The 56,602-nt window shown below is 74.2% G+C and carries 48 protein-coding genes and 1 pseudogene (1 of these 49 cut by a window edge); 30 read left to right on the top strand and 19 right to left on the bottom strand.

The window, feature by feature from the left end:
* The 4 genes and pseudogenes from GA0070213_RS32290 to GA0070213_RS22830 all read left to right on the top strand — a co-directional run.
* Window positions 1-237, top strand: a pseudogene (locus GA0070213_RS32290) (dipeptide/oligopeptide/nickel ABC transporter ATP-binding protein); the annotation flags it as partial.
* Window positions 234-1,241, top strand: coding sequence for an ABC transporter permease (locus GA0070213_RS22820; protein ID WP_091068502.1), 1,008 nt, complete (start codon window positions 234-236; stop codon window positions 1,239-1,241). The pseudogene GA0070213_RS32290 and the gene GA0070213_RS22820, both read left to right, overlap by 4 nt.
* Window positions 1,242-1,252: 11 nt before the next feature.
* On the top strand, window positions 1,253-2,239 hold the full coding sequence (locus GA0070213_RS22825; RefSeq protein WP_091068506.1) for an ABC transporter permease: 987 nt from the start codon (window positions 1,253-1,255) through the stop codon (window positions 2,237-2,239).
* A gap of 201 nt (window positions 2,240-2,440) precedes the next feature.
* Window positions 2,441-4,090: an ABC transporter substrate-binding protein gene (locus GA0070213_RS22830; RefSeq protein ID WP_245716519.1), complete on the top strand. Its 1,650-nt coding sequence runs from the start codon at window positions 2,441-2,443 to the stop codon at window positions 4,088-4,090.
* Between the two features lie 93 nt (window positions 4,091-4,183).
* On the opposite strand, the gene GA0070213_RS22835 is transcribed toward GA0070213_RS22830, so the two are convergent.
* The gene (locus tag GA0070213_RS22835) at window positions 4,184-6,328 is read right to left on the bottom strand and encodes a S9 family peptidase (RefSeq protein WP_091068513.1); all 2,145 of its coding nucleotides are present in this window, start codon (window positions 6,326-6,328) and stop codon (window positions 4,184-4,186) included.
* An 87-nt stretch (window positions 6,329-6,415) separates the two neighbouring features.
* Here GA0070213_RS22835 and mshB point away from each other — a divergent pair, with 87 nt between their 5' ends.
* From mshB to GA0070213_RS22850, 3 genes are all read left to right on the top strand, one after another.
* Window positions 6,416-7,339: an N-acetyl-1-D-myo-inositol-2-amino-2-deoxy-alpha-D-glucopyranoside deacetylase gene (mshB, locus tag GA0070213_RS22840; RefSeq protein ID WP_175441449.1), complete on the top strand. Its 924-nt coding sequence runs from the start codon at window positions 6,416-6,418 to the stop codon at window positions 7,337-7,339.
* A 17-nt stretch (window positions 7,340-7,356) separates the two neighbouring features.
* Window positions 7,357-7,833 (top strand): hypothetical protein, encoded by a 477-nt coding sequence (locus GA0070213_RS22845; protein ID WP_425412858.1) that lies wholly within the window; start codon window positions 7,357-7,359, stop codon window positions 7,831-7,833.
* A gap of 86 nt (window positions 7,834-7,919) precedes the next feature.
* Window positions 7,920-8,384, top strand: coding sequence for a hypothetical protein (locus GA0070213_RS22850; protein WP_091068525.1), 465 nt, complete (start codon window positions 7,920-7,922; stop codon window positions 8,382-8,384).
* Between the two features lies 1 nt (window position 8,385).
* On the opposite strand, the gene GA0070213_RS22855 is transcribed toward GA0070213_RS22850, so the two are convergent.
* On the bottom strand, window positions 8,386-9,387 hold the full coding sequence (locus GA0070213_RS22855) for a GNAT family N-acetyltransferase (RefSeq protein WP_091068527.1): 1,002 nt from the start codon (window positions 9,385-9,387) through the stop codon (window positions 8,386-8,388).
* A gap of 79 nt (window positions 9,388-9,466) precedes the next feature.
* Here GA0070213_RS22855 and fdxA point away from each other — a divergent pair, with 79 nt between their 5' ends.
* Together fdxA and dapC are read left to right on the top strand one after the other, a co-directional pair.
* A complete protein-coding gene (gene fdxA, locus GA0070213_RS22860) occupies window positions 9,467-9,793 on the top strand; it encodes a ferredoxin (protein WP_007464872.1) in 327 nt (108 codons plus the stop codon).
* Window positions 9,790-10,899, top strand: a complete 1,110-nt coding sequence (dapC, locus tag GA0070213_RS22865; RefSeq protein WP_091069058.1) for a succinyldiaminopimelate transaminase — start codon at window positions 9,790-9,792, stop codon at window positions 10,897-10,899. The genes fdxA and dapC overlap by 4 nt, the downstream gene beginning before the upstream one ends.
* 45 nt (window positions 10,900-10,944) lie before the next feature.
* Here dapC and GA0070213_RS22870 read toward each other — a convergent pair whose 3' ends face one another.
* A complete protein-coding gene (locus tag GA0070213_RS22870) occupies window positions 10,945-12,786 on the bottom strand; it encodes a M48 family metallopeptidase (RefSeq protein WP_091068531.1) in 1,842 nt (613 codons plus the stop codon).
* Between the two features lie 304 nt (window positions 12,787-13,090).
* On the opposite strand from GA0070213_RS22870, the gene GA0070213_RS22875 reads away from it, so the two are divergent.
* Genes GA0070213_RS22875 through GA0070213_RS22885 form a run of 3 tightly spaced genes read left to right on the top strand, consistent with a single transcriptional unit; the run spans window position 13,091 to window position 15,410 of the window.
* Window positions 13,091-14,116 carry a prephenate dehydrogenase gene (locus GA0070213_RS22875; protein WP_091068535.1) on the top strand — a complete coding sequence of 342 codons (1,026 nt, stop codon included), beginning with the start codon at window positions 13,091-13,093 and terminating at the stop codon, window positions 14,114-14,116.
* Between the two features lie 5 nt (window positions 14,117-14,121).
* Window positions 14,122-14,763 carry an SIMPL domain-containing protein gene (locus GA0070213_RS22880; protein WP_091068539.1) on the top strand — a complete coding sequence of 214 codons (642 nt, stop codon included), beginning with the start codon at window positions 14,122-14,124 and terminating at the stop codon, window positions 14,761-14,763.
* Window positions 14,763-15,410: a nucleoside/nucleotide kinase family protein gene (locus GA0070213_RS22885; RefSeq protein ID WP_091068542.1), complete on the top strand. Its 648-nt coding sequence runs from the start codon at window positions 14,763-14,765 to the stop codon at window positions 15,408-15,410. Before GA0070213_RS22880 ends, GA0070213_RS22885 begins: the two co-directional genes overlap by 1 nt.
* 210 nt (window positions 15,411-15,620) lie before the next feature.
* On the opposite strand, the gene GA0070213_RS22890 is transcribed toward GA0070213_RS22885, so the two are convergent.
* A complete protein-coding gene (locus GA0070213_RS22890; protein ID WP_091068544.1) occupies window positions 15,621-18,194 on the bottom strand; it encodes a hypothetical protein in 2,574 nt (857 codons plus the stop codon).
* A 96-nt stretch (window positions 18,195-18,290) separates the two neighbouring features.
* Window positions 18,291-18,848, bottom strand: a complete 558-nt coding sequence (locus GA0070213_RS22895; RefSeq protein WP_091068547.1) for a sugar O-acetyltransferase — start codon at window positions 18,846-18,848, stop codon at window positions 18,291-18,293.
* 144 nt (window positions 18,849-18,992) lie between these two features.
* Here GA0070213_RS22895 and GA0070213_RS22900 point away from each other — a divergent pair, with 144 nt between their 5' ends.
* Window positions 18,993-22,328 (top strand): S8 family serine peptidase, encoded by a 3,336-nt coding sequence (locus tag GA0070213_RS22900; protein WP_091068550.1) that lies wholly within the window; start codon window positions 18,993-18,995, stop codon window positions 22,326-22,328.
* Window positions 22,329-22,383: 55 nt separating this feature from the next.
* Here the strand turns inward: GA0070213_RS22900 and dapD are convergent, their stop codons facing one another.
* On the bottom strand, window positions 22,384-23,343 hold the full coding sequence (gene dapD, locus GA0070213_RS22905) for a 2,3,4,5-tetrahydropyridine-2,6-dicarboxylate N-succinyltransferase (RefSeq protein ID WP_091068552.1): 960 nt from the start codon (window positions 23,341-23,343) through the stop codon (window positions 22,384-22,386).
* 103 nt (window positions 23,344-23,446) lie between these two features.
* Here dapD and dapE point away from each other — a divergent pair, with 103 nt between their 5' ends.
* Window positions 23,447-24,520: a succinyl-diaminopimelate desuccinylase gene (gene dapE, locus GA0070213_RS22910; RefSeq protein ID WP_091068556.1), complete on the top strand. Its 1,074-nt coding sequence runs from the start codon at window positions 23,447-23,449 to the stop codon at window positions 24,518-24,520.
* Between the two features lie 46 nt (window positions 24,521-24,566).
* Here dapE and GA0070213_RS31655 read toward each other — a convergent pair whose 3' ends face one another.
* Window positions 24,567-24,710, bottom strand: coding sequence for a hypothetical protein (locus tag GA0070213_RS31655; protein ID WP_175441448.1), 144 nt, complete (start codon window positions 24,708-24,710; stop codon window positions 24,567-24,569).
* A gap of 176 nt (window positions 24,711-24,886) precedes the next feature.
* Between GA0070213_RS31655 and GA0070213_RS22915 the strand changes: the two genes are divergently transcribed.
* From GA0070213_RS22915 to GA0070213_RS31660, 7 genes are all read left to right on the top strand, one after another.
* Window positions 24,887-25,753, top strand: coding sequence for an LOG family protein (locus GA0070213_RS22915; protein ID WP_091068560.1), 867 nt, complete (start codon window positions 24,887-24,889; stop codon window positions 25,751-25,753).
* A 1-nt stretch (window position 25,754) separates the two neighbouring features.
* A complete protein-coding gene (locus GA0070213_RS22920; RefSeq protein WP_091068563.1) occupies window positions 25,755-26,300 on the top strand; it encodes an LOG family protein in 546 nt (181 codons plus the stop codon).
* 486 nt (window positions 26,301-26,786) lie between these two features.
* A complete protein-coding gene (locus tag GA0070213_RS22925; protein ID WP_091069061.1) occupies window positions 26,787-30,461 on the top strand; it encodes an ATP-dependent helicase in 3,675 nt (1,224 codons plus the stop codon).
* Between the two features lie 28 nt (window positions 30,462-30,489).
* Complete coding sequence (locus tag GA0070213_RS22930; protein WP_091068568.1) at window positions 30,490-33,936, top strand: ATP-dependent helicase; 3,447 nt, start codon at window positions 30,490-30,492, stop codon at window positions 33,934-33,936.
* 228 nt (window positions 33,937-34,164) lie between these two features.
* Window positions 34,165-34,368, top strand: a complete 204-nt coding sequence (gene cspE, locus GA0070213_RS22935) for a transcription antiterminator/RNA stability regulator CspE (protein WP_013288421.1) — start codon at window positions 34,165-34,167, stop codon at window positions 34,366-34,368.
* Between the two features lie 214 nt (window positions 34,369-34,582).
* On the top strand, window positions 34,583-35,836 hold the full coding sequence (locus GA0070213_RS22940; protein WP_091068571.1) for a DEAD/DEAH box helicase: 1,254 nt from the start codon (window positions 34,583-34,585) through the stop codon (window positions 35,834-35,836).
* Window positions 35,837-36,195: 359 nt separating this feature from the next.
* Window positions 36,196-36,360 carry a hypothetical protein gene (locus tag GA0070213_RS31660; RefSeq protein WP_172967924.1) on the top strand — a complete coding sequence of 55 codons (165 nt, stop codon included), beginning with the start codon at window positions 36,196-36,198 and terminating at the stop codon, window positions 36,358-36,360.
* A 362-nt stretch (window positions 36,361-36,722) separates the two neighbouring features.
* Here the strand turns inward: GA0070213_RS31660 and GA0070213_RS22945 are convergent, their stop codons facing one another.
* Genes GA0070213_RS22945 through GA0070213_RS22960 form a run of 4 tightly spaced genes read right to left on the bottom strand, consistent with a single transcriptional unit; the run spans window position 36,723 to window position 39,888 of the window.
* Complete coding sequence (locus tag GA0070213_RS22945; protein WP_091068573.1) at window positions 36,723-37,169, bottom strand: RrF2 family transcriptional regulator; 447 nt, start codon at window positions 37,167-37,169, stop codon at window positions 36,723-36,725.
* 4 nt (window positions 37,170-37,173) lie between these two features.
* Complete coding sequence (locus GA0070213_RS22950; RefSeq protein WP_091068575.1) at window positions 37,174-38,058, bottom strand: ABC transporter permease; 885 nt, start codon at window positions 38,056-38,058, stop codon at window positions 37,174-37,176.
* Window positions 38,048-38,827: an ABC transporter ATP-binding protein gene (locus GA0070213_RS22955; protein WP_091068577.1), complete on the bottom strand. Its 780-nt coding sequence runs from the start codon at window positions 38,825-38,827 to the stop codon at window positions 38,048-38,050. Before GA0070213_RS22955 ends, GA0070213_RS22950 begins: the two co-directional genes overlap by 11 nt.
* Window positions 38,824-39,888 carry an ABC transporter substrate-binding protein gene (locus GA0070213_RS22960; protein ID WP_091068581.1) on the bottom strand — a complete coding sequence of 355 codons (1,065 nt, stop codon included), beginning with the start codon at window positions 39,886-39,888 and terminating at the stop codon, window positions 38,824-38,826. Before GA0070213_RS22960 ends, GA0070213_RS22955 begins: the two co-directional genes overlap by 4 nt.
* Before the next feature lie 148 nt (window positions 39,889-40,036).
* On the opposite strand from GA0070213_RS22960, the gene GA0070213_RS22965 reads away from it, so the two are divergent.
* The 3 genes from GA0070213_RS22965 to nudC are packed head-to-tail and all read left to right on the top strand — an operon-like array spanning window position 40,037 to window position 43,670.
* On the top strand, window positions 40,037-41,347 hold the full coding sequence (locus GA0070213_RS22965; RefSeq protein ID WP_091068585.1) for a M16 family metallopeptidase: 1,311 nt from the start codon (window positions 40,037-40,039) through the stop codon (window positions 41,345-41,347).
* Window positions 41,344-42,678 (top strand): M16 family metallopeptidase, encoded by a 1,335-nt coding sequence (locus GA0070213_RS22970; RefSeq protein ID WP_091068588.1) that lies wholly within the window; start codon window positions 41,344-41,346, stop codon window positions 42,676-42,678. The genes GA0070213_RS22965 and GA0070213_RS22970 overlap by 4 nt, the downstream gene beginning before the upstream one ends.
* Window positions 42,675-43,670 carry an NAD(+) diphosphatase gene (nudC, locus tag GA0070213_RS22975; RefSeq protein ID WP_091068591.1) on the top strand — a complete coding sequence of 332 codons (996 nt, stop codon included), beginning with the start codon at window positions 42,675-42,677 and terminating at the stop codon, window positions 43,668-43,670. Before GA0070213_RS22970 ends, nudC begins: the two co-directional genes overlap by 4 nt.
* Before the next feature lie 141 nt (window positions 43,671-43,811).
* Here nudC and GA0070213_RS22980 read toward each other — a convergent pair whose 3' ends face one another.
* The 3 genes from GA0070213_RS22980 to GA0070213_RS22990 form a co-directional block, all read right to left on the bottom strand.
* A complete protein-coding gene (locus GA0070213_RS22980) occupies window positions 43,812-44,084 on the bottom strand; it encodes a hypothetical protein (RefSeq protein ID WP_091068595.1) in 273 nt (90 codons plus the stop codon).
* A 198-nt stretch (window positions 44,085-44,282) separates the two neighbouring features.
* A complete protein-coding gene (locus tag GA0070213_RS22985; RefSeq protein WP_091068599.1) occupies window positions 44,283-44,522 on the bottom strand; it encodes a DUF397 domain-containing protein in 240 nt (79 codons plus the stop codon).
* 71 nt (window positions 44,523-44,593) lie between these two features.
* Entirely contained in the window at window positions 44,594-45,565 is a 972-nt protein-coding gene (locus tag GA0070213_RS22990; protein ID WP_091068602.1) for a helix-turn-helix domain-containing protein, read from the bottom strand.
* Between the two features lie 202 nt (window positions 45,566-45,767).
* Here GA0070213_RS22990 and GA0070213_RS22995 point away from each other — a divergent pair, with 202 nt between their 5' ends.
* A complete protein-coding gene (locus GA0070213_RS22995) occupies window positions 45,768-47,033 on the top strand; it encodes an MFS transporter (RefSeq protein ID WP_091068605.1) in 1,266 nt (421 codons plus the stop codon).
* Between the two features lie 56 nt (window positions 47,034-47,089).
* Here GA0070213_RS22995 and GA0070213_RS23000 read toward each other — a convergent pair whose 3' ends face one another.
* Window positions 47,090-47,332, bottom strand: a complete 243-nt coding sequence (locus tag GA0070213_RS23000) for a mycoredoxin (protein ID WP_091068606.1) — start codon at window positions 47,330-47,332, stop codon at window positions 47,090-47,092.
* Window positions 47,333-47,422: 90 nt separating this feature from the next.
* On the opposite strand from GA0070213_RS23000, the gene GA0070213_RS23005 reads away from it, so the two are divergent.
* From GA0070213_RS23005 to GA0070213_RS23015, 3 genes are all read left to right on the top strand, one after another.
* Window positions 47,423-49,618 (top strand): ATP-dependent DNA helicase UvrD2, encoded by a 2,196-nt coding sequence (locus GA0070213_RS23005; RefSeq protein ID WP_091068609.1) that lies wholly within the window; start codon window positions 47,423-47,425, stop codon window positions 49,616-49,618.
* 92 nt (window positions 49,619-49,710) lie between these two features.
* Window positions 49,711-49,965 carry a hypothetical protein gene (locus GA0070213_RS23010; protein WP_091068612.1) on the top strand — a complete coding sequence of 85 codons (255 nt, stop codon included), beginning with the start codon at window positions 49,711-49,713 and terminating at the stop codon, window positions 49,963-49,965.
* 131 nt (window positions 49,966-50,096) lie between these two features.
* Window positions 50,097-50,462: a WhiB family transcriptional regulator gene (locus tag GA0070213_RS23015; protein WP_091068617.1), complete on the top strand. Its 366-nt coding sequence runs from the start codon at window positions 50,097-50,099 to the stop codon at window positions 50,460-50,462.
* Between the two features lie 309 nt (window positions 50,463-50,771).
* On the opposite strand, the gene GA0070213_RS23020 is transcribed toward GA0070213_RS23015, so the two are convergent.
* From GA0070213_RS23020 to GA0070213_RS31665, 3 genes are all read right to left on the bottom strand, one after another.
* Window positions 50,772-52,118 (bottom strand): ABC1 kinase family protein, encoded by a 1,347-nt coding sequence (locus GA0070213_RS23020; RefSeq protein ID WP_091068621.1) that lies wholly within the window; start codon window positions 52,116-52,118, stop codon window positions 50,772-50,774.
* A gap of 10 nt (window positions 52,119-52,128) precedes the next feature.
* A complete protein-coding gene (locus GA0070213_RS23025) occupies window positions 52,129-53,241 on the bottom strand; it encodes a TOMM precursor leader peptide-binding protein (RefSeq protein WP_245716520.1) in 1,113 nt (370 codons plus the stop codon).
* A 180-nt stretch (window positions 53,242-53,421) separates the two neighbouring features.
* A complete protein-coding gene (locus tag GA0070213_RS31665) occupies window positions 53,422-53,589 on the bottom strand; it encodes a DUF5679 domain-containing protein (protein WP_007464795.1) in 168 nt (55 codons plus the stop codon).
* Between the two features lie 475 nt (window positions 53,590-54,064).
* Between GA0070213_RS31665 and GA0070213_RS23030 the strand changes: the two genes are divergently transcribed.
* Both GA0070213_RS23030 and GA0070213_RS23035 read left to right on the top strand, forming a co-directional pair.
* Window positions 54,065-54,583: a M48 metallopeptidase family protein gene (locus GA0070213_RS23030; protein WP_091068628.1), complete on the top strand. Its 519-nt coding sequence runs from the start codon at window positions 54,065-54,067 to the stop codon at window positions 54,581-54,583.
* A gap of 33 nt (window positions 54,584-54,616) precedes the next feature.
* The gene (locus GA0070213_RS23035) at window positions 54,617-55,219 is read left to right on the top strand and encodes a hypothetical protein (protein ID WP_091068630.1); all 603 of its coding nucleotides are present in this window, start codon (window positions 54,617-54,619) and stop codon (window positions 55,217-55,219) included.
* A 342-nt stretch (window positions 55,220-55,561) separates the two neighbouring features.
* Here the strand turns inward: GA0070213_RS23035 and GA0070213_RS23040 are convergent, their stop codons facing one another.
* A protein-coding gene (locus tag GA0070213_RS23040; RefSeq protein WP_091069063.1) for a zinc-dependent metalloprotease crosses the window boundary here: on the bottom strand, window positions 55,562-56,602 show its 3' portion. It continues 234 nt past the right edge of the window; the window shows 1,041 of its 1,275 coding nt (coding positions 235-1,275); its start codon lies off the right edge, out of view; the stop codon is at window positions 55,562-55,564.

Below are 56,602 nucleotides of genomic sequence, written 5' to 3' on the forward strand. Positions count from 1 at the left end.
CTGGACCCACCGTCAGGCTGCCGCTTCCGCACCCGCTGCTGGAAAGCCACCGACCGCTGCGCCACCGAGACACCCGCGCTCACCACCCGCGACGGCGGCACCCAACTCACCGCCTGCCACCACCCGGAGAACGGCCCGGTCGGGGTCGGTGCGCCCGCGCCGGTCGGCGGCGACGGCGTCGAGCCGGCGACTGTCGGCGCCGGCGACACCCCGCAACTGAAGGAGGTGGCGGAATGAGTCTGTCCCCGGTCGAGGGCGTGGCCCTCGCGGAGATCGAGTCCCCCGGTGAGGGCGACGAACGCCGGGACAAGGAGTTCGTCGGTCGCTCACCCGGTCAACTCGCGCTGGCGCGGCTCCGGCGGGACCGCACCGCCATGATCAGCGGCGCGCTGCTCGTCTTCTTCGTGCTGGTCGCGCTGGCCGTGCCGCTGATCCAGGCGCTGTACGGGGTGGGCCCGAAGGAGCAGTTCCAGAGCCGCCTTGACGGCTACGGCATGCCGTTGGGCTACGCCGGCGGCGTGACCGGCGAGCACTGGTTCGGGCTGGAGCCCGGCCTGGGCCGGGACATCTTCATCCGGATGGTGCACGGGCTGCGGACGTCGCTGTTCATCGCGTTCGCCGCCGCCGTGCTGACCGCGGTGATCGGCGTGACGCTGGGTACGCTCGCCGGCTACCTCGGCGGCTGGCTGGACTCGGTGATCAACTGGATCACCGACCTGACCCTGGCCATGCCGTTCCTGATCATCGCGCTGGCGCTGATGCCGACCGTCGCGCTGCGCTTCTACGGCCAGCGGGAGGCCGTCCCGGCGTACTTCCAGATCGGTGTGCTCATCGCGATCTTCGCGCTGTTCGGCTGGACCAGCACGGCCCGGCTGGTGCGGGGTCAGATCATCGCGCTGCGCGAGCGCGAGTTCGTGGAGGCGGCCCGGGCCAGCGGCGCCGGGCTGGGGCACATGCTGTTCCGCCAGTTGCTGCCGAACGTCTGGGCGCCGATCCTGGTCGCCTTCTCTCTGGCCGTGCCGCAATACATCACCAGCGAGGCGGCGCTGTCGTTCATCGGCGTCGGCCTGACCGACGAGACGCCGAGCTTCGGGCGGATGATCTACCGCAGCCTCGACTACCTGCAGACCGATCCGTCGTACGTCTTCTTCCCCGGCATCACGATCTTCGCGCTCGTGCTCGCCTTCAACCTCTTCGGCGACGCGCTGCGCGACGCGCTCGACCCGAAGTCGTCCCGGTAGGAGGCCGACCCATGACGCGTTTCCTCGTCCGCCGGCTGCTCTCGGCCGCGCTCACCCTGTTCGCGGTCAGCGTGCTCAGCTTCCTGATGTTCTTCGCCCTGCCGCGTGACCCGGTCACCGGGATGTGCCCGAAGAACTGCAACCCGGAGCGGTTGGAGCGGGTGCGGCAGGAGCTGGGCCTGCGCGACCCGCTGATCAGCCAGTACGCCGGTTACATGAAGGGCATCGTCACCGGCCGGGACCTGGGCAGCGCCCAAGGTGGCCGCTGCGACGCGCCCTGCCTCGGCTGGTCGTACGTCTCCAACGAGGCGGTGTCGGACACCATCGCCCGGGTGCTGCCGGTGACGCTGAGCATCGTCATCCCGGCGGCGGTCCTGTGGCTGCTGCTCGGGGTCGGGCTCGGCATGCTCTCGGCGCTGCGCCGGGGCAGTTGGTTGGACCGGGCGGCGATCGGCTTCTCGCTGACCGGCGCCTCGTTGCAGCTCTACTTCGTCGGCGCGGTGCTGCTCATCGTCTTCGTCTACAACCTGCGGTTGCTGCCGGTGCCGAGCTACACCTCGTTGTTCGACAATCCGTTGAAGTGGAGCAGCGGGCTGGTGCTGGCCTGGGTGGCGCTGGCCTTCCTCTTCTCCGCCATCTACGCCCGGCTGTCCCGGGCACAGATGTTGGAGACGCTGTCGGAGGACTTCGTCCGCACCGCGCGGGCCAAGGGCCTGGCCAAACGCTCGGTCTACGGCCGGCACGCGCTGCGGGCCGCGATCACCCCGGTGGTCACCATCGCCGGCCTGGACGTGGGCGGGGCGCTGGGCGGGACGGTGATCACCGAGACGACGTTCGGTCTGAACGGGATGGGGCGTACCGCTGTCGACGCGGTCCGCTCCGGCGACCTGCCGACGATCATGGCGACCGTGCTGATCGCGGCGGTCTTCGTGGTGCTGGCGAACGTGGTGGTGGACCTGCTCTACGCGGTGATCGACCCGCGGGTGCGGCTCGGCTGAACCGCGACGAAATTTATCGACAACTGTTACCCAACTTGTAGTTTTTCTTCTTTACGATCCTCGGGACGTCGGCGGATGCGCTCGGCGAACGGGTGGAGGAGGTAGGACATGCGACCACGCGCAGCGGCCGCCGCGGGCGGTGCCATCGCACTGGTTGTGGCACTTGGTGCCTGCTCGGAGAACACGGGCGAAGGCACCAAGGTGGACGGCAACCGGCAGCAGACCGGGGTCATCGCGACCGACCCCAAGGACTCGCAGGGGCCGGCCGCCGAGATCGACGGCGCGGCCAAGGGCGGGACGTTCACCATCATCCGGGAGACCCCCATCTCCCACCTGGACCCGCAGCGGACGTACTCGTTCGCCGGCCTGATGGCCAACCCGCTCTTCGCCCGCTACCTGACCACCTGGAAGGACGACGGCAAGGGCGGCCTGGTCCTGGTGGGCGACCTGGCCGAGACCCCGGGCACGAACGTCAACAACGACTGCAAGGTCTGGGAGTTCAAGGTCAAGGACGGGGTGAAGTTCGAGGACGGCAGCCCGATCACCGCGAAGGAGATCGCGTACGGCATCGCCCGCTCCTTCGACCCCGACCTCACCAGCGGCCCTACCTACATCCAGGAGTGGCTGGCCGACACCCCGCAGTTCGACACCAAGTGGGACTTCAAGAAGAACAAGACGTCGCTGCCGCCGGGCCTGACCACGCCGGACGACAAGACGCTGCGCTTCGAGTTCGCCAAGCCCCGCTGCGACCTGCCGTTCGCGGTCTCGCTGCCCACCACGGCACCGCTGAAGCCGGAGAAGGACACCGGGGTCAACCTGGACCAGCGGCCGTTCTCGTCCGGCCCTTACAAGATCGCCAAGAACCAGGTGGGCGTCCAGCTCACGCTGGACCGCAACCCGAACTGGGACGCGAAGACCGACCCGGTGCGGCACCAGTACCCGGACCAGTTCGTCTGGACCTTCGGCCCGACCCAGGACGCCGCCAACAACCGGGTGATCGCCGACAACGGCGCGGACCAGAGCGCGCTGGCCTTCAACTCGGTGCCACCCGCGCTGGTCGCCAAGGTGGCCGGTGACCCCGCGCTGAAGTCCCGCACCCTGCTGTCGCCGACCCCGAGCGCCAACCAGCTCGTGATCAACACGCAGCGCGTCAAGGACCTGAAGGTCCGCCAGGCACTCAACTACGCGATCGACCGCGAGGGCCTGGTCAAGGCGCTCGGCGGCCAGACCGTCGCCCAGCCGATGACCACGCTGATGCCGCCGTCGACCATCGGCTACAAGGCGTACGACGCCTATCCGGCCGGTGCCAACGGCAACCCGGAGAAGGCGAAGGAACTGCTCGGCGGCCAGACGCCGGAGTTGGTCCTCGGCGCCGCGGACAACACCGACGAGCAGCAGATCGCGGTCCAGCTCAAGGGCAACCTGGAGCGCGCCGGCTTCAAGATCACCGTCCGGAACATCCCGGACGACGCGAAGCTGGACGAGGTCAAGAAGAAGAACAACCCGTGGGACCTCTACATCGGCAACTGGGCCGCCGACTGGCCGAGCGGCGCGTCGATCCTGCCGGTGCTCTACGACGGCCGCACCATCAAGGCCGAGGGCAACAGCAACTCCTCCTACTTCAACGACGACGCCATCAACGCCGAGATGGACCGGATCCTGGCCATGCCCCCGGCCGACCAGGGCCCGGAGTGGGGCAAGCTCGACGAGCGGATCATGAAGGAGCACGCGCCGGTGGTGCCGCTCTACGTCGACGTGGCGTACAACGTGCACGGCTCCAAGGCCGGCGGTGTCTTCATCTCGTCGGTCTTCGGCTACCCGAACTTCGTCAACGCCTTCGTCAAGCAGTAGCGCCGGCCCGCCGGTAAGGAGGGGCCCCCGCTTAACACCCAGTGTTAAGCGGGGGCCCCGCCTATGCAGAATGCGTTAAGCGGGGGCCCCTCCTTACATATGCCGGCGGAGGAAGTCCAGCTCGAGGCGGAGCAGGCGCTCCGCGACGCCGCCGGCCGCGAGGTGACTCGCGCCCGGCAGCGGCAGCACCGCGTGCGGGCGGCCGGTGGACAGCAGCGCGGCGGAGAGCCGCAGCGTGTGCGCGGCCAGCACGTTGTCGTCGACCAGCCCGTGCACCAGCAGCATCGGCCGCGCCTCGGCCGGGTCGCCGACCGGTTCGGCGGCCAACTCGACGAGCGAGTGGTGGGCGTAGACGTCCATGCCGTCCTCCGGCATGCCCAGGTAACGCTCGCTGTAGGCGGTGTCGTACAACGCCCAGTCGGTGACCGGCGCGCCCACGATCGCGCACCGGAACAGCTCCGGGTGGCGCAGCACCGCCAGCCCCGCCAGCCAGCCGCCGAACGACCAGCCGCGCACCGCGACCCGGCCCAGGTCCAGGTCGGGGTGCTTGCCGGCGAGCGCGGTCAGCGCGTCCACCTGGTCGGTCAGGATCACGTCGGCCACCCGGCGGTGGATCGCCTTCTCGAACGAGGGCGCGATGCCCGGCGTACCCCGGTTGTCGACGGTCACCACCGCGAAGCCCTGGTCGGCCCACCACTGCCGCTCCAGCCAGGCGTCGCGTGCCGCCACCACCTCCTGGTGGCCGGGCCCGCCGTAGATGTCCACCAGCACCGGCAGCCGGGTGCCCTTGACGTGCTCGCCGGGGTAGAGCACCGCGCTGGGCAGCCGCCGGTCGGTCACCCGCACCAGCGTCGGCCGCGGGGCGTACGAGCTGGTGGCGGCCAGCGAGCGCAGCTCGCCCACCTCGCGGTCGCCGTGCCACACCCGCCAACGGACCCCGGCGTGCTCCAGCGACGCGACGCCCACCGCCAGCGTGGACCCGCCGATCGCGGCGGTGTGCCAGCCCGGGTCGCTGCCCATCCGGCGGGCGTCCATCCCGCCGCCGATCGCGGTCCGCACCCGGTAGAGGTGGCGCTGGCTCGGTTCGCCCTCACTGGCCTCGACCAGCAGGTCGGCCGCGGTGCCCGGACCGGCCGGCAGTCGCCCGACCACCCGCCGCACGTAGAGCGAGGGCGGGGTGAGCAGCGTGCCGTCGGCGAACAGGCATCTGGCGTCGTACCCGTCGTGGGCCAGCTCGCCGCCGACCAGCACCCGCCCGTCGGGCAGGTGCGCCGGGGTGCCCGGGATCGGCTCCACCCAGCGCGGGTCGGCCAGCTCGGCGTGCACCTGCGTCTCCCCGGTGCGCGGGTCCACCGCGAGCACCAGGCCGTGCTGCTGGGAGCGGCGCAGCACGGTGATCAGCGGTCCGCCGTCGGCCCACTCGACCGAGCTGAGGTAGGGGTAGGTCTCCCGGTCCCAGTGCACGTCGACCCAGCCGCCGTCGAGGTCGAGCAGGTGCAGGCTCACCTCCGCGTTCGGGCCGCCCGCCACCGGGTACGCCAGCGGCGTCGGCGGGCTCGCCGGCTCGGCCGGGTCGTGCAGGTACCAGCGGGGCAGGCGGGACTCGTCCACCCGGGCGGCCAGCACCGAACGCCCGTCCGGCGCCCACCAGTAGCCCCGGTGGCGGTGGAACTCCTCGGCCGCGATGTGCTCGGCCAACCCCCAGGTCACGCCGCTGTCCTCGCCGGCGAGCAGGTTGTCCGTGCCGTCCGGCTCGACCACCCGGAGCTGGCCCCGGCGCACGCCCTCGGCGGTGTCGGTGACGTAGGCCAGCCGCTCGCCGGTCGGGTCGGGCCGCGGATCGATCACCGGCCCGACGGCGGCGACCTCGATCACGTCGCCGTGCACCAGGTCGGCCCGGAACAACCGCCCGGCCAGCGCGAACGCGGCCACCCGCCCGGCTGCGTCCAGCGCGTACGAGCCGATGCCGCCGGAACTGAGCCGCTGCCGTTCGCGCAGCGCCCGCTCGCCCGGCGCCAGGCGGACCGGCTCGGCGTCGGTGCCCAGCAACACCGCCGGGTCGGCGACCAGACGCTCCGCGCCGGTGTCGACGTCGAGCAGCCAGAGCGCGTCGGCCGGGTCCTCCGGTCCCGCCGAACGCAGGAAGAGCACCCGGGAGCCGTCCCCCGCGACGGTCACGGCGCGCGGCGCCCCGTGGCTGAACCGACGGGTACGGGCGGCCAGCTCGGGAAAGTCCACGCCTGCAGATCGTAGGCGGGCTCCCGGCGTGATGTGGCCGACCTGGGCGGACGCATGACCGCCGGAGGGGCAGGACCGCCGGTTAGAGTGACGGGCGTGACGACGCTGCCCGACCGACGCCTCCTGCTGGTCCACGCGCATCCCGACGACGAGTCGATCGGCACCGGCGCGACGATGGCGCACTACGCCGCCGCCGGCGCCCACGTCACGCTGGTGACCTGCACGCTGGGCGAGGAGGGCGAGATCCACGTACCGGAGCTGGCCGGTCTCGCCGCGGCCGAGGCCGACCAGCTCGGCGGCTACCGCATCGCGGAGCTGGCCTCGGCCTGCGCCGCGCTCGGCGTCACCGACCACCGGTTCCTCGGCGGCGCGGGCCGCTACCGCGACTCCGGGATGATGGGGATGGCCACCAACGACCACCCGCGGGCGTTCTGGCGGGCCGGCCTCGACGCCGCCGCCGGGCACCTGCTGCAGGTCATCCGTGAGGTCCGCCCCCAGGTCGTGATCACGTACGACCCGAACGGCTTCTACGGCCACCCCGACCACATCCAGGCGCACCGGGTCGCCATGCGCGGCGTCGAGCTGGCCGCGGCCGAGGGGATCGCCCCGGCGAAGGTCTACTGGACGGCCATGCCGCGCAGCGTGCTCGACGCCGGCCTGGAGGCGTTCAGCGAGTCGTCGGACAATCCCTTCGCCGGCATCTCCGACGTGGCGGAGCTGCCGTTCGGCACACCGGACGCGCAGATCGCGGCGCGGATCGACGCCACCGACCAGCACGCGGCCAAGGAGGCGGCGATGCGCGCCCACGCCACCCAGATCCCGGCCAACTCCTGGCTCTACTCGATCGCCGGCAACTTCGGCGCCGAGTTCATGGGCGTCGAATACTTCACGCTCGCGGTCGGCGAGAAGGGACCCGGCAACGGCCCGTACGGCTGGGAGGACGACCTCTTCGCCGGGGTGTCCCCGGACGCGGCGGACCGTGCCCCGGTCGCGGCGGCCGGTCTCCGGTGACGTCGCCCGCCGCGCCCGTGTCGGTCCTGCCCGAGCCGTCGCCGCCCGCCCCGCCCGGCCGGGCGGAGCGGGCGCTCGACCGCGCGCTGCGGGTGGCCGGCGGCGTGGTGGCGGTCTGGGCCGGCGTGCTGGCCGCGTTGCTCGACCTGATCTTCGCCACCTGGGCCTGGGAGACCGTGCAGGGCCGCTCCGGCGGCGCGCAGGCGCTGGTCGGCATCGGGCTGGCGGTGGCCGGGATCGCCGCGGTGGCGGCCTCGACGGTGCTGCTGGGCTGGTTCGCGCACGCCTCGACCGGCAGCCGGTGGGCGGTGGCGCTGGTCGCGCTGCCGTGGTTCCTGGTGATCGTGGTGGGCGGGTTCCGCACCACCGAGGGCGACCTGGCGCTGGCCGGCGACAACGCGCTCGGCCTCGCGCTGATCGTGACCGGCGCGGTCACCTTCGCGGTGATCGGCTTCCGGCACATCGTGACACCGCCGGTGCCCGCTCAGCGGTGAGGTGCTGACGCCGCACAGTCGGCGGTGGTAGACATTCCTGCCAGAGGCCCGCCGCGGTGGCGGGCGGGTGCGGCGGGAGGCGTGCGATGGGTCAGCGGTGGCGTGCGATCGGTGTGCTGACGGCCGCGTTGTTCGCGGTCAACGTGGTGGCCCGGCTGGTCATCCGGTTCGCCTTTCCGGACGACGACACCGCCGCCGGCCGGGTCTCGCTGGTGATGTTCCTGGCCATCGGCCTGATCCTGGCCGGCGCGGCGTTCCGCTGGGGCGCCGCCCGGCCGCTCGGACACTGGGCCGGCGACCTGGCCCTGACGGTGGTGGTGGCGCTCGCGCTGACCGTCTTCGTCGGTCCGCTGCTGGTCGGGGAGAACCCGTTCGGCGGTGGCGCCGGCCTCTTCTTCGCCCAGATCTGGCTCTATCTCGCGGCCACCGCGGCGGGTGTGCTGGTCGGCTACCTGACCCTCACCGCGCTCGGCCGCGACTTCCGCTCCCGCCAGCTCAAGCGGTACGCCGAGATGAAGCAGTCCCGGCCTCGCCGGATCGTCCGGCGCTGAGTCAGGGCGCCACCCGGGTGAGGTAGGTGTGGTGGGTGGTGAAGCCGAGCCGCCGGTAGAGCGCCACCGCGCCCCCGTTCGTCTGCTCGACCTGGAGGAACGCGTGGGTGGCGCCCTCCGCCCCGGCCCAGCCGGCCAGGGCCCGCACGATCGCCCCGGCGAAGCCGCGCCGACGGGCTTCCGGCAGCACCTCGAGCAGGCTCACGCCGAGCCAGCGGCCCTCGCCGGTGACGGTGCCCCGGCCCACCGCGAGCGGCCGGCCGTCGACCCGCAGCTCGGCGAAGCGGATCCGGTCCACGGCGGTGAGCACGTGCCGTGCCGCCTCCGGCAACCCACCCTTGCGGTCGGCGGCGACCGCCAGCCAGTCGTCGGCGGGCGCACGCGCCAGGGTCACCGGGGGAGCGTCACCGCCGGTCGACGCGTGCGTGGGCGGCACCGCCTCGTGCGGCGTCCCGACGGCGCGACCCGGCGTGGTCAGGGTGGCGAGCGGAACGGTCTGCACCAGCACCGGCGGGCGCGACGTCCAGCCGCGCGTGTCCAGTTCCGCACCGACCGGCGCCGCCAGCGGCAGCGGCGTGTTGACCAGGGCGGGCTGGCCGTGGTCGGCGTACCAGCGTTGCACCGCGTCCAACGCCTCGGGCAGCGGTCGGTCCGGGTCGCCGATCGGCAGCGCGCTGTTCGCCCGGCCGGTCCAACCGGCGGCGGATCGCAGGCGCCAGTCGCCGAGCCGTCCGCGTACCGGTGCCGGCCAGGCCTCGTCCGCGGCGGTCTCCAGGGCGATCACGGCGGCGGCGGTCGGCCGGCGGGCCGGCGGGACCCGCTTGGCGCGGTGCACCTCGCCGACCGGGACGCGCAGCGACCCGCCGTCGGTGGCCAGGGTGATGTGGGTCTCGCTCAGCTCGACCAGCTCCCCGAGCGCGTCGGAGAACAGCGGCCGGCCCTCGCGAATCCCCACAATCCGGCGAACCACGATCCGGTGTCCCACGTCCTGCTGTCGGAGCACGATCGACCCCCTCCCCGGCGAGATACTAGGCTCTTACCGTTGCGGATGATCGCGACGAGTCTTGCGGAGGAGAAGACCGGTGACCTACATCATCGCCGAGCCGTGCGTGGACGTGCTCGACAAGGCATGCATCGAGGAGTGCCCGGTCGACTGCATCTACGAGGGCAACCGGATGCTCTACATCCACCCCGACGAGTGCGTCGACTGTGGTGCCTGCGAGCCGGTCTGCCCGGTCGAAGCGATCTTCTACGAGGACGACGTGCCGGAGCAGTGGAAGGACTACACCGGCGCGAACTACGAGTTCTTCGAGGACCTGGGCTCGCCCGGGGGCGCCTCGAAGATCGGCAAGGTGGAGAAGGACGCCACCTTCGTCGCCGCGCAGCCGCCGCGCGGCGAGGGCCACTGAGCCGGCCCACGCCGGTCTCGGCACGGCTGCCCGAGTTCACCTGGGACACGCTGGACGCCGCGGCCGCCACGGCCGCGGCGCACCCGGGTGGTCTCATCAACCTCTCGATGGGCACGCCGGTCGACCCGGTGCCGCCGCTGATCCGGCAGGCGCTCGCCGACGCGTCGGACGCGCCGGGCTATCCGCTGACCGCAGGGACTCCCGCCCTGCGGGACGCCATCGCGGCCTGGGTGGCCCGGGCCTGTGGCGCGGGCGTCGACGGGCTGGGGGTGCTGCCCACGATCGGCTCCAAGGAGCTGGTGGCGTGGCTGCCCACGCTGCTCGGGCTCGGCCCCGGTGACGTGGTCGTCGTGCCGTCGGTCGCCTATCCGACGTACGAGGACGGCGCGCGGCTGGCCGGCGCCACCGTCGTACGCAGCGACTCGCTGACCGCGCTCGGCCCCGATCCCCGGGTCCGCCTGGTCTGGGTCAACTCGCCGGGCAACCCGACCGGTCGGGTGCTGCCCGCCGCCCACCTGCGCAAGGTGGTCGAATGGGCGCGGGAGCGCGGCGCGGTGGTCGCCAGCGACGAGTGCTACCTGCCGCTGGGCTGGGACGCCGAACCCGTCTCGGTGCTCTCGCCGCAGGTGTCCGGCGGGTCCTACGCGGGCGTGCTGGCGGTGCACTCGCTCTCCAAGCGCTCCAACCTGGCCGGCTACCGGGCCGGGTTCGTGGCCGGCGACCCGGCGTTGACCGCCGAGCTGCTCAAGGTGCGCAAGCACGCGGGCATGATCGTGCCGGCCCCGGTGCAGGCCGCCATGGTGGCCGCGCTCGCCGACCAGGCGCACGCCGACGCCCAGCGGGAGCGCTACCGGGCCCGGCGGGAGACGCTGCGGGCCGCGTTCACCCGGGCCGGCTTCACGGTCGAGCACTCCGAGGCCGGGCTCTACCTCTGGCTGACCCGCGACGAGGACTGCTGGGACACCGTCGACTGGCTGGCCCGGCGCGGCATCCTGGTCGCCGCCGGCGTCTTCTACGGCCCGGCCGGCGCCCGGCACGTTCGGGTGGCGCTGACCGAGTCCGACGCGCACGTCGACGCCGTGGCCGGTCGGCTCGCCGAGTCCTGAGCGCCGGCCGCCGGCCCCCGTCGGAGGGTCGGCGGCCGGCACGGCTCAGCCGTTGATCCGGCGGAACACCTTCAGCAGCGTGTCCCGGCTGTGCTTCTCCAGGAACTCGCTGGCCATCAGCTCCTGCATCTGCACGGTGCGGCCGTCGAACAGCGTCAGGGTGGCCTTCAGCGGCACCTCCCGCCGCACCTCCACCGAGGTGATCTCCTCGTACGGCAGGTAGGGGTGGCGACCGGCCAGCTCGGCGACCGGCACCGAACCGACAAGCGTGGTCAGCCGCTTCTCGCCCTCGCCGGCCTTGCCCGGGTCGGCGATCAGCACCAGGCCGTTGTCGAGCACCAGCACGTCGTGCTCCCGGCCGTCGATCTTGATGTTGGCCAGCCCACCGATCAGGTCGGCGTTTCGGGCCGAGGCGCGGGCCTGCACCACGGTGGCGCCGGTCACGTCGACGCCCAGCTCGGCCAGCCGGGCCAGCGCCTCGTCCAGGCTCGCCGGGACGACCGCCAGCTTGGCCACCTCGGCCAGGTCCCACGGCTCCCCGCCCGGGCCGACCAGCCGGGCCGGGCCGGACCAGGACAGCTCCCAGCGGGCCCGGCCGGAGCGGACCGCCGCGTTGTCCAGCAGCGTCTCCATCGGGCCGGCGAACGCGGCCGCCGCCTCCTTGCGGGTGGCGCCGTCGAAGAAGCCCTCGGCGAACTCGCCCAGCCGGCCGGACCGGACCAGGTCCAGCACCGTCGACAGGCCCGGCGTGGGGGTGCCGGTGAACCGGCCGGCCGCCCGGTAGATGCCGTCCGCCTGCCGCTGCACGTCGGCGGCGACCGACTCGGCGACGAACTCCGGCCACGGCAGCACCCGCCGGGAGCCGTGCGCGACAACCAGCGCCTGGAGCTGGCGGCCGGCGCCGCCCACGTCGGCGAGCAGCGTCCGCGCCGGCCGGTCGTCCGCCCCCGCCGTGGTCGGTGCGGCGGCCGTCATCGCGGCGACGCGGACCCCGATCGGCGGGTGGGTGTCCCAGCGGGACGGCTCGCGCTCCGGCGCGTTCTCCCGCAGCGCGTCGATCTCGTCGCGGCGGGCGTCGAGCAGCTCCACGAAACCGCCGAAGAGGTCGTCCGGGGCCAGCCCGGCCGACCAGCCCGACTCGACGTAGCGGCGCATGTAGAACGCCCAGGCGGCGTCCAGCGCCGGCAGCGTACGCAACGCCGAGGTGGCCGCCTCGGTACCGGCGAGCGCCACCGACGCCCGGTCCGCCTCCAGTTCCTGGCGGCGCGAGGCGGCGTTGTCCACCATCAGGTAGAGCAGCGCGTAGCCCTTGAACACCCAGCCGACCGGGTTGCGCGGGCTGATCCGCTCGATCGTCTCCCCGATGGCGAGCCGGCCCCGGTAGGCCACCCCGCCGAGGCGGGTGTGCCGGCCGGAGTAGTGGCCCAGCTCGTGCGCGAGCACCGAGCGGAGCTGGTCGGACCGCATGGCCTGGAGCAGCGGCAGCCCGACGTAGAGCGTCCGCCGGCCGCCGACCAGGCCGAGCAGCCGGCTCTGCTCGCCGACCGCGGCGTTCACCTCGGGCACCAGCCGGATCTCGTCCGGCGCCCGGGTGCCGACCGAGGCGGCCAGCTCCCGCACGGTGGCCCAGAGCCCGGGCGCCGCCCGCTCGTCCAGGACCAGGCCGGGCGCCGGCTCGCTCTTCGTACGGATCGCCTTCCACATTCCGACGCCCACCGCGCCGAGCGCGACCACCAGCGGCAGCAGCAGTTTGCCGGTGATCAACCCGGTGGTGTGGCCGAACAGCCAGACCCCGAGCGCGATCACGGCGGCGAGCTGGAGCAGCGCGACGACGTAGAAACCGATCAACATGACCACCGAGGCGAGCGCCCGGTACGTCGCGGACATTGGTCTTCCCCCGTTCCGAAAGGCCCTCACCGGGTGATTCCGGTCGAGCCGCCGGGGGACCGTACGACGCGCGTCCCGCAGGGACATCCACCGTCCGGCCGAATCGATCTCCACCGACGATCCGGTAAGGCGGGGGCCCCTGTTAACGCTTCCGGTAGAGGCGGGGGCCCTTCTTAACAGCTGGTGTTAAGAAGGGGCCCCGCCTTACACCCGGTCCTCGGCGGGGCGGCGGGCGATATCCTCGGCGGGACTTCCCGCGGGGCCGCCCGGGCTCCGCCGACGACGCGGACGCCGAGGTGGGCCGATGGTGGGCGAGGCCGGCGGGCTGGCACGCGCGGCGGTGGTCGGGACCGGGCTGATCGGTGGCTCGGTGCTGTTCCGGCTCCGCGACGCCGGGCTGGACGTGGCGGCCTGGGACCCGGATCCGGCGGCCCGGAGGCAGGTGCGCGAGCGGGGCGTCGCGGCTCCGGACGAGGTCGAGGAGGCGGTCGCCGGCCGGCACGTGGTGTTCGTCTGCGGCCCGCTGCCCACGCTGCCCGCCACGCTGGCCCGGGTGGCGGCCGCCACCGACGACCGGTGCGTGCTGACGGACGTGGGCAGCGTGAAGGCGGAGGTGGCCACCGCCGCCACCGCGCAGGGGCTCGGGCACCGGTTCGTGCCGGGTCACCCGATGGCCGGCGCCGACCGGGCCGGTCTCGGTGCCGCCGCACCGGAACTGCTCGACGGCGCCGCCTGGGTGCTCTGCCCGGGCCCGACCGGGGTGGACGCGTTCCGGCGGCTCGCCGCGCTGCTGGTCGACGTCTTCCACGCCCGGGTGGTGCCGATGTCGGCCCCGGAGCACGACGCGGCCGCGGCGCTCGCCTCCCACCTGCCGCACCTGCTGGCCGGCGCGCTCGCCGGCGCGGTGCAGCGCTCGGCGTTGCGGGACGCGGTGCTGGCCCTGGCCGCCGGCAGTTTCTCCGACGGCACGCGGGTCGCCGGGGGCCCGCCCGAGCGGACCGCCAACATGCTGCTCGGCAACCGGGATCGGGTGCTGGCCGAGCTGATCGAGGTGGGCGCCTTCCTGGACGAGCTGGCCGGTGCGCTGCGCGCCGGGGACGCCGCGGCGCTGACCGGCCGGCTGGCCGAGGCCCGCACCGCGCGGGCCGCGCTGCGGGGCCGCGCGTTCACCTCCCACCGGCGGGAGTTCCCGGCCGGCGCGGACCCCGCGGTCGAGCTGGCCTACCTGCGCGAGCTGGGCGCGGCGGGGGGCCACCTGACCGGGTGCCGGGTGGCGGCCGGCGCGGTGGGGTACACGGCGCACCTGCCGGCCACCCCGCCGTTAGGCTGAGCGGCATGGCGGACGCACCGGTCGTGGCGGTACGCGGCGAGGCCTACCGGGAGGTCGCTCCCGAGCTGGCCCGCTTCACGGTGACCGCGGTCGCCCGGGACCGGGATCGGGAGACCACGCTGACCCGGCTGGCGGAGCGGGCCGCCGCGGTGCGGGCGCTGCTGGACGCGGCCGAGCCGGCCGTGGACCGGCGGGAGACCGGCCAGGTCAACGTCTGGCCGGTGACGAAGCGCGCCGGTGACCGCGTGGTGGCCTGGCAGGGCAGCGTCGGCACCACGGTCACGGTCACCGACTTCACGTCGCTCGGCGAGCTGATGCTCCGCCTGGCCGACCAGGAACAGGTCGAGGTGGCCGGTCCGGTGTGGTCGCTGCGGCCGGACAATCCGGCCTACCGGGAGGCGCGGCAGGCCGCGATCACCGACGCCCTGGCCCGAGCCCGGGAATACGCCGAGGCGCTCGGCGCCCGTGTCACCGCACTGCGCGAGCTGGCCGACACCGGTCTGACCGCGGCCCCGCCGATGCTGGCCAAGGCGGCCTACGCCCGGTCCGGCGAGTCCGCACCGGAACTGGAGCTGGACCCGGTGCCGCAGCCGGTGCAGGCGGCGGTCGAGGCGCGGTTCACCATCAGCGAGCCGGTGCTCGGCTGATGCCGCCGGCCCGGGTGCTCGCGCTCGACGAGCTGGTCGCCCGCGCGCGGGCGCTGGCCGAGGACGGTCCCCGGCAACTGCTCGGCATCGCCGGCGCGCCCGGGGTGGGCAAGTCCACCCTGGCGGAGCGGGTCGTCGCCGAGGTCGGCCCGAGCGCCCGGCTGGTGCCGATGGACGGCTTCCACCTGGCCGGCTCGGCGCTGGCCCGGTTGGGGCGGGCGGCGCGCAAGGGCGCGCCGGACACGTTCGACGTCAACGGGTTCGTGGCCACGTTGCGCCGGTTGCGACGGCTGGAGCCGACCTCGGTGTGGGCGCCGGAGTTTCGCCGCGACCTGGAGGAGCCGGTCGCCGGCGCGATCGAGGTGCCGCCCGAGGTGCGACTGGTGGTCACCGAGGGCAACTACCTGCTGCTGCGGGACGATCCGTGGGAGGAGGTGCGCTCGCTGCTGCACCAGGCCTGGTTCCTCGACCTGGACGCCGAGGTGCGGTTGCGCCGCCTCACCGCCCGGCACGAGGCCTACGGCAAGTCACCGGAGCAGGCCCGCGCCTGGGCGCTCGGCAGCGACGAGGAGAACGCCCGGCTGGTCGCCGGCACGGCCGCGCACGCCGACCTGGTGGTCCGGCTGACCGGCCCGCCGCCGGGCTGACGGCGTGACGGGGACCGACCGCCGCCGGGCTGACGGCGTGACGGGGACCGACCGCCGCCGGGCTGACGGCGTGACGGGGACCGACCGCCGCCGGGCTGACGGTGCGACGGGGACCGACCGCCGCCGGGCTGACGGTGCGACGGGGACCGACCGCCGCCGGGCTGACGGCCCGGCGCGACGGCTGCCGTCGGGTCGCGCGTCAGGCCGCGCTCAGCCGGCCCCCGGTCGGGGTGCGGGCACGCTCCGGCGCAGCAGGCGGGCCACCACGGCCCGCTCGCGGGCGAACTCCACCGCGGCGGGGTAGCCGCTGTGGCTGCGGATGGGCGGGTCGGCGACCTCCCCGCCGGACGGGTGCAGCGCCTCCGGGTCGGCCACCGGCACGTCCCGCTGCCCGGCGCTGACCTGCCAGCCGAGCGGGTCGGTGTCCCGCCAGAAGTTGGTCCAGGCCACGTGCCCGCCGGGCCAGGTGACGGCCCGGGCCAGGGTGCGCAGTCGTTCCGGCCCGAAGTAGGACGGGAAGACCCGGCCGTAGAGACGGGTGAGCTGGCATCCGTAGGAGAAGAACCAGGTGCGCCGCCGCCACCGGCTGGGCAGTTGCAGCAGTACCGCGGCGCAGATGACGGTGCCCTGGCTGTGGCCGGAGAGGATCACACCGTCCATCCGGTCCGGGTGCTGCGGCGGCAGCGCCAGCAGCCCGGCCACCCGGGTCTGGAGTTCCGGCACGGCCCGCTCGGCGTAGCTGGGCGGGGCGAGCGGGTGCGCGGCCCGCGGCCAGAACGTGCACACGTCCCAGATCACCCCGACCGAGCGGCGTACCGAGTCGGTGCGGTAGATGAGCAGTCCGAGCGCGCTGGTCACCACCGGCAGCCAGCCGAGCACGGCGTCACCGAGCTCGGCGGACCCGTGGATCACGGTCTGCCATCCGGCCGGGGAGAGCGGGTCGGGCCGGTGGCCGGAGAGCGCGGCGGCGCAGCAGAGGGTGATCAGGCCCGCGGACACGGCCGCGTAGCAGCCGATCAACCGGACCGCGTGCTCGCCCACCAGCCGGTGCAACGCCCGGTAGGTGCTGACGTCGCGGCACCGGCGCAGGTCGTGTGCGGAGAGGCCGCCGGCGGCGGTCAGCCCGGCGTACTCGGCGCGGCGCAGGCCGTGCAGCAGGACCGCGACGCGGATCAGCAGCCCGAGCAGGGTGACCAGCCCGATCACGCAGGCCAGCCCGGCCCAGAAGACGGCGAGCGGTGGGACCACGCCGCTCGGGTCGCCGGGCTCGCGCGGGCCGGCCAGCCGCTCGCTGACCCAGTAGAGCAGCCCGGCGCAGTACGCGACGGCCATCATCCAGCCGAAGCCGGCGACGACCGCCGGCGCGCAGCCGTGCCAGGCCAGCCCGGTGTACGCGCCGAGCGGCTGGGTCGGCACCGCGGACCGGAGCCGGGGCAGCAGCAGCCCGGCGACGGCCACCGCGATGGCCGGGCCGACGAGCATCCAGGTGTGCAGCCCGGCCGGCGCGGCGGGTAGGCCGGGCAGGCCGCGTTCGATCCAGACCACCGCGAGCGGCAGCAGCGCGGCGGCGGCCACCGGCCCGACCAGTGCCCGCCGGCCGGAGCGGTTCGCCGCGCCGATGGCCACCAGCAGCAGCACCTGGTAGGTGACGAGCCAGGCGAGCGCGGTCTCGTAGCCGGGCAGCGGACGCGCGGCGGCACAGCCGGCGAGGGCCGGGGTGCTCGCGCATCCGACCGGTGGCCGGTAACCGGTCAACGGGGTCCCGGCCGGGCCGTCCGGGAGCAGCAGGAGGACGAACGTGCCGATCAGTCCGAGTCCGGTGAGCGCCGCCACCGCGATGCTCCACCTGCCCAGCGGGGTGGCCCCCTGGCGGCGGCTGAGCCAGGGGCGGCCCACCGCGATCACGGCGATGGTCACCACGGTGGCGAACAGCAGCACGGTCGGCCAGGCGACCGCGGCCCGCAGGCCGCGCGGCGGGTCCATGATCAGCACCGCGGTGACCGGCACGGCGGCGGCGACCACCGCCCCGGTGCACAGGTGCAGCACCGCGGCCCGGCGCAGCTGGCCCTCCCCGTTCCAGAACGTCGGGTCCTGCAGCGGGTTCTCCAGCGGCTCGGGCGGCTCGGCCGGCCCGTCGTCGTGGCCGGCCGGCCGGTGGCGCGGCTCGGCCGGCATCTCCGCCTCGTACTGGTAGGTGCGCCAGGCGAGCACCCCGATGGCGCCGAGCACGAGCAGCGGCAGCAGCAGCCCGACGGCGAGCGTGCGGGTGCCCTGACGCCACCAGGGGTCGCCGAGGAACTCCCACGGGCCGGGGATCTGGCCGAGGCACTCCCGGCTCACGCACTGCCAGCCGACGAGGTCCACCCCGATCCCGGTCACGGTGATCACCAGGGTGCAGGTCAGGCTCAGGCAGAACAGCCGGATGAGCCAGGCGGTGATGCCGGACCGGCTGGCCCAGCGTTCCCGGTCCGGGTCCGCGGGGATGCCGGCCCGGGCGTGCAGCGCGACGTTGGCCAGGGCGAACGGGAGCAGCAGCGTCCAGAGGGCGCGTTCCACGTCCCGCCGGGTCCGCGCGCCGGAGGTCAGCTTCCCCCAGCTGTACGCCTCGACGCTGATCGGGTCGTCGCGCGCGGCGGTGGCGGAACGGAAGAAACCGGTCACCTGTCCGCCGGCCACCAGTTCCGGTGGCGTGCCGCCGGCTCCCGCTCCGGGGTCGAGGCCCAGCAGCTGATCCGGTGGGGTGTTCGACACCCCGTGGACCCGTAGTTCCAGCACGCGCTCCATCGCGGCCTCCCCAGAGTGAGCATCTCACTACCCAGAGTGCACGCTGATTCCGGAATCCGCATCCCCCCGAAGGGGTTGTTTCCGCAGCTCAGGCGGTTAGCCGAGGGCTCTGGTCGGGCGGGCGGGGTTGCCCACCGCCACCACGTTCGCCGGGAGGTCGCGGGTCACCACCGCGCCGGCGCCGACCACCGTGTTGTCGCCGATGCTCACCCCGGCGAGCACGATCACGCCGCCGCCGAGCCAGACGTTGTCGCCGATCGTGATCGGCTGGGCCGCCTCCCACTTGGCCCGGCGGGCCTCCGGTTCCACCGGATGGGTGGCGGTGAGCAGTTGCACGTTCGGTCCGATCTGGACGTCCGCGCCGACGGTGATCCGGGCGACGTCGAGGAAGACCGCGTTGAAGTTGACGAAGCTGCGCGCCCCGATGTGGGTCTGGTAGCCGTAGTCGCAGTGGAACGGCGGCCGTACCCAGGCGTCCTCGCCGAGTGAGCCGAGCAGCTCGCGCAGGGCGGCGGCGCGGCCCTCCGGGTCCTCGGCGGAGCTGCGGTTGAAGCGTTCGGTGAGCCGGGCGGCCCGGTCCAGGTCGGCGGCGATCGCGGGGTCGTCGGCGATGTACGGCTCGCCGGCGAGCATGCGGTCCTTCATGGAGGTCATCGGGGGATCATCCCGGGTTCGGTCGGTCGGGTGGAACGGTTCGAGTCGGAATGGCGACTTCCAGTTGCATACCCAGTATGTAATTCTGATAACCCGTGTCGATGTGTTCCTCATCGACGATGACGCCTCACGGAGGAGAAAAGGTTGCCCCGGAACCGCAGAAAGCTGGCCGCACTTGGCCTCACCCTGGGCCTGGCACTCGGCCTGCCGGTGCCCGCGCACGCCGCCACCCCGGCGGCCCCGACCGGTCCGTCCGCCCGCACCGGACCGTCCGGTCAGTCCACCACCGTCACCCTGATCACCGGCGACCAGGTCACCGTCGCCGACGGCGGCCGGGCGGCGGTCCGCCCCGGCGCCGGACGCGCCACGCTCCAGTTCCTGGTCCGCCGCGAGAAGACCGGCCTCAGTGTGGTCCCCCAGGACGCGCTGCCGCTGGTCCGGTCCGGCCGGCTCGACCCGCGCCTGTTCGACGTCACCGGGCTGATCGCGGCCGGCTACGACGACGCGCACCGCGACAACACGCCGCTGCTGGTGTCGTACCGCTCGGGGGTGGCCCGCCGGGCCGCGGCCCCGCTCGCCGGCGCCCGGGTGACCCGCGACCTGCCGGCGATCGGCGGCGCGGCGCTCACCGCGGCCAAGTCCGACACCGGCGCGCTCTGGCGGGCCGTCGCCACGGACCGTTCCGGCGCCCGGCTCGACGCGGCGGGGGGTGTCGACCGGATCTGGCTGGACGGCCGCCGGCAACTGACGCTGGACCACAGCGTGCCGCAGATCGGCGCGCCGGCCGCCTGGGCCGCCGGATGGACCGGCAAGGGGGTCAGGGTCGCGGTGCTCGACACCGGCGTCGACCTCACCCACCCGGACCTCGCCGGCAAGGTCGCCGAGTCCCGCAACTTCAGCGAGGAGACGAACCCGGACGACATCGTCGGGCACGGCACCCACGTCGCCTCGATCATCGCCGGCAGCGGCGCCGCCTCCGGCGGCAAGTACCGGGGCGTCGCTCCGGACGCCACGCTGCTGTCCGGAAAGGTCTGCGAGGAGTACGGCTGCACCGAGTCGGCGATCCTCGCCGGCATGCAGTGGGCCGCCGCCGAGCAGCACGCCACGGTGGCCAACCTGAGCCTGGGCGGCTGGGACACCCCGGAGGTCGATCCACTGGAGCAGGCGGTCGAGACGCTCACCGCGCAGACCGGCACGCTCTTCGTGATCTCCGCCGGCAACGACGGCGCCGACGGCTCGGTCAGCTCGCCGGCAACCGCGGACGCCGCGCTCGCGGTCGGCGCGGTGGACCGCGACGACGAGCTGGCGGACTTCTCCAGTCGAGGTCCGCGCGTCGGTGACGGCGCCATCAAGCCGGACATCACCGCCCCCGGGGTGGACATCGTGGCCGCCCGGGCCGCACACGGCCAGATCGGCGACCCGGTGGGGGACAAGTACGTCTCCCTCTCCGGCACCTCGATGGCGGCCCCGCACGTGGCCGGCGCGGTGGCGCTGATCGCCCAGCAGCACCCCGGCTGGAACGCGGGCCGCTACAAGGCCACATTGATGGCCTCCGCCCGGCCGCACCCGGAGCAGACCGCGTTCCAGCAGGGCGCCGGCCGGGTCGACCTGGCCCACGCGATCACCGAGCAGGTGACCAGCGACCCGCCGTCGGTCTCGTTCGGCGTCGCGCTCTGGCCGCACGGCGACGACCAGCCGATCAGCCGCACCGTCACCTACCGCAACGGAGGCGCCGCCGCGCTCACGCTCGACCTGGGCACCGAGTTCACCGGCCCGGGCGGCCGGTCCGCGCCGGCCGGCATGGTCACCCTCAGCGCGACCCGGCTCACCGTCCCGGCCGGCGGCACCGCCCAGGTCACCGTCGTGGTCGACACCCGGCTCGGCGTCGACGGCTACTGGACCGGCCGGCTGACCGCCCGGTCCGGTGACACCGTCGCGGTGACCCCGCTGGCGGTCAACCGGGAGGTGGAGAGCTACGACCTGACGGTGACCCACCGCAACCGGGCCGGCGCCCTCACCGGCAGCTACTACACCACCCTGATCGGGCTCGACGACGGCGTCACCCGGGACCTGTTCGACGCCGACGGCGAGGCCACCGTCCGGGTGCCCAAGGGCCGCTACGGGGTGCAGAGCCTGGTCTTCGTCGACGGTGACCAGCGCTGGTCGGAGGTCTCCATGCTGACCCAGCCGGAGCTGGTGGTGAAGGGCAACCAGCGGCTCGACCTCGACGCCCGACGGGGGAAGCCGGTCCGCAGCACCGTGCCGCAGCGCGGCGCCGCCCCGCTGCTGATCGACGTCACGGCGGCGTGGGGCTTCGGCGACTACTACGCCAGCTTCGGGCTCTGGACGGACACCTTCGACGGCCTCTACTCGGCCCAGCTCGGCCGCAACGTCTCCGACAAGGTGTTCGTCGGTTCGCTGGCCAGCCAGTGGCTCGACGCGAAGGCGCCGGAACGCAGCCCCTACTTCTACGGCCTGAACGAGTTGTTCCCCGGTCGCTTCCCGACCGGTTTCGTCCGGCACTACCGACCCGCGGACCTGGCCCACGTCACGAACCGGTTCGGGAACGGGTACGCGGGCCTGGAGAACGAGCGCATCGTCTACCCGGAGCCCGACTACAACATGGGCGGCTCGGCGATCGTCGTGCCGGTCCAGGTGCCGGGCAAGCGGATCGAGCACCTCAGCACGGCCCGCACGCGCTGGAACTTCGAGCTGGACTTCGGCAAGCGCGCCGAGGAAGGCTGGCTGGACACGCAGGCGGTGCTGGAGTCCGGGCCCACCCGCTTCCGGGCCGGCCACAACTACACGGAGAACTGGAACAACGCGCCGTACGGCCCGTCCTTCGCGCAGCCGCGCTGGCCGGACCAGGGCATCACCCGCACCGGGAACACGGTGGTGATCTCGCTGCCGGTGCACAGCGACGCGGCCGGGCACCCGGGCGGTTCGCTCAACGACGCCGCGCGCACCGCGCTCTACCGCAACGGGAAGCTGGTCGGTGAGATCGAGGCCGCCGGATACGGCGAGTTCGAGGTGCCGCCGGGCGTCGCGAACTACCGGCTCGACACGATGGCGAAGCGCAGCTTCACCGACCTGAGCACCGAGGTCTCGGCGAGCTGGACGTTCCGCTCGAAGCGGGTGCCGGGCGACACGCCGGCACGGCTGCCGGCGATGGCGGTCCGGTTCGCCCCGCCGCTCTCGGTGGACGGCACCGCGCCGGCCGGCCGGACGTTCACCGTCCCGGTGACGGTGCAACGCCAGCCCGGCGCGCCGGCCGGCAAGGTCAAGGCGCTCACCGTCGACGTCTCCTACGACGGCGGGAAGACGTGGCGGAAGGCGACGCTGAAGAAGCAGGGCGCCGGCTGGACCGCCACCGTCCGGCACCCGGCCGGACCCGGTTACGTCTCGCTGCGGGCCTCCGCCCGTGACGACGCCGGCAACACGGTGACCCAGCGGATCATCCAGGCGTACCGCCTGCGGTGAGTCCGACCGTCCGGGTCCGCGGCGATCGTGCCGCGGACCCGGACGGGGTCGTCAACTAGTCGTTGGCGTGCAGGGCGGCGTTCAGCTCGATGCCCCGACCGGTGCGCGGCCTGGCCTCCAGCGCGCCGGTCACCGAGTTGCGCCAGAACAGCAGCCCGTCCACCCCGGACAGCTCGCGGGCCTTGACCACCCGGCCGTCCGGCAGGGTGACCTTGGAACCGGCGGTGACGTAGCAGCCGGCCTCCACCACGCAGTCGTCGCCGAGCGAGATGCCGATGCCGGCGTTCGCGCCGACCAGGCTGCGCTCGCCGATGCGCACCTTGTCGGTGCCGCCACCGGACAGCGTGCCCATGATCGAGGCGCCCGCGCCGACGTCGGAGCCGTCGCCGACCACCACGCCCTGCACGATCCGCCCCTCGACCATCGAGGTGCCCAGCGTGCCGGCGTTGAAGTTGCAGAAGCCCTCGTGCATCACGGTGGTGCCGGCGGCCAGGTGCGCGCCGAGCCGGACCCGGTCCGCGTCGGCGATCCGCACGCCGGCCGGCACCACGTAGTCGGTCATCCGGGGGAACTTGTCCACCCCGTAGACCGCCAGGTGGCGGCCGGCGGCCCGCTCGATGACGCGCAGCTCGTCGACCCGCTCCGGTGGGCACGGCCCGGCCGAGGTCCAGGCCACGTTCGCGAGCTTGCCGAAGATGCCGTCGAGGTTGAGCTCGTTGGGCCGCACCAGGCGGTGGGAGAGCAGGTGCAACCGCAGGTACGCGTCGGCGGCCTCCTTGATCGGGTCGTCCAGCGAGCCGATCACCGTGGTCACCTCGACGGTACGCAGGCCGGGCAGCGCCCGCTCGCCGATCGCGCCCGGCGGCAGGTCCAGCACGTCGGCCTGGTCCTCCCCTGGCACCAGGGGCAGCTCGCCGAGGCCCAGCTTTCCGGTCGGGTACCAGGTGTCGAGCACCTGGTCGTCGGCGGTGACGGTGGCCAGGCCGATGCCCCAGGCGGATGGTGCGGACGTCACGGTGACACCTCTCTCCTCCGGCGGCGGCGTCCGCCGCTGCTCGCGGCCGCGGGCGCGGAACGTGTGCCTCGCACCCACCGAGGATGACGGTACCGTGCGAGACATGCAGAACCCGTTGACCCCCGAGGTCCTGGCCGATCCGGTGGCGCTGACCCGTGCCCTGGTCGACATCGAGTCGGTGTCCCTCAACGAGAAGGCGATCACCGACTGCGTCGAGGAGGTGCTGCGAGGCGTACCGCACCTGCGTACCTATCGACACTCGAACACGGTGATGGCCCGCACCGAGCTGGGCCGGCCGCAGCGGGTGGTGCTCGCCGGCCACCTGGACACCGTCCCGCTCAACGGCAACTTCCCGTCCACCATGCGCGGCGACCTGATGTACGGCTGCGGCACCTCGGACATGAAGTCCGGGGTGGCGTTCGCGCTGCACCTGGCCGTGACGCTGGCCGACCCGCGCTACGACGTCACCTACTTCTTCTACGAGGCCGAGGAGATCGAGTCGCGTTACAACGGCCTCACCCTGGTGAGCCAGAGCCATCCCGAGTGGCTCCAGGCCGACTTCGCGGTGCTGCTGGAGCCCACCTACGGGATCGTGGAGGCGGGCTGCCAGGGCACGATGCGGGCGATCGTCACCACGCGCGGCGAGCGGGCCCACGCGGCCCGGTCCTGGCACGGGGTGAACGCCATCCACGGCGCCGGGGAGGTGCTGCGCCGCCTGGGCGCGTACGAGGCACGTCGGGTGACCATCGAGGGCTGCGACTACCGCGAGGGGCTCAACGCGACGGGGATCCACGGCGGGGTCGCCGGCAACGTCATCCCCGACCTCTGCGAGATCGAGATCAACTACCGGTACGCCCCGGACCGGGACCCGGCGGGGGCGGAGGCCCACCTGCGCGAGGTCTTCGCCGGCTTCGACCTGCGGGTCACCGACGCGGCGGCCGGTGCGGCCCCGGGGCTGGACAGCCCGGCCGCGCAGGAGTTCCTGGCCGCGGTCGGCGCCGCGCCGATCGGCAAGCTCGGCTGGACGGATGTGGCGCGGTTCGCCGCGATGGGCATTCCGGCGCTCAACTTCGGACCCGGCGACCCGAACCTGGCCCACCACAAGGACGAGCACGTCGAGCTGACCAAGATCCGTGACGGCGCGGCCACCCTGCACCGCTGGCTCGCCCCGGCCTGACGTACGGAATCCGGGGCCCGCGCCCGGCGTCGCGGGCCCCGGATCGTCAGACGCTCGTGGTCAGCGGCGTGTCCACCTCGTCGGCCGCGGCGGTGGGCTCGGCGCGGTGGGCCTCCATCATCCGGGCGCGGCGGCGCTCGGCCACCACGTCGTGGATCCGCCGCTGCATCTGTCGCCGAATCCGGATCATCTCGCTGTTGCTGATCAAAACGCTGGCTCCTCCCCCGAAGGCGCGTCTCCCAGGCATACCGGGTATGTGAATAGTAAGACGTACCAGCGAGCGAATTAGTTGCCTTGATCGCAAAGATTTTCTCCGGCTCGCCGGCCTGCGCGCCGGGTCGCTGCCGCTCCACTACGGTGGGCCCCATGAGCGAGAGCAGCGGGAGGCCGGCTGAGCAGGGGCCGCGGATGGAGCGGCACCGGGGAGCGGTCACGCTGCGCAACCGGGCGATCCCGACCAGCACCGCGGACCAGCGCCTGCTCGACTCCCGGGGGCGCAGCGACTGGAAGACCAAGGACGCCTGGCGGGCCCTGCGGATCCTGTCCGAGTTCGTCGAGGGGTTCGACACGCTCGCCGACCTGCCGCCCGCGGTCAGCGTCTTCGGCTCGGCCCGCAGCAAGCCGGACAGCCCGGAGTGCCGGCTGGCCGAGGAGTTGGGCGGTGCACTGGCCCGAGCCGGCTACGCGGTGATCACCGGCGGTGGGCCGGGCGTGATGGAGGCCGCCAACCGGGGCGCCGGCGAGGCCGGTGGCCTCTCCGTCGGGCTCGGCATCGAGTTGCCGTTCGAGCAGGGCCTCAACGACTGGGTCGACCTCGCCATCGACTTCCGCTACTTCTTCGCCCGCAAGACCATGTTCGTCAAGTACGCCCAGGCGTTCGTGGTGCTGCCCGGCGGCTTCGGCACCATGGACGAACTCTTCGAGGCGCTCACTCTGGTGCAGACCGGCAAGGTGACCCGGTTCCCGGTGGTGCTGATGGGCGTGGACTACTGGGGCGGCCTGCTCGACTGGCTGCGCGACACCATGGCGGCCGAGGGCAAGATCGGGCCCGGCGACCTCGACCTGATCTGCGTCACCGACGACGTCAACGAGGCGGTCCGGCACATCGTGGAGGCCGAGGCGGTGCTCTCCGCCGAGCAGGAGGCGGTCCGCGAGGAGGCGGTCGCCCGGGTGGCCGCCGACCAGCAGGCCGCCGCCGAGGCCGCACCCGAGGGCCCGGCCGGGTCGCGCTGACATGGCCAACGTCTGCGTGTTCTGCGCGTCCTCCCGTACCCTCGACGCGCACTGGCTGGCGTTGGCCACCGAGACCGGCGCGGAGCTGGCCCGGCGCGGACACACGCTGGTGAGCGGCGGCGGCTGCGTCGGGATGATGGGCGCGGTGGCGGACGGGGCGCGGGCCGCCGGCGGCCGCACGCTGGGCGTCATCCCGCAGGCCCTGGTCGACCTGGAGGTCGCCGACCTGGCCGCCGACGAACTGCTGGTGACCGACGGGATGGCCAGCCGCAAGACGCTGATGGTCGACAAGTCGGACGCGTTCGTCACGCTGCCCGGCGGGCTGGGCACGCTCGACGAGCTGTTCGAGGTCTGGACCACCGCCACCCTGACCCTGCACGCCAAGCCGATGGTGCTGGTCGACGCCGACGGCTTCTACCGGCCGCTGCTCGACTGGCTGGGCACCCTGGCCGATCGCCACTTCCTCAAGCCGGCCGGTCTCGACCTGCTGATGGTCGCCGACAGTGTGCCCGCCGCGCTCGACCTCATCGACGCCCGCCTCACCTGAACGCTCTCCCCCCCTGCCCGCGCTGCCCGCGCTGCCCGCGCTGCCCGCGCTGCCCGCGCTGCCCGCGCTGCTCCCGCTGCTCCCGCTGCCCGCTCTCCCTGCTGCCCGCGCCCTCGCCCTTTGCCCCGCCCCGCGCCCTGGCCCCGCCCCCGCCTTTGCCTGACACCCATCCCGTTCCACTCACCGGTTGCGGGCCGGGTGGGTGGAACGCCATGGGTGTCTCCGGCCCCGTTTGACACCCATCCCGTTCCACTCACCGGGTGCTGGCCGGGTGGGTGGAACGGGATGGGTGTCTCCTGGGGAGCCTCGGGCCGAGTCTGCCTGCCGGGGGCCTCGGTGGTGGCCGGCCCGCGGGGTGCGGCGGGACCGTGTCACCGTCGGCCGGGCGGCTCTGCGGGTGGTGGCCGTTCCTGCTGACGGGTGAGCTGCGGCGCGCGGGGCGGCGTCGGTTTCCGGGTGTCGTACCGGCGTGGTGGGATGTCCGTGATGCAGGCGTACCGGTTGGTGCGCCGGCCCGGCGGCGCGGGGGCGGGGGTCACCCACGACGCCGGGGCGGGGCAGGGGGTGAGCCGGTCCGACGGGCCGGCCGTGACGGAGCCGCGATCCGGGGGGTCGACGGGCGATGCCGCGCACCCTTCGATCGAGGCCGCGCAGCCCGGCCGGCAGCCGACCGGAAACCAGGGCCGCACCGCGGGCGACCGGCGTCGGGCCGACCCGGTGCAGGCCGAGGTCGTCGCGCACACCGGGGGGCCGATGCTGGTCGTGGGCGGTCCCGGCACCGGGAAGACCGCCACCCTGGTCGAAGCGGTCGCCGCCCGGGTGGCCGAGGGCGTCGACCCGGAGCGGGTCCTGGTGCTCACCTTCGGTCGGCGTGGCGCCACCGAGCTGCGCCGGCGGATCGAGGCACGGATCGCCGGGGACGGGCACCGCGTGGTCCGCGAGCCGCTGGTCCGCACGTTCCCCGCGTACGCCTTCGGGCTGCTCCGCCGTGCCGCCGCCGAGCGGGGTGAGCCCTCACCGCGGCTGCTCACCGGCCCGGAGCAGGATCTGATCATCCGCGAGCTGCTCGACGTCGTCGGCGCGGAGCCCGGCGACGACCCGGTCGGCTGGCCGGAGGACCTGCTTCCCGCGCTGCGCACCCGGGCGTTCGCCCAGCAGCTCCGCGACCTGCTGATGCGGGCCGCCGAGCGGGGGGTCGGCCCGGTCGAGCTGGCCCGGCTCGGCGAGAAGCTGGGCCGCGCCGACTGGCCGGCCGCCGCCCGCTTCCTCCGGGAGTACGTCGCGGTGCTCGCGCTGCGCGACGTGAGCAACCGGGGCTCGATCGCGTACGACCCGGCGGAGCTGGTGCGGGCCGCCACCGGCATGCTGCTCGACGACCCGGAGCTGCTCGCCGCCGAGCGCCGCCGCCTGACCCACGTCTACGTCGACGAGCTGGCCGACACCGACCCGGCCCAGGTGGACCTGCTCGCCGTGGTGGCCGGCGGCGGCAAGTCCCTGGTCGCGTTCGCCGACCCGGACTCCTCCACGTACGCCTTCCGGGGCGCCGACCCGGCCGCGGTCGCCACGTTCGGCCACCGGTTCCGCACCGCCTCCGGCGCGCCGGCCGCCCAGGTCGTGCTGACCACCTCCTACCGGGCCGGCCCGGCGCTGCTGGCGGCGACCGCCCGGCTCGCCCGCCGGCTGCGCGGCCCGGCGGCGCACCGGCGGCTGCGCCCGCTCCCCGACGCGCCGGCCGGCGCGGTGGACGTCCGCACCTTCCGCTCGGCCACCAGCGAGTCGGCCTGGCTGGCCCACACCCTGCGCGAGGCGCACCTGCTGGACGGGGTGCCCTGGTCCCGGATGGCGGTGCTGGTCCGGTCCACCGGGCGACAGCTCCCGTCCCTGCGGCGCGCCCTGCACACCGCGGGTGTGCCGACCGTGGTGCACGGCGAGGACCTGCCGCTGCACCTCCAGCCGGCGGTGGCCCCGCTGCTGCTCCTGCTCCGCTGCGCGCTCGACCCCGACCGGCTGGACGAGGAGGCGGCCGTCGCGTTGCTGCACTCGCCGTTGGGCGGCGCCGACCCGCTGGCCGAGCGGCGGCTGCGGCAGGGGCTGCGGGCGCTCGCGCTGGCCGGCGGCGACCGTCGCCCCTCCGGCGAGCTGCTGGTGGAGGCGCTGCGCGACCCGGCCGAGCTGGCCACCATCGAGCGGCGGTGGGCGGCGCCCGCGCAGGCCGTGGCGCACCTGTTGGCGACCGCCCGACAGGCCGCCGCCGCGCCCGGCGCCACCGCGGAGGACGTGCTCTGGGCGGTGTGGCGGGAGAGCGGGCTGGCCGAGCGCTGGGCCGGGGCGATCACCCGCGGCCGGGCGGCCACCGGCGAGCACGAGACGGCCCGGCGCTGGCGGGCCGAGGCCGCCGACCGTGACCTGGACGCCGTGCTGGTGCTCTTCGACGCGGCGGCCCGGTTCACCGACCGGCTGCCGGGGGCGCGCGCCGAGGTCTTCCTCGACCACGTGCTCGGCCAGGAACTGCCCGCCGACACGCTCGCCGCCGCCGCGGATCGGGGTGAGGCGGTACGCCTGCTCACCGCGCACGCCGCCAAGGGCCTGGAATGGGACCTGGTCGCCGTCGCCGGGGTGCAGGAGGGCGTCTGGCCGGACCTGCGACTGCGCGGCAGCCTGCTCGGCTCCGAGCGACTGGTCGACGTGCTCGCCGGCCGGGCCGACGGGGCCGGGCTGCGGGCCAGCCTGGTCGGGCAGACGTCGGCGTTGCTGGACGAGGAGCGCCGGCTGTTCCACGTCGCGGTCAGCCGGGCTCGGCGCCGGCTGCTGGTCACCGCGGTCGCCTCCGCGGCGGTCGGCGGCGACGACCACGAGGAGCAGCCGAGCCGGTTCCTGCACGAGCTGGCCGCGACCGACCCGCCCGCCACCGGTGCGGGCGGCGCCGCCCCGCCGGACCCGAACGGCGGCAGCCCGGACGGCGGCGTCGCCCCGAACGGTGGCCCGAAGGGCACCGGCCCGAACGGCGGCAACCCGGACAGTGGTGCCGGCGCGAACGGTGGTGCCGGCGCGGACGGAGGAGTCGACCCGGACGGTGCCGCCGGTGGGGGACGGGCGGCGGACGGGCCGGTGCCGCACGGCGACGAGCACCCTCAGGACGGGCCGCCCGGCGTCCTGCCGGTGACCCTGCCGCCGCGCGGGCTCACCCTGTCCGCGCTGGTGGCGGAGCTGCGTACCGCGATCACCGACCCGGCGGCACCGATCACCCGGCGGCACGCGGCGGCGGGCGAGCTGGCCCGGCTGGCCGCCGCCGGGGTGCCCGGCGCGCACCCGGACGACTGGTGGGGGTTGCGCGGCCTCTCCGACGACCGGCCGCTCGTCGACGACGGCGAGCCGGTGCGGGTCACCCCGTCGGCCATGGAGAGCGCGTTGCGGTGCAGCCTGCGCTGGCTGCTGGAACGGCACGGGGGTAGCGGGCCGGCCAGCGCGGCGCAGGGCGTCGGCAACCTGGTGCACGCCGCCGCGATGCTGGCCGAGGACGCGAGCGTCGACCGGGAGGCGCTCCTGGAGTACGTGGCCGCCCGGTTCGACGCGATCGAGCTGGCCGCCCGCTGGATGGTCGGCCCGGAACGGGAGCGCGCCGAGGCGATGGTCGACAAGCTGCTGCGCTGGCTGGCCGGCAACCCGCGCCGGCTGCTCGCCATCGAGCACGAGTTCGCGGTCCGGCTCGACGACCCGACCCGGCCGATCGAGCTGACCGGTCGGGTCGACCGGCTGGAGGTCGACGCCGAGGGCCGGCTCGTGGTGATCGACCTGAAGACCGGCAAGTCCACCGCGGTCACCGAGCGGGAGGTCGCCGAACATCCGCAGCTCGGCGCCTACCAGGCGGCGGTCGAGGCGGGCGGGTTCGCGGAGTTCGGCGCGGAGTCCGGCGGCGCGGCGCTGGTGCAGCTCGGCACCGGCGCGAAGGACGCCCGGGAGCAGGCCCAGGCCGCGGCCGGCGAGGGCCCGGAGGCCGGCTGGGCCACCGCGCTGGTCCGCCGGACCGCCGAGACGATGGCCGCGTCCACGTTCGCCGCGGTGGCCAACTCGAAGTGCCGGGTCTGCCCGGTACGCACCAGCTGCCCGGTCTCCGGCCAGGGTCGCCAGGTGGTCGAGCCGCCGCCGGAGAGCCGGCCGTGAGCGCGCGCCGTCGGACGAGGACCGGACCATGACGACACAGCCGGCGCTGTTCGGCGTCACCGGCACGCCCACGCCCCGGACCGCCGACGCGGGCCCCCGCTACACCCCGATCGAGCTGGCCAAGCTGCTCCGGCTGCCGGCGCCCACCCGGGAGCAGGCCGCGATCATCGCGGCGCCGGTGGAGCCGCTGCTGGTGGTCGCGGGCGCCGGGTCGGGCAAGACCGAGACGATGGCCGCCCGGGTGGTCTGGCTGGTCGCCAACGCGTACGTGCGCCCCGAGCACATTCTCGGGCTCACCTTCACCCGCAAGGCGGCCGGCGAGCTGGCGCACCGGGTGCGGACCCGCCTCGACCAGCTCGTCCGCCGGTTGGGCCGGCCGCGCCGGGACCCGCGCGACGACCCGTTCGCGGGCGAGCCGACGGTGTCCACCTACCACTCGTACGCCGGGCGGATCGTCACCGAGCACGGGCTGCGCGCCGGCTACGAGCCGACCACCCGGCTGCTCACCGAGGCGTCCCGCTGGCAGCTGGTCGACCTGCTGGTGCGCAACTACGACGGGGACATGTCGGAGGTGGACCGGATGCCGTCCACCATCACCGACGCGGTGCTGGCCCTGGCCGGCGAGCTGGACGAGCACCTGGTCGACCCGGACGAGCTGGCCGGCTGGACCGGCCGCTTCTTCGCCGAGGTGCAGTCGCGTCCCGGCCGGGTCTACGCCGACGTGCGCAGGGCGCTCCAGCTCCAGCGGACCCGGCTGAAGCTGCTGCCGCTGGTCCGGGCGTACGGCCGGCGCAAGGACGACTTCGAGGCGATGGACTTCGCCGACCAGCTCGCCCGGGCGGCGCGGGTGGCCCGCGACCATCCGGGCGTCGGCGTGATCGAGCGGGACCGCTACCGGGTGGTGCTGCTCGACGAGTACCAGGACACCAGCCACGCCCAGGTGGTGCTGCTCAACGCGCTCTTCGGCGGTGGTCACCCGGTCACCGCGGTGGGCGACCCCTGCCAGTCCATCTACGGCTGGCGCGGGGCCAGCGCCGGCACGCTCGACCGGTTCCCCGGCGAGTTCGCCCGCGCCGACGGCACGCCCGCCGACGTGCTCGGCCTCACCACGAGCTGGCGCAACCGGCCGGAGATCCTCGGCGTCGCCAACGCCCTGTCGGTGCCGCTGCGGGCGGCCGGCGCCCGGGTGCCGGAGCTGCACGCCGCGCTCAGCGTCCGCGACCCGATCCCGCACCGCACACCCGGCGGGCGGGCCGGCGGCACCGTGCACTGCGCGCTGCTGCCGACGTACGCCGACGAGGCCGACTGGATCGCGGACAGCGTGCTGGCGGCCTGGCGGGGCGCGGCCGGGATGCCTGGTGCGCTGCCCGAGCACATCCCGGCCGACCGCCGGCCCACCACCGCGGTGCTGGTGCGGCTGCGCAGCCAGATCCCGGCGATCGAGGCGGCGTTGCGGGCCCGGGGGCTGCCGGTGGACGTGGTGGGCCTCGGCGGCCTGCTGGACACCCCGGAGGTACGGGACGTGGTCTGCACCCTGCGGGTGCTCGCCGACCCGACCGACGGGGCGGCGCTGCTGCGCCTGCTCACCGGCGCGCGCTGGCGGATCGGCCCACGTGACCTGGTCGCCCTGCACCGGCGGGCCCGAGCCATCGCCCGCAGCCGCCGGGAGCTGACCGGGGACGACGGTCCGGAGATCGTGGTGGACGCGCTGGACGAGGCGACGCTGGTGGAGGCGTTGGCCGATCTCGGTCCGGCGCAGGCCTACTCGGCGGAGGGGTTCGCCCGGCTGCGGTCGTACGGGATGGAGCTGGCGCTGCTGCGCTACCGGATGGACCAGTCCCTGCCGGAGCTGATCGCGGACATCGAGCGGAGCATCGGGCTGGACGTCGAGGTGGCGGTCCGGGCCGGCCGGGACGGCGCCGGGGACGCCGGGCTGGCCCGCGCCCACCTGGACGCGCTCGGCGACGTGGCGGCCCGGTTCAGTGGCGAGACGCCCGGCGCCACGCTTGCCGGTTTCCTCGCCTACCTGGCCGCCGCCGAGGACGAGGAGCGCGGGCTGGCGCCGGGCGAGGTCGAGGTGGTGGCGGGCGCGGTGCAGGTGCTCACCGCACACGCCGCGAAGGGCCTGGAGTGGGACGTGGTGGCGGTGGCCGGGCTCACCCGGGGCGTCTGGCCGGGGCCGGTGCGCGGCTCCGACCACTGGCTGGGCGGGCTCGGCGTGCTCCCGTTCCCGCTGCGCGGCGACGCGGACGGGCTGCCCGAGCTGGCCCTCGCGGAGGCGGCGGACCAGCGTGGGGTGGCCCGGGTGCTGGCCGAGTTCAGCGACGCCTGGCGGGCGCACGACGAGCGGGAGGAGCGCCGGCTGGCGTACGTGGCGGTGACCCGGCCCCGTCGGCTGCTGCTCTGCTCCGGCTACTGGTGGGGGGAGGGGACGAAGCGGTTCCGCGGGCCGTCGGTGTTCCTCCGTGAGGTGCACGACACCGGCCTGTCCGGCACGGACGGGCACGTCATCGACGCCTGGGCGCCGGAGCCGGCCGGGGACGCGGTGAACCCGACCACCGAGACGGTGTCGCGCGCGGAGTGGCCGGCCGACCCGCTGGGCGGTCGCCGGCCGGCGCTGACCGAGGCGGCGGCGCTGGTCCGCCGGCACCTCGCCGACCCGGACGCGGCCCGCCGCGAGGCGGCCCTGCTGGCCTCCGTCGCCGTGCCCGCCGACGCGGCGGAGAGCGGGCCGGGCGGGACGAGCCCGGCGGAGGGCCCCGAGGGGCCGGTGCCGGTGGATCCGGAGGTGGCCCGGTGGCGGCGGGAGGCCGACCTGCTCCTCGCCGAGCAGGCGGAGCTGGCCCGCCGGGCCGAGGCGGTCGAGGTGGAACTGCCCGGGCAGCTCTCGGTGACCCAGCTCGTGGCGTTGCGCCGCGACCCCGAGGCGCTGGCCCGTACGCTGCGCCGCCCGATGCCGACCGAGCCCAGCCCGTACGCCCGCCGGGGCACCGCGTTCCACGCCTGGCTGGAGCAGCGCTTCGGCGCCGACCGGCTGCTCGACGTGGACGAGCTGCCCGGCGCGGCCGACGAGGGCGCCGCGTCGGACGACGCGCTGACCGAGCTGCAGGAACGCTTCCTGGCCAGCGAGTGGGCCGACCGGGTGCCGGTGGAGGTGGAGGTGCCGTTCGCCACGGTGATCGCCGGTGTGGTGGTGCGGGGCCGGATGGACGCGGTCTTCGCCCGCCCGGGCGGGCGCTACGACGTGGTCGACTGGAAGACCGGCCGGCAGCCCGCCGGTCGGGAGGCCGAGGCGGCGGCGGTGCAGTTGGCGGTCTACCGGCTGGCCTGGGCGGAGCTGGCGGGCGTGCCGGTGGACCGGGTCGGCGCGGCGTTCCACTACGTCCGGGACGCGGTGACGGTCCGCCCGACCGACCTGCTCGATGCCGGCGGGCTGACCGACCTGGTGGCCGCCGTGCCAGAATTTTCGACGTGATCTCCCCACCGGGCGAGATCCGTGGTACGTTGTCCTCGTTGCAGTTTTGGTTTCCAGAGACTCTGTGTGCGCCTGGCGGATTGTGGCCCCAGGCGCTCTTTGTTGTGTCCGGAGTTCTCCGGGCGGGGCGACCAGCAGCGACAGGCACGCCACGCAGCAATGCGTGGGGTGCTCCTCTCCGGCTCGCAACACGTGCGGGCCGACCGTTCCGTCAAGGAGACGAAACACATGGCAATTGGCACCGTGAAGTGGTTCAACGCTGACAAGGGCTTCGGCTTCATCACCCCGGACGACGGCGGCGCTGACGTCTTCGCTCACTTCTCGGCGATCCAGACCTCCGGCTACCGGAGCCTGGACGAGAACCAGCGGGTCGAGTTCGAGGTGACCCAGGGCCAGAAGGGCCCGCAGGCGGAGAACATCCGCCCGCTCTGATCTTTCAGATCAACCGGCACCACCACCACGCCCCGCCGGGCGTGGTGCACGGGCCGGCCCGCCGCGCCGCCCTCCCGCCAGTCGGGACGTGGCGCGCCGAGGCGGGCCGGCCCGTACCTTTTCGGTTCGTGCTTGTGACCACCGGCCACGCCGGTGACGCGCCGCTGGTCGGCGCCCTTCCTCGACACGTGCCGCCTCGAGGAAGGCTTTCCGCATGACCACGACCATGCCCACTTTTGCCGCCACCGGCCTGGCTCCGGCGCTCGTCTCCGAGTTGGTCGCCCAGGGCATCACCGCGCCGTTCCCGATCCAGTCGGCCACCCTGCCCGACTCGCTCGCCGGCCGGGACGTGCTCGGCCGCGGCCGGACCGGCTCCGGCAAGACGCTCGCGTTCGGGCTGCCGCTTCTGCACCGCACGGCCGGCCACCGGGCCCGCCCCGGCCGCCCGCTCGCCCTGGTGCTGGTACCCACCCGGGAACTGGCCGCGCAGGTGACCGCCGCGCTCACCCCGTACGCCGCCGCGCTCGGGCTGCGCTGCGCCACCGTGGTCGGCGGGCTCTCGCTGACCCGCCAGGCGGACGCGCTGCGCGCCGGCGCCGAGGTGCTGGTGGCCACGCCGGGCCGGCTGCACGACCTGATCGACCGGGGCTCCGCCCGCCTGGACCAGGTGGCCATCACCGTGCTGGACGAGGCGGACCAGATGGCCGACATGGGCTTCCTGCCGCAGGTGACGAAGCTGCTGGAGCAGGTCGCTCCGGGCGGTCAGCGGATGCTCTTCTCGGCCACCCTGGACCGGGGCGTGGACCGGCTGGTCCGCCGCTTCCTGACCGACCCGGTGACGCACTCCGTCGACCCGGGCACCGCCACGGTCACCGCGATGACGCACCACGTGCTGCACCTGGAGCCGGAGGACAAGCCGGGCGCGCTGGCGAACATCGCCGCCCGGGAAGGCCGCACCATCGTCTTCATCGCCACCAAGCACCGCGCCGACCGGGTGGCCCGCCAGTTGCTGGCCAAGGGCGTCCGCGCGGCCGCGCTGCACGGCGGCAAGTCGCAGCCGCAGCGCACCCGGATCCTGGAGCAGTTCCGCACCGGCCAGGTCACCGCGCTGGTGGCCACCGACGTGGCGGCCCGCGGCATCCACGTCGACGGGCTGGACCTGGTGGTCAACGCCGACCCGCCCACGGAGGCGAAGGACTACCTGCACCGCGGCGGCCGGACCGCGCGGGCCGGGGAGTCGGGCACCGTGGTCACCCTGGTCCTGCCGGAGCAGCGCCGCGACGTGGCCCGGCTGATGAGCACCGCGGGAATCAATCCGCAGACCACCCGGGTACGCCCCGGCGACGCGGAGTTGGGCCGGCTGACCGGGGCGCGCGAGCCCTCCGGCACGCCGGTCACCATCACGCCGCCGGCCGCCGCGCACCCCGCCCCGGGTACGCGTCCCCGCCGCCGCCCGCGCCGGCGCTGACCGGCTGTCCCCGCGGTCGTTCCCGGCGCCGCTGACCGGCTGTCCCCGCGGTCGTTCCCGGCGCCGCTGACCGGCTGTCCCCGCGGTCGTTCCCGGCGTCCCTCCCGCGGTCGTCCCGGCGTCGCTGACCGGTCGTCCCCGGGGTCGTTCCCGGCGCTGGTGACCGGCCGTCCCGTGCGGAGGTTCCCGGCGTCGCCGACCTGCCGTTTCCCGGCGTGACCGACCGGTCGCGAGGCGTGTTCTCGCTGAGTCGGGGATCAGCGGATGTTCAGTCGGGTGGCCGACTGTCCGTTGCCGGCGGGGCGACCATGCTGGGTCCGGGCGGTCCGCAGGGGCCGGCCGGATGCGGAGGGGCGACCATGGCGGGTGACGCCGGCCCGGGCGGGGCCCGGGAGGTGCTGCTGGTGCTCGCGGTCGCGGGCGCCGGCCTGGCGCTCGCCGTGGTGGCCGCGTTCGGCCCCTGGCACCCGGCGGTGGACGGTCCGCAGGACCGTGGCGCTGCCCGCACCTTCAATCCCGGCTGACCGGTCGGACCGACGGGTGCGGGTGCCTTGTCGGGCCACCGGGCGCGTCACCCTGCGTGACGCCCGGTGGAGAAATAGTCGCCGACAAGCGGTATGACTGAGAGGCATAAATATGCCTGACGGTCATACGGCTTCCCGGCGGTGTCTTTTCCGACGGGAACTCCGCCAGGCTGGCAGCTGTCCGGGCCACCTGGCCGGCGGTCCCAAGGCGGTGCGCGAGCAGCCGAGCGGGGCCCCGGCACCGGGCCCCGCTCGGCGTCCGCCCACCGTTTCAGGCCGGGCCACCGTGCGAGGCCGGGCCACCGTGCGAGGCCGGGCCACCGTGCGAGGCCGCCGGCCGGGCCGCTGGGCCGCGGGCCGGGTCAGGGCGCCGGCGCTCGGTCCGCCAGCAGGTCCGCTAGCGTGGTGCGGTCCACCACCAGCGCGATCGCGCCGTCCACCGCCAGCCAGACGTCGCGAAGGCCGGTGGCGATTCCGTGGTAGCCGGCCCGGTCGGCGGGCATCCCCCGCACGCTGGTGAGCGCGCCACCGACCGCGCGCAGCACGTCGCCGACGCTGATCTCGGCGGGCGGCCGGGTCAACGCGTACCCGCCCTCGGTGCCGCGGTGGCTGTGCAGCAACCCGGCCCGGCGCAGGTCGAGCAGGATCCCCTGGAGGAAGCTGAGCGGGATGTCCTGGCTGTCGGCCAGGCTCGCCGCCTTGACCAGCTCGCCGCCGCCGGACCCCCCGTCGCTGGCGGAGCCGGAGCCGGCGTCGGCGACGGCGAGCATGGCCCGGAGCGCGTAGTCGGCGCGCGCGGAGATGTACACGACGTCAGTTGCCGGCCTGGTCCAGCACGCCCCAGCGGCGGCGGATCGCCTTGTCGGCCGCGCCGAACGCGGTGTCCACCAGCAGGCCGACCACCAGGATGACGATCATGATGGCCATCAGTCGGGGCGCCTCGCTCAGTTCCCGGGCGTAGGTGAGCTGCGCGCCGATCGAGGTGCGGGTGGCGATGACCACCAGCAGCTCACCGGCCATCAGGCTGCGCCAGGCGAACGCCCAGCCCTGCTTGAGCCCGGCCACGATGGCGGGCAGCGCGGCCGGCGCGATCACGTACCGGTAGAGGTTGAGCCCGCGGGCGCCGAGGTTGCGTCCGGCCCGGACCAGCAGCGGCGGCACGTAGTCGACGCCGTGGATGACGCCGTTGGCGACCGACGGCGCGGCGCCGAGCACCACCACGAAGAAGATCGCCTGCTCGCTGAGCTGGAACAGCAGGATGGCCAGGGGGAACCAGGCGATCGACGGCATGGTCTGCAACGCGGTGATCATCGAGCCGAGCGCGGCGCGGAGCACCTTGACCCGGGCCACCCCCAGACCGAGCAGCAGACCGACCGCCACCGCGGCGGCGAACCCGACGGCCGCCCGGCGGGCGGTGGTGGCCAACCCCTCCCAGAGCGCGGAGCTGACCAGGTAGTGACCGAGGTCGGCGAAGACGACCGCCGGGCCGGGCAGCGCCCAGGGCTCCTTCCAGCCGCTGAGGACCACGGCCTGCCAGATCGCGATCGCCAGCGCCAGCGCGGCGAACTTGGGCCAGGTGGCGGACCAGAGCCGACGGAGCCGGGACGGGCCCTTCTCCCGGCCGGCGATCTCCAGCGCGTCGAGGCCGGAGATCTCCGCGTCGTTCCGCGCCGTACCGGCGAGGGTGTCACTGGCCATGCCGGCCCACCTCCTTGCGCAGCCGGTCGGTGACCTCGGCGGCGATGGCCGACACCTCCGGCGAGTCGATCCGCCGGGGCCGCGGCACGTCGACCCGGGTGGAGTAGATGATCCGGCCGGGCCGGCTGGAGAGCAGCACGATCCGGTCGGCCAGGCGCGCCGCCTCGCGCACGTTGTGCGTGACGAACAGGACGGTGAGCTTGCGCTCGCCCCAGATCCGCTCCAGCTCGTCGTGCAGGATGTCCCGGGTCATCGCGTCGAGCGCGCCGAACGGCTCGTCCATCAGCAGCACCGGGGTGTCCAACGCGAGCGTGCGGGCCAGCGCGACCCGCTGCCGCATGCCGCCGGAGAGCTGGTGCGGGCGCTTGCGGCCGAAGTCGGACAGGTGGACCGTGCGCAGCAGCTCGGCCACCCGCGCCCTGCGCTGGTCCCGGGGGAGGCCGCGCAGCTTCAGCGGCACCTCGACGTTCCCCTCCACGGTCGACCAGGGGAACAGCGCCGGCTCCTGGAACATCAGGCCCGGGTTGACGCCCTCGCCCACCTCGATCGTGCCGCCGCTGAGCCGGTCCAGCCCGGCGACCAGGTTGAGCAGCGTGCTCTTGCCGCAGCCGGACGCGCCGACCAGGCAGACGAACTCGCCCGGCGCGACGTCCAGCGACAGCCCGTCCAGCGCCAGGACCGCCTGCTCGCCCTGGCCGTACACCTTGGTCACGCCGCGCAGCGCGACCGAGCCGGTCGCGCTGCGCGGGGTCGTCGTGGTCGACGTCACGGCTGGGTGACCTCGGGCTTGCCCTCGGCCTTCAGCACCTCGTTGAGGAACTTGAGGTCGTAGAGGCCGTTCAGGTCGACCGGCTCAGTCAGCCCGACCGCGACGGCGTGGTCCAGGCCGGCCTTCAGCGAGGACGCGATCGGGTCGTTGGTGAACTCCAACGTCGGCCAGGCCTGCTTGATGAGCTTGACGTCCAGCGGCTTGCCGGTGATCTTGCCGATGTGCTCGGAGATGGCCTGCTGGGCGTCGTCCGGCTTGGTGTTGACGAACTCGTTCGCCGCCACCTGACCCTCGACCAGCTTCTTGACCACGTCCGGGTGTGCCTTGAGGAACTTGGTGCTGACCAGCAGGTTGGTGATGACGAACTTCTTGTCCGGCCAGAGGTCGCGCTCGTCGACGAGCACCTTGCCGCCGGCGTTGACCAGCCGGGAGACGAACGGCTCCGGCACCCAGGCGCCGTCGATGGCGCCGCTGCCGAAGGTCTCCACGGTCTGCGCGTTCTCCTGCGGGACGACCTTGACGTCGCCGCCGCCCTCCTTGGTGGTCTGCAGGCCCTTCTCCTTGAGCCAGTAGCGCAGCGCGACGTCCTGCGTGTTGCCGAGCTGCGGGGTGGCGATCTTCTTGCCGCGCAGCTGCTCGGGCGAGGTGATGCCGGGCTTCACCACGAGCGCGACGCCGCCGGACGCGGCGCCGGAGACCACCCGGACCGCCTCGCCCTTCGACTTCGAGAAGGCGTTCACGGTCGGGTTCGGACCGATGTACGTGGCGTCGAGCGCACCGGAGAAGACCGCCTCGATGGCCGCCGGGCCGGCGTTGAAGGTCTTCGTCTCCAGCGTGACGTCGCTGCCCAGCTTCTCCTTGAAGATCCCCTTCTCCACGCCGACCACCGCCGGCGCGTGGGTGATGTTGGGGAAGTAGCCCAGGCGCAGCGTCGCCGGGCCGGAGTCGCCTCCGGCGTCGCTGTCGTCGCCGCCGCAGGCGGCGGTGGTGCCAAGGGTGGCCGCGCCGACCGCGGCCAGGGTCGCCAGCGTGACCAGGCGGCGCAGGGGGAGCCGTCTCATCGATCGTCCAATCCGCAGTATTCCTACTTAGTTGGTAGGAAGACTGGGGCAGAACGCGGTCGGCGTCAAGACCCGTCCCGCATCTGTCCACCGTTCGGCCACGGCACACCGCCGGTGCGGCCGGTACGGAAGCGCTAGTGTCGATCGCGTGCCGACCCGGAGAGCCAGGATTCCCGCCACGAAGTACCCGGTCGAGCGGTTCGCCCTCGACAACGGCCTACGAGTGGTGCTCACGCCCGACCGCAGTGCCCCGGTGATCGGGGTGGCGGTGGTCTACGACGTCGGCATCCGCTCCGAGCCGCAGGGGCGCACCGGCTTCGCCCACCTCTTCGAGCACCTGATGTTCCAGGGCTCGGAGAATCTGGAGAAGCTGGCCCACTTCCGGCACGTGCAGGGTGCCGGCGGCACCTTCAACGGCTCCACCCACCTGGACTACACCGACTACTTCGAGACGCTGCCGAGCAACGCCCTGGAACGGGCGCTCTTCCTGGAGGCCGATCGGATGCGCGGCCCCCGGCTCACCGAGGAGAACCTGCGCAACCAGGTCGACGTGGTCAAGGAGGAGATCCGGGTCAACGTGCTCAACCGGCCGTACGGCGGGTTCCCCTGGCTGACGCTGCCTCCGGTGATGTTCGACACCTTCCCCAACGCGCACGACGGCTACGGCTCCTTCGACGACCTGGAGTCCGCGACGGTGGCCGACGCCGCCGACTTCTTCCGCCGCTACTACGCCAGCGGCAACGCGGTGCTCGCGGTCAGCGGCGACATCGACGTGGCCGAGGCGACCGCCCTCATCGAACGGCACTTCGGCGACGTGCCGGCCCGGCCCGCCCCGGAGCGCCCCGACTTCACCGAGCCGGACCTGACCGCCGAACGGCGCAGCACCTACACCGACGCGCTGGCCCCGCTCCCGGCGGTGGCGGGCGCCTGGCGGGTGCCCGACCCGATCACCGACTTCACCGGCTACCTGCCCTACGTGGTGCTGGCCGAGGTGCTCACCGACGGCGACGCGTCCCGCCTGGTCGAGCGGTTGGTGCAGGGGGACCGCACGGTCACCAGCGTCGGCGGCTACCTCGGCTTCATGGGTGACCCGTTCGACGTGCGCGACCCCACCGCGCTGCTGCTCCAGGCGCACCTGCCGCCCGGCGGCGACGTGGACAAGGTGCTGCGCACCGTCGACGAGGAGTTGGACCGGCTGGCCACCGACGGGCTGGTCGAGGGTGAGCTGGCGCGTACCCAGGCCCGGATGGCCACCCACCTGCTGCGGGACACCGACGCGGTGCTCGGCCGGGCGCTGCGGATGGCGGTGCTGGAACAGCAACGCGGCGAACCGGGGCTGCTCAACGACCTGCCCCGGCTGGTCGGCGCGGTCACCGAGGACCAGGTCCGCGCCGCCGCCGCCACACTCCGCCCCGAGCGCCGCGCGTCCGTCGAGGTCGTGGCCGGAGGTGCCCGATGAGCGCTGCCACCACCACCGTCCGGCCGCTGCCGGCGCTCGGTGCGAACAAGCGCCTGACCGTGCCGAAGCAGGCCGAACGCACGCTCGGCAACGGGCTCACCGTGATCGCGGTACGCCGCCCCGCCGTACCCCTGTTCGAGCTGCGGCTCTGGATGCCGTTCGGGCGGACCCACCTGGCCCGCGGCGCGATGCTGGCGCAGACCATGCTGGCCGGCACCGAGGCGCACAGCGCCACCGAGATCGCCGCCGAGCTGCAGAAGGTCGGTGGCGGGCTCGCCGCCGGCCTCGACCCGGACCGGCTGATGCTCTCCGGTGCGGGCCTGGTCACCGGGCTGGACCGGATGCTGGAGCTGCTCGCCGAGGTGCTCACCGGTGCCACCTACCCGGGCGACTGGGTGGCGACCGAGCGGGACCGGCTGGTCGACCGGATCCAGGTCGCCCAGAGCCAGCCCGCCCACCTGGCCCGGACCGCGCTGCTCAAGCGGGTCTACGGCCGGCACCCGTACGCGGTGCAGACGCCCGAGCCCGACCAGGTGCGGGCGGTCCGGCCGGCCGCGTTGCGCCGCCTGCACGCCGAGCGGGTGCACCCGGCCGGCGCCGTGCTGGTGCTGGTCGGCGACGTGCGGCCGGAGCAGGCGCTGGACGCGGCCGAGGCGGCGCTCGCCGGCTGGCGGGGAGACGGTCACGTCGCCGAGCTGCCGCCCGCCCCGCCGCTGGAGCCGGGGCCGCTGCTGCTGGTCGACCGTCCGGGCTCGGTGCAGTCCTCGCTGCGCCTGGCGCTGCCCGCGGTGCCCCGCACCCATCCCGACCACGCGGCGCTGCAACTGGCCAACCTGATCTTCGGCGGCTACTTCTCCTCCCGCTGGGTGGAGAACATCCGCGAGGACAAGGGCTACACGTACGGGCCGCACTCGTTGGTCGAGCACTCGGTGGCCGGCTCGGTGCTGGTCGCCGGCGCCGAGGTGGCGACCGAGGTGACCGCGCCGGCGCTGCTGGAGACCCGCTACGAGCTGGGTCGGCTGGCCACCGTGCCGCCGAAGCCGGAGGAGCTGGAGCAGGCCCGCCAGTACGCCCTCGGCACGCTCCAGCTCGGCATGTCCACCCAGGCCGGTCTCGCGTCGCTGACCAGCGCGTACGCCGGCAACGGGCTGCGCCTGGACTTCCTCACCGAGCACGCCGCCCGGCTGGCCGCCGCGACCGTGGACGACGTCGCCGAGGCGGCCGCCCGCTACCTCGCCCCGGCGCAGGCGGTCACCGTGGTGCTGGGGGACGCGGCCCGGGTGGCCGACTCGCTCGCCGCGCTCACCCCGGTGCGCACGGAGTCCCCGTGAGCGGCGGGCCGCGTCCGCCGGCCGTACCGGTCGCGAACGGCGGCTCCGCCGGTGAGCAGGCGCCGCCGCTGGCCCGGTCCACGCTGGACCGGGCCGCCCACCGGCGGACCGACCCGGCCTGGCTGGCCGAGGCGTGGGAGCAGGCCCGGGTGCTGGTGCTGGACTCGACCGACGAGGGTCGGACCCTGGTTCGCGGCGAGGGCGCGCCCCCGGAGTTGGTGCTTGTCGGCCCCGGTGAGCTGCCCGAGGTGCCGCGCTCGGTGCCGATGTTCCTCGGCCTGGAGCCGGACGGGGTTCCGGTCTTCGCGGTGGACGGGCCGCTGCCGCCGGTGCCGGACGCCCGCCGGGCCCACCTGCGCGAGGTCGGCCACCTGATGACCGACCGGGACGCCGGCCTGTTCACCACCGCGTTGGCGCTGCTCAACTGGCATCTGCGGCACGGCTACTCGGCGGCCACCGGGCAGGCGACCCGGGTGGACGAGGCCGGCTGGTCCCGGATCGACCCGGGCGGTCACCGGACCTGGCCGCGCACCGACCCGGCGATGATCGTGCTGGTGCACGACGGGGTGGACGGCCCGGAGGGGCGCTGCCTGCTGGGCAACAACGCGGCCTGGCCGAGCAGTCCCGGCGTGCGCCGCTACTCGTGCCTGGCCGGCTACGTCGAGCCCGGCGAGTCGGCCGAGGCCGCCGTGCTGCGCGAGGTCCGCGAGGAGGTCGGCGTCGCGGTCGAGGAGATCGGGTACGTGTCGAGCCAGGCCTGGCCGTTCCCGGGCTCGCTGATGCTCGGCTTCCTGGCCCGGGCCGACGCCGACGAGGAGATCCGGGTCGACCCGACCGAGATCGCGCACGCGCGGTGGTTCAGCCGGCGGGAGATCGGGGCGGCGCTGGCCGGTGAGCCGGTGCCGGTGGACGGCGGGGACCGCCTGCTCCTGCCGCCGCCCTCGTCGATCGCGCTCTTCCTGGTGCACCGCTGGCTCGACGGCCACTGCTGACCCGGGTGCGAACGCGGTCCCGGCCCGGACCGTCGTTGCCGCGGCGGTCTCGGGCCGGGAACACGGGCCGTCGTGGCCGGGTGAGGCGTGGAGCGCGGCGGGGGAGCCGGTCCGGCCACGACGGACGTCAGCGGGCGGTCGTCAACCGTCCCAGCGGTACGGGCGGCCGCGGCCGGGGGCGGGCTCCTCGATGGGCAGCACCTTGACCCGGTGGCGGCCGGTGCGTACCGCGCCGACGGCGGACAGCGCCCGGGCGAGCAGGAGGGCGGCGTCCCGGTCCTCGGCGTGGACGACCTGGCGGCGGGGCTCTGGCGCGCGGGTCTCGTCCCGCAGGCGACCGCCGTCGGCCCAGACGGCGGCGATGTCGGCGTCGGCGGCGTTACGGATCTCGGTGCGGACGATCAGGAACCGCATGGTGTCCCCCGGGAGACGGACGGATGCGCGGTGGAACTTCCACGTCACTCCATGCGTCATCGTACGCTCGCCCGTCGTCCCAGCAAGTGAAACCGGCCGGCTCGACCGTTCGGGGGACCCCAGGTCAGCACGGTTGTCGGGGGTGGACGTGCGAGGGGCCGCCGGCATGACGCCGACGGCCCCCGGGCACTCGCCGGATCAGTTCAGGTCGAACTGGCCGTTCTTCGCTCCGGCGATGAAGCCGAGCCAGCCGGCCCGGTTGAACAGCAGCACCGGCCCGCTCGGGTCCTTGCTGTCGCGCAGTGCCATGGTCGCCGGCCCGGTGCCGAGCGGTGCGACCTCGACGCAGTTCGAGGTCTGGCTGCGGGTGCTCTTGCGCCAGGCGGCGCCGGCGAGGCGCCCCGAGCGGGCGGTCGTGCTGTGGCGGATCTCGTTCATGGTGTCCTGCTCCTGATGAGGTGCTCCGATGGGAACGAGCGACGCCGGCGGCGGACGGTGTCCGCCGGGGATCACCGTTCCGTCGTGAGACGCCCCGAGTCGCGGCGGCGCTGGGTCGGCGCCGTTGCCGGCCCGTGCGCCCCGGTGGACTCGACTGCCGTGCCGGTCAGCCGTCCCGTCGCTTCGATCAACCAGGAGAGGGTGTCCGATGCGGAGAGTGCCGACGAGCATAGCCACTCGTACACCACTTTATAGCGATTTAGGGTGTTTACCTCGGTCGACATGACGTCGGTGAACCCACTTTCGATAGCCAACGTCTCCGGATCGAGGGGGTCGGCGAACCGATAGACCGAGAAGGCGGTCGGCGGAAGGTACCAGTCGCCCACCCGCGTGTCCCGCAGCAGCAACCGCAGTTCCACGTTCGGCAGCAGGGCCAGTTCGCACAGGTGGACGAGCTGCTCGTGCAGCACCTCCGGCGGGCCGGCCCGGCGGCCGAGCGCGGCCTCCTCCAGCACCGCGGTGTACCGGGGCACGTGGGTCAGCAGCGACTGGCGCGCCTGCCGGGCGGCCACCTCGGTCTCCGGGGCCTCCGGGTCCGGGTCGCCGGCCTCCTCGGCCACCCGGGCCGCGGAGAGGATCCGGTGCCGGGCGTACCCGGGCGTCTGCAACAGCCCCGGCACCAGCACCGGGTTGTACTCGGAGATCTCCGCGCAGCCCGCCTCCAGCTCGGCGAAGGCGCGCTGCTGCTGGGTCATCACCGGGAAGTTGCGCAGCCAGCCCCGCATGTCGCCGGCCTCGTGGGTGATCCCGGTCAGCTCCGCGCGCAGTTCCTCGTCGGCGCCGTAGAGCGTCAGCAGCACGTCGACGTCGTCCGGGTCGGGGCGGCTGCGGCCGTTCTCCAACCGGGACAGCTTGGATGCGGAGGCCCAACCGATCCGCTCGATGACCTGGTCACCGGTCAGACCGGCCTGTTCGCGGAGCCGACGCAGCTCGGTGCCGAGGCGGCGACGACGCAGAAACGGGCCTGGTGCGGCAGGAGGCACGGCGTCCTCTTTCCCGTCGACCGTCGCAAGACGCGACGGTAACTGTATGGAATTCGCCCCCCACGGCCAGTATGGACGGCGCGACCGGTGTCGGCGGGTCCGGCGAGGGCGTGTCACGAGACAAAAAGAGGACTGTGGAGAGCGCCTTCATCCGGCGCCCGCCCCCGACGCGCCCGCGGGCGCACCCTGCCGGAGGGAACCGATGCGCACCGTCCTGCGCCGCCCCGACTTCCGCCTGCTCTTCGCCGCGATGGTGGCGAGCATGGCGGCGGAGTCGATCCTGCTGCTCGCCCTGGCCGTCTGGGTCAAGGACCTGACCGGCTCGGACAGCATGGCCGGGGCGACCGTCTTCGCCGTCATCGCGCCGATGGCGTTCGCCCCGCTGGTCGGCTGGGTGGTCGACCGCTACCGCCGCCGGCCCTTCTTCATCGCCGCCAACCTGGTCGCCGCCGTGCTGCTCGGTCCGCTGCTCACCGTGCGGGACCGGTCCGACGTCTGGGTCATCTACCTGGTGGCGGCGCTCTACGGCCTCTCCTCGATCACGGTGACCGCCGTGCTCAACGGGCTGATCCGCAACCTGGTCCCGGCCGACCTGCTGGCCGACGCGAACGGGGCGCTGCAGACCGTCCGTCAAGGGCTGCGGCTGGTCGGGCCGCTCGCCGGGGCCGCCATCTACGCCGCCGTCGGCGGCTGGCTGCTGGCGTCCGTGGCGATGGGCGGGTTCCTCGCCGCCGCCGCGGTGGTCGGCCTGCTCCGTGCGGACGAGGACGGGCCGCCGGCGCCCGGGCGCCACTGGGCCGCCGGGGTGGGCGCCGGGCTGCGCCACCTGGCCCGCCAGGTGGCGCTGCGCCGGGCGCTGGTCGGCTACGGGCTCGGTTCGCTGGTGATGGGCTTCAGCGAGTCACTGATCTTCGCGTACGTCGACCTGGGTCTGCGCCGCGACGCCGCGTTCGTCGGCGTGCTGGTCATGGTGCAGGGCGTCGGTGGCCTGATCGGCGGCCTGCTCTCGGCCGCCGTGGTCCGCCGGCTCGGTGAGCTGGGCGCGCTGGCCGCCGGGGTGACGTTCTTCGGCCCGGCCATGGTGGCGCTGGCGTACCCCCGGCTCTGGCTCGGGGTGGTCGCGCTGCTGCTGGCCGGCGTCTCGCTGCCGCTGACCATGGTGGGGTTGCACACGCTGGTCCAGCGCCGGACGCCGCCGGGGCTGCTGGGTCGGGTCACCGCCGCGTCGAAGGCGCTGATCAGCGGCCCGCAGGCGGTCTCCATCGGCACCGGCGCGCTGCTCGTCGGGGTGTTCGACTACCGGTTGCTGTTCGTGCTGGTCGGCGCGATCACCACGGCCGCCGGCCTCTATCTCTGGCGGGGCCGTGGGCTCACCCCGCCGGGCGCCGGCCCGGCCCGCGTCCCGGGCCCCCGCCGGCCGCTCGACGACGAGATGCTCGCCACCACCCACCGGCGCCGCACCCGCTGAGCAGAGACGAGCGGCCGCACCCCCGCGGGGTACGGCCGCTCGGCAGGTGCGGTCGGTCAGCCGGGGAGCGCGGCGAGGTGCTGCTTCACCTGGTTGATCGAGGGGTTGGTGAGCGCGCTGCCGTCGGCGAAGCGCAGCGTCGGCACCGTCTGGTTGCCGCCGTTGACACCCATCACGAACTCCGCGGCCGCGGTGTCCTGCTCGATGTCGACCACCTCGTACGCGATGCCCTCCCGGTCGAGCTGCGACTTCAGCCGGTGGCAGTAGCCGCACCACGGGGTGGAATACATCGTCAGCATGGTCTGGTCCTCCAAGGGTGGCTCGCGCCCGGTCCGATCAGGCCAGGCTAACCGCTGCAACGTCGGACGGGGCTGGGATGATTCCCTGCTGTGGGGGTTCACTCAGCGGCGGAGCGGGTGCTGACCGGGCTGGATCCGGAGCAGCGCTCCGCGGTCACCGCCCCGGCCGGCCCGGTCTGCATCCTGGCCGGCGCCGGGACCGGCAAGACCCGGGCGGTGACCGCCCGGATCGCCTACCGGGCGCTGGGCGGCGACATCGCCGCCCGGCACGTGTTGGCGGTCACGTTCACCGCCCGCGCCGCGGCCGAGATGCGGAGCCGACTCACCGTGCTCGGGGTGCAGGGTGTGCAGGCGCGCACGTTCCACGCCGCGGCGCTGCGCCAGGTCCGCTACTTCGTCCCCCGGCTGCTGGCCGGGCGGGCCATGCCGGAGCTGCTGGACAGCAAGGTGCGGGTGGTCACGCTGGCCGCCGCCAAGGTGGGCCTGCGCACCGACCGGGCCGCCGCCCGCGACCTCGCCGCCGAGATCGAGTGGGCCAAGTCCTCCCTGGTCGAGCCGGACGAATACCCGGTGGCCGCGGCCAAGGCGCTGCGCGAGACGCCGTACGAGCCGGCCCGGGTGGCCGAGGTGTTCACCGCATACGAGCGGCTCAAGCGCGGCAACGGGGTGATCGACTTCGAGGACATGCTGCGCGCCGCGGTGTGGGGGATCGAGGAACACCCGGACGTGGCCGAGCAGGTGCGCAACCAGTACCGCCACTTCGTCGTCGACGAGTACCAGGACGTCAACCCGCTCCAGCAGCGGCTGCTGGACGTCTGGCTCGGCGGGCGGGACGACCTCACCGTGGTCGGCGACGCCAGCCAGACCATCTACTCGTTCACCGGCGCGACCTCGTCCTACCTGGTCGACTTCCCGCGGCAGCACCGCGGCGCGACGGTGGTCCGGCTGGTCCGCGACTACCGCTCCACCCCGCAGGTGGTCGGCCTGGCCAACGCGGTGATCTCGGCGGCCCGGGGCGCCGAGGCGCGGCTGCGGCTGGAGCTGCACGGCCAGCGCCGGCCCGGCCCCGAGCCGGAGCTGCGGATCTTCACCGACGAGCCGGCCGAGGCCAACGCCGTCGCCGCCCGCTGTCGGGCGCTGGTGGCCGGCGGCACCCCCGCGCGGGAGATCGCGGTGCTGTTCCGCACCAACGCGCAGTCCGAGGCGTACGAGAAGGCGCTCTCCGAGGCCGAGGTGCCGTACGTGCTCCAGGGCGCGGAGCGGTTCTTCGAGCGGCCCGAGGTGCGCCAGGCGATGATCGCGCTGCGCGCCGCCACCCGTTCCGTGCCGGGGGAGACACCGCTGAGGGCGGCCGTGGTGGAGGGGCTCACCGCGGTCGGCTGGGCACCGGACGCGCCCCCGGCCGGCGGTGCCGCCCGGGAACGCTGGGAGGCGCTCGCCGCGCTGGTCCAGCTCGCCGAGGAGTACGCGGCGACCCCCGAGGTGGTGCCGATCGGGGAGGCCGCCGCGGTGGAGCGGCCGGTGACACTGACCGGCTTCACCGAGGAGTTGGCCCGGCGGGCCGCCCAGCAGCACGTGCCCACCGTGGAGGGGGTGACGCTGGCGTCGCTGCACTCGGCCAAGGGCCTGGAGTGGGACGCGGTGTTCCTGGTCGGGCTGGCCGAGGGCACGATGCCCACCTCGTACGCGAAGACGCCGGAGCAGGTCGAGGAGGAGCGGCGGCTGCTCTACGTCGGGATCACCCGGGCCCGGGAGTGGCTCTGGCTGTCGTACGCGGCGGCGCGCTCGCCCGGCGGGCGGGCCCGGCGGCCGTCCCGCTTCCTGCCCCAGCTGGACCGCTCCGGCGGCGGTGAGCGGGCCGGCGGCGCGGGCCCGGCCCGACGGGCCGAACGGCGACGACCGCAGGTGGTCTCCTGCCGGATCTGCGGCGCCACGCTGCTCGCCGGCGCGGACCGGAAGCTCGGCCGCTGCCCGACCTGCCCGTCGGACCTCGACGAGGAGCTGTACGAACGACTGCGCGAGTGGCGGCAGCGGGTGGCCGGCGCGCAGAAGGTGCCGGCGTACGTGGTCTTCACCGACGCCACACTCACCGCGCTGGCGGAGCGGAAGCCGGGGCGCGTCGAGGAGCTGGTGGCGATCGCCGGGATCGGGCCCCGGAAGGTGGGGCTCTACGGCGAGCCGGTGCTGGCCCTCGTGGCCGGCGCCACGGTGGACCAGGTTCTGCCCGCAGAAAAGTTTCAAAATCTAGCCGTAAATCGTTTGCCCTCCCCCGAGGGCGAGGAATAGCCTCAGGACACACCTCACGAGCAGCGCTGTTCTGGCTGCTCACGGGGGATGAGTCCATGGTCGGCACGAGGAAGGTCAGGGAGGTGGCACCAATGGAGATTTACATCTACGAGCGTCCGGCGGCTATGCCAGCTGCCGGCGTTCCCCTGTCGTCCGTCCGGGTGGCCCTTGCCGCTCGACCGTCGGCTCCGCAGGTGCACCAGGTCCAGGCTCAGGCCGAGCTGAACCTGACCGTTGCGCCGGTCACCGGAGTCGAGGGGACCAGTGGCTTCACGGGCATGGGCATCGGCGGCGCCAAGAAGCGCACTGATGTCCGCGGCGTTCCACCTCGAGGTAGACCGGTCTGATCCACAGACCACCGGCTCACCTCGAGGCCGCGGAACCCGCACACCGGGATCCGCGGCCTCAGTTTTTGTACCGCCGCCGTACGTCGGAAATGCGATCCACGAGATCGAAGTGAGAGAGAGGTGACCGGAGGATGAGTCTGGCGTTGGCCCCACTCGACGTGAGCGTCGAGGTGGAGGCGAACCTGCCCTGCCGGAAGTTCGACCCCGACCTGTGGTTCTCCGACTCGCCCACCGAGCTCGAGCTGGCCAAGTCGCTCTGCGGGGACTGCCCGCTGCGCGTCGAGTGCCTGGCCGGGGCGGTGGAGCGGGCCGAGCCCTGGGGCGTCTGGGGCGGCGAGATCTTCGAGCGTGGCGCGGTCGTCCCGCGCAAGCGGCCCCGTGGCCGTCCGCGCAAGGAGGACCTCGCCCGTGACGCCCAGCTCCGGGTCGAGGCGGAGGCGCGACTGGCAGCCAGCGGGCTGTCCGAGTCGCGTAGCGCCGTCCGGCTGGCAGCCTGACCTACCTGCGTTCCACGACCGACCGACCGATGCCGGTGTCCCTCCACCGGCCGACCTGAGAGAGAAACCCATGCTGCACCTGCCGAACGGAACCGAGATGCAACTACTCCACGAAGCGTTGTCGAGGGCTCGAATGCCCCGGCCTCAGGCCGGTCGCACCACCACGAGCACTGAGGCAACCCGTTCCGCCCGTACCGTCGCCATGCGGGGTCGTGGCCAGTCGGCCCGCGACCTGGGCGTTCTCTAGATCCACCACCTGAGGAAGGGGCGGTGACCGAATGGTCGCCGCCCCTTCGGCGTGCTCCGTGCTCAGGCCACCGGGGCGAAGCCGGGCAGCCAGCGCTCCAGGATCGCCCGGTAGGACGCCTTCGCCTCCAACTGGCAGAGCACTCCGATCGAACCCAGCGTCACCCGGTGGATCATCAGGTAGGACGGCGGCAGGTTGAGCTGCCGGCTGAGTTGGTAGGCCGCCGAGCGGGGGCTGGCCAACCGGGCCGCCTCGGCCCGCAGCCAGGCCCGGGTGAAGCGGAACTCGTCGGCCGCGATCGGCTCCAGCATCGGCCGGAGGAAGTCGAGGACCGCGGGAGCGTCGATCGGCTCGTTCCGCCCGACGAAGCCCTCGTCGCGCAGCCCGTCCACCACTCCGTCGGCGTCGCCGCGCAGCGCGAGCGCGGCGATCCGGCCGATCGGCTCCGGCGTGCCCTCCGGCATCCGGGCCACCGCGCCGAAGTCGATCACACCGAGCCGGCCGTCCGGGAGCAGCCGGAAGTTGCCCGGGTGCGGGTCGGCGTGCAGCAGCCCGGCCCGTTCCGGCGCGGAGAGGTGCAGCTCGGCCATCAGCCGCCCGGCCTCGTTGCGCTGCTCGTCGGTGCCCTCCCGGATGATCTCGGACAGCGGGATGCCCTCGACCCACTCGGTGATCAGCACGCGGGGCGCGGCGTCGAGCACCTCCGGGATGAAGATGTCCGGATCGTCGGCGTACGCGGCGGCGAACGCCCGCTGCGACTCGGCCTCCAGTTCGTAGTCCAGCTCCTCGGTGATCCGCTCGCGCAGCTCGGCCAGGAGTGGCTTGACGTCCAGCCCCGGCTGGATGGCGCGGAACATGCCGCCCAGGCGGGAGAGCTGCTTGAGGTCGGCGAGCAGGGCGTCGCCGGCCCCCGGGTACTGGATCTTCACGGCCACGTCCCGGTGGAGGGGGCCGCCGTTCGGTCCGTACCCCGGGTCGCGCCAGACCGCCCGGTGCACCTGGCCGATGCTGGCCGCGGCGGCCGGGACGTCGTCGAAGGAGACGAAGCGGTCCCGCCAGTCCGGCCCGAGCTGCTCGGCGAGCACCTTGTGCACGGTCGCCACCGGCAGTGGCGGGGCGGCCTCCTGGAGTTTGGTGAGCGCCTGCCGGTAGGGTGCGGCGACCTCCTCGGGCAGCGCGGCCTCGAAGACCGACAGGGCCTGGCCGAACTTCATCGCCCCGCCCTTGAGCTGCCCGAGGACGCTGAACAACTGCTCGGCCGTGCGCTGCTGGATCTCGGCGGAGATGACGTCGGACGCGAGCCCGGTGACCCGCTTTCCCATGCCGAGGACGGTTCGACCGGCGAATCCGAGCGGCAGGGCGGCGAGTTTGGCGGTGCGGGACACGGCCCGCCGCGGGATGTCGGTCACCGGACCATTGTTACCGACGCGAGGGGCCCGCTGCTGGCGTGCGGCCGGGAGCGGGCGGGGCCGACCGGATCGAGCGACGCCCGCAGCAGCCGCACGCGGGGTGCGGGGACCATCGGCGGCGCCGGAAGCGACCGGGGCCCCGTACCTCGACCGCCGAGCCGAGCGTCTCCGGGGTGCCGCCGTCGAGCTGGGCCAGCGCCTCGGCCGCCGCGAAGGCCGCCGCGGCGAGCCGGGTGGTGACCGTGCACGCCGGGTCGCCGACGTCGGCCGCGAGCTGGGCGGCGAGCGTCGGCCAGGCCGGGTCCCGGTCGCCGCGGTGCAGGTCGATACAGCGCAGGCACGGGCCGGCGGGCGGACGCACCAGCGGCCCGACCACCGGCACCCCGCCGCGCAGGTCGAGCAGGAGGTGGGGTTGTCGGCGGCGGGCGTGGCCGGCGGCGAGCAACTCGGCCGGGCGGCCGACGCCGAGCTGCACCACCAGGTCGGGCCGGGCATTCCGCAGCGGGCCGGTGGCGGTGCCCGGCGCGCACCGTCCCAGCGCCGCGCGGACCGCCGGGGCCAGCGGCCGGCCCAGCTCCTCGTCGGGCAGGCCGGTGCCGACCAGGTCGCCGGCGCGGACCGGGCCGGACAGATCGGGTACGACGTGTCCGATCCCCGCCTGGGCCAGCGCGACGGTGACCGTCGCGCCGAGCCGGCCCGAGCCGGTGACCAGCACCCGGGCGGCCCGCCGGCGGCGTAGCAGTCGGGCCGGCGTGCCGGGCAGGTGGGGTGCGACCAGGGCCAGGGCATCGGCCTCCGCGACCAGCCGGGTCCGCGGCGGTCCGGCGAGGTTGCGGGGGAGCAGCGTCTGCGCCGGTACGACCAGACCGGCGGCGCGGAGCGCGTCGAGCAGGGCACGGGCCTCGGCCGGCGGAACCCGGGCGGCGGTGGCGGCGGCCAGCACGGCCCGCTCGCTGCGGGTGCCGTCGAGCAGGTCGAGCAGGTGCGTGGTGCCCGGGGTGGAGACCTCGACCAGCACCGCCGGGCCGGGCTCCACGCCGAGCTGGAGGGTGCGCCGGTCACGCCAGAGGCGGGTCAGCCCGGGCAGCAGGGTGGGGCGGATGAGGGGCGTCGGCTGGGTCACACCACGAATGGTGACCGTGTCCGCGCACTCCGTCGTTCGTTGTCCACAAGCGCGGCGCGCCATGGCCAGCGTTGTCCACAGGATTTCGCCGGTTTTCCACAACCGGTCGGTAACCGTGTCGGATCGCCGACGGGGGAGGGGCGGCCGACGGCCACCCCTCCCCCGAACGAACCGGTCGGGTCAGACCTTGGCCTTGCCCAGGATGCGGTTCACTGTTGTGCCGCACACCGGGCACTTGCCCTTGGCCATGTTCATGCCGGTCTTCGAGACCTCCACGTGCCCCTCGAAGTCCCGCTTCTCCTTGCACTTGACGCAGTAACCGTTGTAGGTCTGGGCCTGGTCGGCCACGGTAGCCTCCTCGTCTCGTCCGCCGGAGGTGCCCGGCGGGTCTCCCTGCGGCGGGCCACGCGTGGCACCGGCGCCGGGGGTTCTCCGCGATCAGTCTCCTGACCGCTGGTTGGCGGACCCTACCCAGGTCTGGGCGGTTCCATGTCAGCTGCACGCCGACTCTGTGAGCAAGTCGACGACGAGAGTGTGCATGCCGAGTAACGTCGGATAAGTCAGTTTCGGGAGGACACGCCGGGTAAATACGCTCAGATCCCCTTCGCGCGGCCCCCGCGCCGACGACCCGTCGTAGATCATCTAACGTGACGAGTGGCCGAGAGGTGATGGTCAACTACCGTCGCAAAGAAATTTTTCGGGACTCCTGGCCACCAAACGCCATTTTCCGGGCGCGTGTCGCCGTGTTGACTCTTGCGGACTCCTGGTCAGTACGCATTACCTTTTCCCTCGTGACAGTCAACCGAGGCTGCGCGGCGCGGTAATGGCCGTGGCGCGGAAGCCCGTCGTCGAGGTGCGGCGCAGTCAGCGTCGGCGACGCACGGTGTCCGCGTACCGGGACGGCGAGCGCGTCGTCGTGCTCATCCCGGACCAGTTCTCCCGCGCCGAGGAGAGCGAGTGGGTCGACCGGATGTTGGCCCGGTTGGCCGCCCGGGAGGGCCGCTTCGCCCGCTCGGACGCCGAGCTGCTCGCCCGGGCCTGCCGTCTGATCGGCCTCTACCTGTCGGACCACGGTTCCGTCGCCGAGCCGGCAAGTGTGCGCTGGGTGACCAACCAGAACGGCCGCTGGGGCTCCTGTACCCCGGCCGACCGCACCATCCGGATCTCCCACCGGATCCAGGACATGCCCGACTGGGTGATCGACTACGTCCTTCTCCACGAGTTGGCGCACCTGATCGTTCCCAGTCACAACGCCACGTTCTGGTCCCTGGTCGCCCGCTACCCGAAGGCCGAGCGGGCCCGGGGCTACCTGGAGGGCGTGGCCGCCACCGCCGGCATCTGAGCCCCGGCTCGCGGGGCGGGTTAGGGTCGGCGGATGGTCCGACGTGTGGTGGTGGCGTTGCTCGGCCCGGTGTCCTGGTCGCCGCCGGGGATCCCGCCGGAGCGGTGGCGGACCGCCCTCGCCGAGGACGTGGTGGACCTGCTGGCCACGCTGAACGAGGTGGAGACCGCGGTGGCGGTCACGCCCGCCGACCGCTGGCTGGCCGACGCGGTGGTCTGGCCCGGCACCACCGTCCACGAGGTGCCCGAGCCCACCCCGAACGCGGTCCTCGCCGCCGTGGCCGGTTACGACCAGGCGGCCGTGGTCGCCGCCGACGCGCCCGACGTGCCCGGGCTGACGCTCGGCAAGCTGCTCCGGCCGCTGTCCAGCCGCCCGGTGGCGGTCGCCCCGGTGGAGGGGAGCGGGCCGGGGCTGCTCGGCGTGGCCGCCCGGCTGCCGGTGCCGCAGTGGTTGCCGGCGCTCGATCTCGACACGACCGCTCCGGCCGAGGTGCGGGCCGCCGCGCCCCGACCCGGAGACGTGGCGGTCACCGCCGGTTGGCGCCGCCTGCGCGGCCCGGCCGACCTGGGTGCGCTCGACCCGGCCTTCGAGGGCTGGGACGCGACCCGCGCGCTGCTTTCCGGCCGCCCCGGCTGACCCGCCCGCGCGCCACGTCGCTCCGCTGTCCGCTGTCCGCTGTCCGCCCGCGTGTCTCGGCGAGGAACGAGGGACTCCCATGGGCGCCTACGAACTCGATGACGCGGATGAGTCGGCTCGGCGTCGAGCCGCGTGTCGGCATCGGCTGCGGCGAACCTGTGGCGGTGAGTCGTCCGCGTCATCAAGTTCGTAGGCGCTGCTGGCCCTTCCGGCCGACTGCCGAGAGTCGTGCCGCAGCCTGTCGGCACCGCGGCGGCGTCCACCCGGGTCACGAACTCCCGGGCCCTTGCGCGGCGGGGCCCGCACGGAGAACCGTGCGGGCCCCGACCGGCGTCTCCGGGATCAGGACTGCTTGCCGTCGTCCTCGCCCGGGGTCGGCTCCTCCGGCCCGCCGGGCGCGGAGAAGTCGAAGTTGGCCAACTCGTCGTCCAGGTCGGTGGAGGTCGCGGCGAACGCCTCGGGGGCGGCGAAGTCGTCGTCCGACGGGAGCAGGTCGGGGTGACCCCACACCGCGTCCCGGCCGGCGATGCCACGCTGCTCGGTCAGCGCCGCCCAGAGGACTGTCGCCTCGCGCAGCCGGCGCGGCCGCAACTCCAGGCCGACCAGCGCGGCGAACGTCTGCTCCGCCGGGCCGCCCGCGGCCCGGCGGCGGCGGAACGCCTCGCCGAGGCTCACCACGTTGGGCAGACGGTCGCCGGCGGCGCTGTCCACCACGTGGCACACCCAGCCCTCGACCAGGGCGAGGACGGTCTCCAGCCGGGCCAGTGAGGCCTTCTGCGCCGGGGTGTCCTCGGGGGTGAAGATGCCCTCCAGGGCGATCGCCTGCATCGACTCCGGGTCGGTCGGGTCGACCCGGCCCATCGCCTCCTCGATCGCCTCCCGGTTGACCCGGATGCCGGCGGCGTAGCTCTCCACCGCCGTGAGCACGTGCCCGCGCAGCCACGGCACGTGCTGGAAGAGCCGCTGGTGGGCGGCTTCGCGCAGGGCCACGTAGAGGCGTACCTCGTCCTCCGGCAGCTCCAGGCCCTCGCCGTACGCCTTGATGTTGGCGGGGATGAGCGCGGCGGCGCCGGCGGGCCCCAGCGGCAGGCCGATGTCGCCGGCGGAGAGCACCTCGGCGGCGAGCGAGCCGAGCGCCTGGCCGAGCTGCCCGCCGAAGAGCGCGCCGCCCAGCGTGGCGACCATCGACTGCATCGGGCCGAGCTGGGCCCGCGCCTCCGGCGGCACCAGGTCGCCCATCGCGCCGACCATCCGGCTGGCCACCGGGTCGCAGAGCTTGCGCCACACGTCGAGCGTCTTGAAGATCCACTCATTGCGGTTCCAGGCCACCGAGGAACGGATGCCGGAGGGCCACGAGGTCGCCGGCTCCAGCCAGAGGTCGGC

The sequence above is a fragment of the Micromonospora humi genome, from assembly GCF_900090105.1.
Taxonomy (GTDB): domain Bacteria; phylum Actinomycetota; class Actinomycetes; order Mycobacteriales; family Micromonosporaceae; genus Micromonospora; species Micromonospora humi.

What these genes read in the sequence shown, in the direction of transcription:
- GA0070213_RS31655 (WP_175441448.1), bottom strand. Translation starts at nt 24,710, where the DNA reads ATGATCCGGATTCGGCGACAGATGCAGCGGCGGATCCACGACGTGGTG.
- GA0070213_RS23010 (WP_091068612.1), top strand. Translation starts at nt 49,711, where the DNA reads ATGGAGATTTACATCTACGAGCGTCCGGCGGCTATGCCAGCTGCCGGC.
- GA0070213_RS22995 (WP_091068605.1), top strand. Translation starts at nt 45,768, where the DNA reads ATGCGCACCGTCCTGCGCCGCCCCGACTTCCGCCTGCTCTTCGCCGCG.
- GA0070213_RS23015 (WP_091068617.1), top strand. Translation starts at nt 50,097, where the DNA reads ATGAGTCTGGCGTTGGCCCCACTCGACGTGAGCGTCGAGGTGGAGGCG.
- GA0070213_RS22820 (WP_091068502.1), top strand. Translation starts at nt 234, where the DNA reads ATGAGTCTGTCCCCGGTCGAGGGCGTGGCCCTCGCGGAGATCGAGTCC.
- GA0070213_RS23000 (WP_091068606.1), bottom strand. Translation starts at nt 47,332, where the DNA reads ATGCTGACGATGTATTCCACCCCGTGGTGCGGCTACTGCCACCGGCTG.
- GA0070213_RS22930 (WP_091068568.1), top strand. Translation starts at nt 30,490, where the DNA reads ATGACGACACAGCCGGCGCTGTTCGGCGTCACCGGCACGCCCACGCCC.
- GA0070213_RS22985 (WP_091068599.1), bottom strand. Translation starts at nt 44,522, where the DNA reads ATGAACGAGATCCGCCACAGCACGACCGCCCGCTCGGGGCGCCTCGCC.
- dapE (WP_091068556.1), top strand. Translation starts at nt 23,447, where the DNA reads ATGCAGAACCCGTTGACCCCCGAGGTCCTGGCCGATCCGGTGGCGCTG.
- GA0070213_RS22920 (WP_091068563.1), top strand. Translation starts at nt 25,755, where the DNA reads ATGGCCAACGTCTGCGTGTTCTGCGCGTCCTCCCGTACCCTCGACGCG.
- cspE (WP_013288421.1), top strand. Translation starts at nt 34,165, where the DNA reads ATGGCAATTGGCACCGTGAAGTGGTTCAACGCTGACAAGGGCTTCGGC.
- GA0070213_RS22850 (WP_091068525.1), top strand. Translation starts at nt 7,920, where the DNA reads ATGGGTCAGCGGTGGCGTGCGATCGGTGTGCTGACGGCCGCGTTGTTC.
- GA0070213_RS22825 (WP_091068506.1), top strand. Translation starts at nt 1,253, where the DNA reads ATGACGCGTTTCCTCGTCCGCCGGCTGCTCTCGGCCGCGCTCACCCTG.
- GA0070213_RS22895 (WP_091068547.1), bottom strand. Translation starts at nt 18,848, where the DNA reads ATGACCTCCATGAAGGACCGCATGCTCGCCGGCGAGCCGTACATCGCC.
- GA0070213_RS22940 (WP_091068571.1), top strand. Translation starts at nt 34,583, where the DNA reads ATGACCACGACCATGCCCACTTTTGCCGCCACCGGCCTGGCTCCGGCG.
- GA0070213_RS22890 (WP_091068544.1), bottom strand. Translation starts at nt 18,194, where the DNA reads ATGGAGCGCGTGCTGGAACTACGGGTCCACGGGGTGTCGAACACCCCA.
- GA0070213_RS22925 (WP_091069061.1), top strand. Translation starts at nt 26,787, where the DNA reads ATGCAGGCGTACCGGTTGGTGCGCCGGCCCGGCGGCGCGGGGGCGGGG.
- GA0070213_RS22880 (WP_091068539.1), top strand. Translation starts at nt 14,122, where the DNA reads ATGGCGGACGCACCGGTCGTGGCGGTACGCGGCGAGGCCTACCGGGAG.
- GA0070213_RS22870 (WP_091068531.1), bottom strand. Translation starts at nt 12,786, where the DNA reads ATGTCCGCGACGTACCGGGCGCTCGCCTCGGTGGTCATGTTGATCGGT.
- GA0070213_RS22950 (WP_091068575.1), bottom strand. Translation starts at nt 38,058, where the DNA reads ATGGCCAGTGACACCCTCGCCGGTACGGCGCGGAACGACGCGGAGATC.
- GA0070213_RS22885 (WP_091068542.1), top strand. Translation starts at nt 14,763, where the DNA reads ATGCCGCCGGCCCGGGTGCTCGCGCTCGACGAGCTGGTCGCCCGCGCG.
- GA0070213_RS22915 (WP_091068560.1), top strand. Translation starts at nt 24,887, where the DNA reads ATGAGCGAGAGCAGCGGGAGGCCGGCTGAGCAGGGGCCGCGGATGGAG.
- GA0070213_RS31660 (WP_172967924.1), top strand. Translation starts at nt 36,196, where the DNA reads ATGGCGGGTGACGCCGGCCCGGGCGGGGCCCGGGAGGTGCTGCTGGTG.
- GA0070213_RS22960 (WP_091068581.1), bottom strand. Translation starts at nt 39,888, where the DNA reads ATGAGACGGCTCCCCCTGCGCCGCCTGGTCACGCTGGCGACCCTGGCC.
- GA0070213_RS22980 (WP_091068595.1), bottom strand. Translation starts at nt 44,084, where the DNA reads ATGCGGTTCCTGATCGTCCGCACCGAGATCCGTAACGCCGCCGACGCC.
- GA0070213_RS22970 (WP_091068588.1), top strand. Translation starts at nt 41,344, where the DNA reads ATGAGCGCTGCCACCACCACCGTCCGGCCGCTGCCGGCGCTCGGTGCG.
- GA0070213_RS23035 (WP_091068630.1), top strand. Translation starts at nt 54,617, where the DNA reads ATGGTCCGACGTGTGGTGGTGGCGTTGCTCGGCCCGGTGTCCTGGTCG.
- GA0070213_RS23030 (WP_091068628.1), top strand. Translation starts at nt 54,065, where the DNA reads ATGGCCGTGGCGCGGAAGCCCGTCGTCGAGGTGCGGCGCAGTCAGCGT.
- GA0070213_RS22875 (WP_091068535.1), top strand. Translation starts at nt 13,091, where the DNA reads ATGGTGGGCGAGGCCGGCGGGCTGGCACGCGCGGCGGTGGTCGGGACC.